The following is a 48,362-nucleotide window of genomic DNA, read 5'->3' as shown; positions in this document are numbered from 1 at the left end:
CGGTGTGGAGAGGTGTGAGGAGGTGCCTCAGTAACCGCTGCAGTTGCTGGCGAGGTCACCCGAGGCGCCGTTGTTGCCGGTCGTCTGGGTCGGGGCGATCGTCTTGGGGTTGTCGTCGCCGGCGTTGTAGGTGAACTGCCAGTTGCAGCTGACCGGCTTGGAGGGCTGGCCCTTGGTGAACGTGACCGGCTCGGGGAGCAGGCCGCCGAGGGTCTCGTCCTTGACGCTGAACATGGCGTCCATGACCGTCTGCCGGGTGACGTCGGCGGGCTTGGCGTTCTCGAGGGCCTTCTTGAACAGCTCGAACGAGGACCAGATGGCGGTCGAGTTGCCCGAGGAGTAGACGCCGTCGGGCGAGTACTTCTTCATGGCGTCGCGGTACGTCTTCACGGGCGCGGCGGTCGACCACCACGGGAAGCCGTTGGTGCCGCCGGCCGACTTGAAGCCGGGGACCTTGTTGAACTCCTCCTGGCTGAATCCGGAGTTGATCACCGAGAACTTGCCGGTGTAGCCCTGCTGCAGGCAGTCGTTGGCAAACCGGGTGCCGGTGGCGTACCCGATGTTGAAGGCGATCGAGTCGGTCTTGCTCCCGATGTAGGACAGGCACTCCGCGGTGTAGTCGGTCGCCGACGCGGAGGCCAGCTGGACGCCGGAGGTGTCGAGGCCGACGGACTTGGCGTAGTCCATGGCCTTGCCGCCGTTCTCCTGGCAGACCGCGACCTCGGCGCACGCGGCCCAGCCGAACTTCTTCGCGCCGGCCGCCTTGGCCTGGTCGACGTAGGCCTTGATCGTGTAGTCCGAGCCGGTGACGTCCTGGAAGACGCCGGGGACATGCGACCACAGGATGTCGCTCGACCCGCCGCCGCTGATGACGGCGACCGGGGTGTTCTTGAAGGTGTCGACCATCGCACCCTCGGCGACCAGGTCGGTGAGGAAGATGGCGTCGACCGAGTCGTCCGAGAGGAAGGTCTTGGCGACCGACGTCGCACCCGGAACGGTGTTCTTGGTGTCGACGACGTCGACCTGGACGGGGTGCCCGAGGACGCCACCATGGTTGTTGGTGTACTCCTGCCAGGCGTGGGCCACGGCCTTGGCGGCGATGCCGTTCGAGGCCTGCGGGCCGGACATCGACGCGCCGTAGCCGATCTTGATCGGGGTGCCGGTCAGCGCCGGGCCGCTGCCGCTACCGGCGTCGGACGACGTCGCCTTGTTGTCGTTGTTGCCACCGCAGGCGCTGAGGGCCAGACAGCTGGCGGCGACGAGCGCGCCGAGCTGCAGCGCGCGCTTCTGAGTGTTGATCCTGCGTGACACGTGGGCTCCTCGGGTGTGGGCTCACCCGCTTCTTGCGACGGGCGACTAGCCGTGAACCTAGATGAGACAGGAATCACTTGTCTATGCTTATGACATAATTAGGGAAACATTGGGACATGTTTTGCCGAGCGGAGTGCAGGCGGACCGGTCCCGACGGGTAGCCTCAAGTGAAGAACAACTAGAAAACCATTAGATGTGGAGTGATAACATGGGTGTAGCACCGGACCTGGACACGTTGGCCGACAAGATGGCGCTGACGGAGCTCGTCGCCCGGCTCGAGCGGGCCGTCGACCGGAAGGATCGGGACGGGATCCTCTCGTGCTACTCCGAGAAGTCGTTCGACGACCACGGCCGCTTCCGTGGCGGCCGTGAGGAGTTCGCCGAGTTCATCTGCAACAACCCGGGCTTCACCACAGCCTCGCCGTTCATCTACCACCTGATGGGCCAGTCGCTCTTCGAGGTCGACGGCGACGAGGCGTACGGCGAGTCCTACTTCTGGTACGCGATGCAGGTGCAGGAGGGCAAGCTCTACCAGTCGATCGGTCGCTACCTCGACTACTTCCAGCGGTCCGAGGACGGCTGGCGCGTGACGTACCGACGCGTCGTCATGGAGTGGGACGGTTCGCTCGAGGCTCAGAACGCCGTCCCGGGCGGGCACTTCCGGGGAACGCGCGACGAGAGCGACCCGCTCTACCAGCGCCTCACCTGGCCGGAGAACCCCGAGGCGACGACGTCCATCGGCTAGATCGACAGGCCGCCGTCGGCGACCAGGAGCTGGCCCGTCACGAACGAGGCGTCGTCGGAGAGCAGGAACGCGACGACGGCGGCGATCTCGGCCGGATCGCTCACCCGGCCCATCGGGATCCGGGCGCGGAGCCGCTCCTCGCCCGCCGGGTCGAGCAGGCGGTCGATCATCGGCGTGCGCATGTGCCCGGGACCGACTGCGTTCACCCTGACACCGTCGCGCGCGTGGTCGCGGGCGGCGGCGCGGGTGAGCCCGAGGACGCCGTGCTTGGCCGCGGCGTACGACGCGACGCCGGCCGTCTGCACGGTCGTGCTCGTGTAGGACGCCACGTTGACGATCGCCCCGCGTCCGGCCGGCACCATCGCGCCCAGCTCGGCGCGCTGGCAGCGGAAGACCGAGGTCAGGTCGAGGTCGAGGGTGCTGATCCACAGCTCGTCCGAGGTGGTGGCCGCGGAGGCCGGCGCCGGGCTGACGCCGGCATTGTTCACGGCGGCGTCGAGACGCCCGAACCGCTCGAGAGCCGCCGCGACCAGGCGCGCCGGGTGGTCGGGGTCGACGACGTCGCCAGGCACCGCCAGCGCCTGCCGGCCCAGCGACCGGACCTGCGCGGCGACCTCCTCGCAGCGGTCCGTCCGGCGTCCGGTCACCACCAGGTCGGCGCCCTCGCCCGCCAGGCGCAGCGCGCAGGCCTCGCCCAGGCCGCTGGTGGCACCGGTGACCAGGACGACCCGGTCCTCGAATCGACGCACGGATCAGCCGATCAGCCGGATGGCCTGCATCGGGCACATGTCCGCGGCCTCGGCCGCCTGCCCGGCGTCGGAGGCGTCGAGCTCCGGCGAGACGTACTCGTCGTCGGCGTGCGCGCGGAACGACAGCAGCCCGTCGCCGTCGAGCGAGAACGTGCCGGGCGCGACGATCGCGCACTGGCCGTGGTTCTCGCACTGGGTCAGGTCGATGGCGAACTTCATTCAAGTCTCCTGTCGGGTCAGAGGATGGCCAGGACGTTGGCGGGTGAGCCCGCCGACCCCGGGCCGTTCAGAGGAGCGGAGGTCAGCAGGAACTCCCAGCGGCCGGCGGTGCGGCAGGCCGTGGCGAGCTCGTCGAGGTGCCAGAACTCACCGATGGGGATGCCGAGGCGGTTGAGCATCGCCGAGTGCAGCCAGGGGTCGCGGAGGGGGAACGGCTCCAAGGTGAAGTTGTCCGCGGCGACGGCCGCGACGCCGGAGTCCCAGAGGAACGTGAGCATCGCGCGGCTCGGCTCGATGCCGGGACAGCTGAAGTCCGTCGTGGCCAGTGCGGCCCGCTCGGCGTACGACGCCTCGGTGAAGCCCGTCTCCCACCCGGTCCGCAGCAGCAGGATGGTGCCCGGCTCCAGGTCGACGCCCTGGGACGCCGCGCAGCCGCGGAGGTCCTCGACGGAGATCTCGGCGTCGGAGCGCCAGTCCAGGGGGTCGCCCCGCTCGGCCCGCCACCGTCCGACGTCCAGGAGGACGCCGCGCCCGGCGATGCCCCGCTCGGCCCATGCCGCGATGCCACGGGACTCGTCGGTGCTGCCGTTGTAGAAGCAACCGTGCTCGACGTCGCGGACGTGGAGGAACCCGTCCCACTGGGAGCTGTACTGCGTGAAGAGCCCGTCCCAGAGGTCGTCCCGGGCGCGTTCGCTGCGGTGGACGACGTGGGTCGGTGGACGCCGGCGGGAGACCGCCGACGCCGGGTGCGGGGAGGGGTAGTAGAGCGACGCGTTGAGGCTGAACACGTCGCCGGAGCGCACGAGCGCCGCGGCCGCGGCGACCCGGGCAGGGGTGAGCAGGTTCAGGGCGCCGAGCTCGTCGTCGGGCCCGTACAGGCCGAGCGCGCGCCCGTCGGGAAGGTCGTCGTACGCAGGCCGCCTGTCCTGGTCGGGCACGGATCAGTACCCGAGCGCCTCGCCGGGCTCCTCGACCCAGTCCAGGGGCACCTTGCGCTCGGGGTCGAAGACGAACCCGGGCGTCTCGAAGACCTCGGGGCCTAGCCGCGGACGCTCGCCCGGCCCGTAGTGGCGGCCGTCGAGCGGCCAGTCGAACCCCTCGAGGTCGTCGGTGTCCTTGCCAAGGATCTGCCCGCTGCGGTCGTACTCCTCGAGCACGGCAGGGAGGCCGAAGCGCTGCACCGGGCAGACCTTCATGCAGACCGAGCAGCCCGCGGTCTTGCCCATCACCGGCAGGCAGCGCTTGGTGTTGAGCTTCGCCTTGACGACGCCACGGCTCTCCTTGCGCACTGCAGGGATGGCGCCAGCCGGGCAACGGCGGACGCAGGCCTGGCACTCGTTGCAGACCCCCTCGAGGCCGTAGTCGACGGGCTCGTCGTGGACGAGCGGCGCATCCGTCGACATCACGTGGATGCGGCACCGGGAGCCGGCGTGGGGGGTGAGCAGCTGTCCGTTCAGGCCGAGCTGGCCGAGTCCGGCCTGCACGGCGTACGGGATGACCATGGACTCGCCGACGAAGCCCTCGGGCCGAGCGGCGTAGCCCTGGGCACGGATCCACTCGGCGAGCAGCCGCATGCGGTCCTCGAGCCCCGCGTACGCCGACAGCGCAGCCTTCTCCGCCCGCAGGCTCGGCGACATCTGGGTGGAGGCGAAGTTCTGCTCGATGATCCCGACGATGATCGTGTCGCCGACTCCGAGCCCGTGGTACTCCGCGTAGTTGTACTTGATGTCGTAGGCCGTGACCCCCACCGCTGCCAGACCGAGCCGCGCCGCCTCGAGCTTCATCCGGCGCGTCAGCTCGTCGGGCGAGATCGGGGCGGGCGCCCCGGTGGCGCCAGGACTGCGGTTGGCGCGAGCACGCTTGCGGGCAGCGCCCTGGACGCGTGGCGAGGTCGACAGGAGGGACGCCCACATGTGGCCGGTCGGGCTGTTCTCGCTGCGCATGTCGGGGTGCAGGCGGATGAAGTCGTGGAGGGGCACCTCGTCGAACGCCTCCTGCTGGCGTTCGGGCAGGAGCGCGATGCCGGGGACCGTGCGCAGCGTCTCTGCCGGGTCCGGCACCGGGGCGGTCCAGGGCCGCGTGTGCGGCATCCGGCGCCGGTGCACCCAGATCGGCAGGCGCGGGATCCACCACATCCTCGGCCGGTACGGCAGCGTCTTCTTGGCCAGCGGATAGAGGAGCTCGCTGAACTCGTGGCCCCACTTCAGGGCCTGTCGTTGCAGCCCGTTGCGGGTGAACTGTCGGGTCATGGCGGTGCCAGGCTCCTCGCTGTCTACTGTGTTGAAGTGATGTTACTATCAGTCTCCAATTAATTTCCAGGGCAGATGGGACGAGGGCGACGATGGAGCAGACCTTCACCGTGGTGGTGCGTGCGGTCGAGGAGGCCGCGGACGGCGTGCGAACGCTCTGGCTCGCACGCGACGACGAGGGCGCGCTCCCCGGCTGGGAGCCCGGCGCCCACATCGACCTGCTGCTCGCCGACGGCCTCGAGAGGCAGTACTCCCTCTGCGGGGACCCGGCGGACCTCTCCGCCTGGCGGGTCGCGGTGCTGCGCGAGCCCGAGAGCCGCGGCGGCTCGGCGTACGTCCACGAGCGTCTTGCCGCGGGCGACACGCTCCAGGTGCGCGGGCCGCGCAACGAGTTCCCGCTCGAGGGGGCCGAGCGCCACCTGTTCATCGCCGGTGGCATCGGCATCACGCCCCTCCTGCCGATGATCGCCGCGCTGCACGCGCGTGGCGCCGACTGGCGGATCGTCTACGGCGGACGACAGCGCGTGTCGATGGCCTTCCTCGGCGAGCTGGAGCAGTACGACGACCGGGTCACACTCTGGCCCCAGGACGAGCTCGGGCTCATCGACCTGCCGGGTCTGCTCGATGAGCCCCGGACGGGCACCCGCGTCTACTGCTGCGGACCTGGCGTCCTCATCGACGCCGTGGAGGCGGCATGCGCCGCCTGGCCGGCAGGATCGCTGCACGTCGAGCGCTTCCGCCCGAAGGACGGTGCCCTCGACGGTCCGACGACCACCTTCGAAGTCCACCTGGAGGCCTCCGACCTCACCTTGACGGTGCCGGCTGACCGGTCCATCGCCGAGGTCGTCGAGGAAGCCGGCGTCGAGATCTTCACCTCCTGCCGCGAGGGGACCTGCGGGACGTGCGAGACGGGCGTCCTCAAGGGGGTGCCCGACCACCGCGACTCACTGCTGACCGAGGACGAGAAGGCGGAGAACGACGTGATGATGATCTGCTGCTCGCGCTCCAAGACCCCGCTGCTGGTCCTGGACCTCTGAGGTGACCATGCCCGCCACGCACCCGGCGTCGGACGAGGCCGTCGCCGCCGACCTCGAGCGTCTCTTCACCTTCGACGACGCGCTCCTGCAGGACCCGTTCCCCCTCTACGAGCGGATGCGGCAGCATGCACCCGTCGTCAGGGTCGGCTCGGTCGTCGCCGTGGCGCGCTACGAGGACGTGCAGCGCGTGCTGCGGGGCCCGGTCACCTTCTCGTCGGTGCGCTCGCGCGGCTCCCGGGTGACCGACCGCCTGGCCGGGCTGGCCGGCGCGGACCGCGACAAGTACGACTACCTCGTCCGGCACGACCTGACCCACATCGGCCAGCAGGACCCGCCCGAGCACGAGCGACTGCGCGGCTTCGTCAACCGGGTCTTCTCCCGGTCCCGCATAGCCGCCACCCGAGCGGAGATGACCGAGCTCGCCGAGAGTCTGCTCGACGAGATCGAGGCCGACGGGGGAGGGCCCTTCGACCTCTCGAGGCTCTCCTACCGGCTGCCGTTCCGGTGGATGTGCCGCATGCTGGCCGTGCCGGAGGTCGAGGTCGAGAAGTTCCGAGGCTGGGCGATGGACCTGCGCGTCGGACTCGGCACGAACCACGAGAACCTCGAGGCGTCGTACGCCGCCACGCGCAACGTGGACGCGTGGGTCCGCGACCTGATCGCGGACAGACGTGCTCGCGTCAGCGGTGCCGATTGCCCCGACGAGGACCTGGTCTCCCAGCTGGTGGCCGAGGAGCGGGACGGGCAGGGCCTCACGGACGAGGAGCTCGTGTCGATGTTCACGGTGATGCTGACGACCGGGAACACCAACGACCTGATCTCCAACGCCGTCATCACCTTCGCCGCGCACCCGGACCAGCGCCGGGCCGCGCTCGACGACCCCGCGGTGCTGCGCAACGGGATCGAGGAGCTGTTCCGTTTCGCGCCTCCGGTGCACGCCGCGCACCGGGTGGCCCGGGTGGACTGCGAGATCGCCGGTGTGCCCGTGCGTGCCGGCGAGACCGTCCGGCTGATGCTCGCCTCCGCCAACCGGGACCCCGAGCGGTTCGCGGACCCCGACATCTTCGACGTCCGTCGCAGCGACGCACGCCACCACGTCGACTTCGGGCACGGCATCCACGTCTGCCTCGGACAGTGGCTGTCCCGGCTCGAGATCGAGGTCGCGCTCACCACCCTGTACGAACGCTTCGGTGACCTCGCTCCCGTCGGGCCCGTGCGCTATCGGCGCAACTACGCCTTCCACGGCACCGATCAACTCCTGGTCGCGTCGTCCTGATCGCCTCCGGGCGGTCGATCCAAGCGGGGGAGGACGTCCTCCTCGATCACCCGGAGTGAGCTCCACGAGACGTCCGGATCGAGCCCGCCCAGCAGCGGCTTGAGGTGCAGTCCCCGCCCGCTCCGCACCCGCTCGACGGCCTCGTCGGGGGTCAGAACCAGGTGGCCACCGCCGGTCCGGACGTCCTCGGGCCGGGCGAGCGCCCGCTGCCGGTAGACGCCGGGCTGGCTCCTGGTCCACTCGACGTAGGAGTTGGTGTCGTGCAGCGCGTGCGCCTCGATCGCTCGCCAGGTCGCGTCGACGTCGCGACTGACGAAGGCCGTGGGGTGCCCGGCCAGCGACGGCGGTACGAGGGGCGCGCCCTTCCCCAGCCGGCGCAGCTCCTCCAGGTAGACCTCGACCAGCTCCGGCCTGGACGGTCGGTAGCCGTCTGCGAGCCGGGCCGCCCTCCTCGCGCTTCCCGGCGAGCCGCCGCCGAGGACGATCGGGATCCGCGGTCGCTGCAACGGCCGGGGAGTGACGTGGACGCTCCGGCCCCGGTAGGAGAACGACTCGCCGGCCCAGGCCCGGGTCATGACCTCGATGCCCTCGTCGGCCAACGCCGCGCGAGAGGAGAAGTCCACCCCGAACATGTCGAACTCGGCGAGCCGGTACCCCGCGGCGACGACCAGGGTGACCCGGCCACCCGAGACGAGGTCGAGGACGGCGAGCTCCTCGGCCGCCATCACCGGGTCGTGGAGCGGGAGGACCAGCGCTGAGACCCAGATCCGGAGGCGCGTCGTCCGCGCCGCGACGGCGGCGGCGAACACGAGCGGCGCGGGCAGGTAGCCGTCGTCGCTGCCGTGGTGCTCCATCACCTGGACCGCGTCGAAGCCGAGGCGGTCCGCCCACGCCGCCTGATCGAGGGCCGCGCGGTAGATCTCCGCCTGCGGCGCTCCGAAGTCGGGGGCGCGCAGGTCGTAGGAGATCGTCAGCAGGTCGGCCACGTGCTCGTGCCCTATGCGAGGGCGTACCACTCCCGGGCGTTCTCGGCCATCGTCTTCGCGCGCATCGACTCGGTCATGGCGCCGAGCAGCTGGGCGAGGTCGTCGTCGTGTCCGTGCGGATAGTCGGTGGCGAACATGAGGAGGTCCTCGCTGCGCAGCCACCCCAGCGCGGTCTGGAGCATCGCGTCCGGGCCGGCCTCCGTCGGGGCAGTCGAGAACCGGAAGTGGCGGCGGACCACGTCGAACGGGGGCTCGGTCACCCAGGGCACCTCACGGCGCAGCCCCTTCCAGTCCTTGTTCATCCGCCAGCCCCAGGCGGGAAGCCAGAGGAAGCCACCCTCGAGTACCGAGACACGAAGCTCGGGCACCACCTGGAATACCCCCTCGGCGACCATGCTCGTGATCTGGCTGCCGAAGGCCTGCCACTCGGCCGCGTACTCCTCGATGAAGTACGACGGGTAGCCGGTCGTCGACGGGACGCCGTCGGGGGTGCCGCCGTAGTGCAGGCCGGCGACCAGGCCGTGCTCGGCCATGGCCTCGAACACCGGGAAGAACATCCGGCGTCCCCAGAGCGCGTCGGTGCGGACCGGCAGCAGGACCTGGACGATCCCGGGGTGGGCGCCGATGCGGTGGATCTCCTCGACCATCGACCGGGGGTCGCGGGCCGGGAGCACCATCGACGCCCGGAGCCGCGGATCCCGGCCGAGCCACTCCTCGACGAGCCAGTCGTTGACCGCGCGCGTCATCGCGTTGTGCCAGTCCGGCTGCCGGATGCTGTCGACGCCGTAGTAGCAGTTCACGATCGCGGCCTCGACGTCCCACGGGTCCAGCACGTGCTCGCGCAGCAGCGCGACGTCGGAGGCCGGCGTACGGCCGTCCTCGGGACGCCACTCCGGCCGGCAGGTGCGGGGCGAGGTCGGTGGGTAGTGCGCCAGCGGGCCCTGCGGCTGCTTCCAGTTCCGCTCGGTGCACCAGTCCACCCACTGCCGTGCGAGGTAGGGGAAGAGCGTCTCCGCGGACGGCACCTGGGCGTGCACGTCGACATCGATGACGGAGCCGGCCCACAGTGAGCGGCGTGCGGCGGGATCCTGGACGAGCGGGGCCGGCACGGATGTGGCCGGCGGGGACGGGGTCAGGGTCACGGGGTCCTCCGCTGGGGGCGTTGGGGTCGCAGGTCGACGACGAGGTAGTCGTCCTCGACCTCGACGGTCACGGTCTCGGCGTGCAGCGGTCCGGGCTGCATGCCGGTGCCGGCGCCGCCGACGGCGGCGGCGTACTGCTGGGGGGTCATCCGGGACACGGCGAGTGTCCCGGCCTCGAGCTCCGAGGCGACGACCGCGCCGTTCTCGATCTCGACCGAGTACGGTCGGCCGCGCATGCCGACAGGGTCGAAGTAGGACTGCCCGGTCGTGACGTCGAACTCCCACCCGTGCCAGGGGCATGCGAGGAACGTCTGGTCGGTGTCGTAGTGGTACTCGCCCGGCACCGCCGCCGTCACCCGCGGCAGGAACCTGCCCGCGCAGAGATCGGCGCCGCGGTGCGGGCAGCGGTTGAGCAGCCCGTAGAACGTGCCCCTGACGTTGAAGATCGCCACCGAGCGGCCGCCGACCTCCACCGCCATCTTCTCGCCGTCGGCGAGGTCCGCCGCTCGGGCGACGACGTAGCGTCGGGTGCTCATCCGACCGGGTAGCCCTTTTCCGGCAGGAACGGGATGTCGTAGAGGCGGCTCGCGACGCCGCCCAGGATCTCCGCGCGACGCTCGACGGTGAGGTTGCGGGGGAGGGCGGACGGCTCGTCGAAGTCCCAGTGCGGGTAGTCGGAGGAGTACATCAGCTTCTCCCCGAGCCCGGAGGCCAGGAACGCCTCGTGGACCTGGTCGAGGTGGCCGTCGTCCTCGGGCTCCTCCATCGGCTGCGTGGTGAACCAGAAGTGGTCCTGGAAGTACTCCGAGGGCTTCTTGTGCAGGTGCGCCACCTCGCCTCCCATGACCCGGTACGCGGCGTCGAGGCGCCACGACAGCGGGAGCGCCCATGACCAGCCCAGCTCGACGAGGACGACCTTCAGCCCCGGGAAGCGGTCGAACACCCCCTCGTAGACGAAGCTCGCCACCATCGGGAAGTTGAACGCCGCGTAGTCGCAGTGCTCCTCGAAGTAGTAGCTCGGCGACCCCGAGGGCGTGACGCGATTGCCGGTCATCACGTGGAACGTGACGGGAAGGCCGTAGTGCTCGCATGCCTCGTAGATCGGCCAGTACGACGGGTGCCCGGGCGGACGCAGGTTGTCCGGTGCCAGCATGATCTGCTTCATCCGGTCGCCGTACTCCCGGTCGCCCTCCTTCCAGAACTCGATCTCCTTCACGGCGAGGTCCGGCAGCTCGTACGGCAGGTTCATCGAGGCGTACCAGCGGGGGTCCTGGGCCAGCCAGTTGTCGCGCCGGTGCTCGTTGAGCGCACGGCAGTACGCCGCTGCGAGTCCGGCGGGCTGACCCTTCATGCCGGCCGATGAGAACGCCCCGAGGTCGTTGAGCAGGCCGGCACTGATCTCGTAGGTGTCGAGCAGCTGCTCGGCGGCGAACGCCGGGTCGCTGCCCGGAGCGCCGCCGCCCGGCGGCTCGGTGTCCCAGCGTTGGCCGTACTCCCGCGGCCGTGGGCGATCGCCGCCGACCCAGCCGCCGCGCGCGACGCCGACCTCGGCGGCGTGCCGCTGCCAGCGCTCGGGGAGGTAGGACGTGACCCCGGCGCCCCGCTGCTGGTGCTCACGCAGCTTGAGCGGGTGGACGTCGCAGTCGATGATGCCGAGCTTGCGGGTCGTCGATGTCGCCCCGGCGGGGGCGGCCTCCGGCCGGGTGGTGATGGTCATCGCGTCCTCCAGTGCGGTCCTACACATGAGCATCAAGTGATGACACAATAATGATCATGTTATCCACAACTCGCCCGCGCTGTCATCCGCGAGAGGAGCCCTCGTGAAGCTCGTCTCCCACATCGCCATCGGCGTCCGTGACCTCGAGCGCTCGCTCGTCTTCTACCGGGACGTCCTCGGCCTGAGCGAGATCCGGGACGCCGCGAACGAGCCGCACCGCGACGCCCTCTACGGTCCGGAGGTCACCTCGACCCGTCGGCGCGAGGTGATGCTCCGGTGGGGCGGCAACGCGGGGGAGGACTTCGGCGACCGGGTCTTCCTCGCGCTCTCGCAGTCGGAGGAGCTGGCTGAGAACGCCCCGCTGCACCTGGGCCAGATCGGCATCCACCACGTGGGGCTGTGGGTCGAGGACGTGCCCGCGCTTGCCGAACGACTCCGCGCGGCCGGTCACGAGCCCGTGTCCGTGGTCGACACCGTCGGCACCGGCTACGGAGAGAGCGCGGACCAGCCGATGCGGGCCATGTTCGTCAAGGACCCCGACGGGGTCGTGCTCCAGTTCGACGAGCGGGTCCGACCGGCGTCGCCAAACATGCCATAGTGGTGTTACTGTCACTTGCTGTTGTGGTCGAGGCATTGTTGTTCCTGAGGAAGGTGGACGTCGCGTGGCGCAGGATCTGGAGCGGCGGCTGGAGCTCGTCGAGGCGCGCCTGCGCGAGCTCGAGGACGAGCGTGAGATCCGCGAGCTGCTGGCCCGGTACGGCTACTTCGCCGACGCACCGCTCGACGAGGAGTACTTCGCGCTCTTCACCGAGGACTGCGTGATGGACGTGTCGGTGGGGCGGGGCGACGACCCGTTCGAGGTCGTCCGCTGGGAGGGACTGGACCAGATGCGCCGGTTCCTCGGCGAGCGCACCGCCCAGCACGACAACGGCTTCTACGGCCACAGCTTCCACGTCCAGGGCAACAACCTGACGGTGAAGGTCGCCGGCGACGACGCCGCGGCCAACGGCTACTCGTTCATCTTCCACCAGGACGGTCCGACGCTGCGGCTCCTGAGCGCCTCGATGAACGAGTGGGCGTTCCGGCGGGTCGACGGTCGCTGGCGCATCCAGATGCGCAAGCGCCGGATGGCGGGCGCACCTGACGTCCCCGAGATCCTGCGGGCGGCCGAGTGACGGACACACGTGGGAGTGGAGGCGCGCTGGCCGGCGTACGGGTCGTGGACCTGTCGCGCGTGCTGGCCGGTCCGTACTGCGCGCAGCTGCTCGGCGACCACGGGGCGGACGTGGTCAAGGTCGAACCTCCCGTCGGCGACCTGACCCGGACCTGGGGCCCGTCCCGCGCTGATGGGGTGAGCGCCTACTACGCGGGCCTCAACCGCAACAAGCGCCACCTCGTCGCCGACCTGACCCGATCCGAGGGCCGGGACCTGGTGCTCGGCCTTCTCGCGGATGCCGACGTCGTCGTCGAGAACTTCAAGCCCGGCACGCTCGAGCGTTGGGGCCTCGCAGCCGACGATCTGATGGCGTCGCTCCCGCGGCTGGTGTGGTGCCGCGTCACGGCCTTCGGCGCGGACGACCCGCTGGCGGGGCAACCCGGCTACGACGCGGTCATCCAGGCCCACGCCGGCCTCATGCACCTCAACGGCGACCCTCAGGGACCCCCGACTCGCTGGCCCGTGCCGATCGCCGACCTCACCACGGCACTGCACGCCTTCTCGGGGGTGCTGCTCGCCCTGCAGGAGCGGGAACGGTCGGGGCGGGGCCAGATGGTCGAGATCAGCCTGTACGACGCTGCGCTGAGCCTGCTGCACCCGGCGGCTGCGAGCTACTTCATGACCGGGGTGCCGCCGTCACGGCTCGGATCCGCCCATCCCGACATCGCGCCCTGCGAGACATTCCGGTCACCGCTCGGCGAGCTCTACGTCGCCGCCGGCTCGGACCGTCAGTTCTCAGTCCTCGTCGACGTCCTGGGCGCACCCGCACTGGCAGCGGATCCTCGCTTCGCGACCAACGCCGACCGTCTGCGGCACCGGCACGAGCTCAACGCTGAGCTCGCCGGTCTCATCGGTCGCCTCGATCCGTCCACCGACATCGCCACGGAGCTCATCGCCCGCGGCGTCCCGGCCAGCCTGGTCCGCCCCGTCGAGGCGGTCCTGGCTGCGCTCGAGCTCGCCGAGCGCGGCATGGTCGCCGAGCTCGACGGCCTCCGGATGCTCGGCATCCCCGTCCACCTGAGCCGGACCCCCGGCTCGATCCGCACCCCGCCTCGTGCGGTGGGCGCGGACGTCCCACGAGAGGCAACGCCAGCATGAGCTTCGAGAACATCCTGTACGCGGTCGACGACCGGATCGCCACGATCACCCTCAACCGGCCCGAGAAGCGCAACGCGCTGAGCCCGGCGCTCCGACGCGAGATCGTCAGCGCACTGAAGACCGCCGAGGCGGACGACGACGTCACGTTGATCCTGATCCAGGGCGCCGGCTCGGCGTTCTGCGCCGGCTACGACATGAACAGCTACGCCGGCGGCGAAGCCGACCCCGAGCGGCCCGACGGCTGGAACGACTCCGAGCTCTACGAGTCGTGGACCGGGCAGTTCCCGCGCAGCTGCCTGCGGGACTGGCTGACGATCTGGGACCTGCTCAAGCCTGTGGTCGCCAAGGTGCACGGCTTCGCGCTCGCGGGCGGCTCGGAGCTGATGTCGATGTGCGACATCGTCTTCGCGGCCGACGACTGCGTGATGGGCTACCCGCCGACCCGTGCCCAGTCCACGCCGGACGTCGAGTACTTCCCATGGAAGATGTCGATGGCGCAGGCGAAGTACCTCCAGCTCGGCGGGCACTCCGTGACCGGCAAGCGGGCGGCCGAGATGGGCTGGATCGCGAAGAGCTTCCCCGCCGACGAGCTCGACGAGCAGGTCATGCGGGAGCTGCGACCGATGGCCAAGCTGCACCCGGCGATGCTCTCGGCGAACAAGATCGCGCTCAACCAGACCTACGAGGTGATGGGCTTCCGCTCTGCTCTACAGGCGTCCGTCCCGTGGTACGTCCTCGCCCAGGGCTTCCGGCCCGGGTCCGGCGAGTTCAAGACACGTGCCGCCCGGGACGGGCTCAAGTCGGCGCTGCAGTGGCGCGACGGCGACTTCAAGGACGAGGGGTTCGTCCTGTGACCGAAGCGAGGGACGAGCAGGCCCGGACGGAGGCGAACGCCCGGGTCGGGAGCCTCAACCACGTCGCCCTCGGCGTCCGCGACCTCGAGGCCTCCGTCCGCTTCTACGTCGACGGTCTCGGGATGCGCCAGACGCTGACCAAGGAGACCAGCGACCTGACCCCGACGCTCATGCGGCTGCCGGCGTACGCCAAGGCGACCACCGTCTTCGTGCAGGGCGCCTCGCGGGTCGGCCAGATCGAGCTCGCCCAGTGGAACCTGCCCGCCGGTGACGACGACCGACCCAAGCGACCGGGCGACGTCGGCCTGGGGCAGCTGTCGTTCCCGGTCGCCCCGGAGCACATCGACGCCCTCCACGACCGACTGGTCGACATGGGCTACGAGGTCTACTCCGAGCCCACCACCAGCGTGATCAGGAACTACGGCCCGGTGACCCTCTTCCTCTGCGAGGACCCTGACGGGAACCAGGTGGAGCTGATCGCCCTCCCGTCGGCCGAGACCGTGCGCGCGTTCCGCGCCCAGCAGACCCAAGGAGTGACGCAATGACCCGGATCGACACCACGTCCGCGCCGCCGACCGAGGCGGTGGACCCCCAGGCCATCGCCGAGGAGTGGCTCGCCGCGCTCGACAGCGCCGTCACCGCCCGGGACCTGCCCGGCGTCAGGCGTCTGTTCGCAGCGGACACCTGGTGGCGCGACATCTACGCACTGACGTGGGACCTCGTCGGCATGCACGGGGCCGACGACATCCTCGGCGTCCTCGGGCCCGCGCTGGACGAGCCGGGCTTCGGCGACCTCCGGCCCGACACCTCGTGGCCGGCGACCTTCAACGGCCGCTACGTCGAGGCGATCTTCCACTTCGCGACGGACGTCTCGGTCGGGCGGGGTGTCGTGCGGCTCGTCCAGGAGGCCGGCGAGTGGCGTTCCTGGGTGGTCTCCACCAGCCTCGAGGGGCTCCGGGACTTCCGGGTCCCGCAGGTCTCGGTCGACGACGCGGCCAGCGAGGAGAACAACTCGCCCTCGATCCCGGGGGCGCGCCGCTCGCTGGACGAGATCCGCGCCGAGCGGCGGGAGTACCGCGACTCCGATCCCAGCGTCCTGATCATCGGTGCCGGCCACAGCGGGCTGTTCCTGGCAGCCCGCCTCGGGCAGCTCGGCGTCCCGACGTTGCTCGTGGACAGGTATGCGCGGGCCGGCGACAACTGGCGGCTTCGCTACAACGGCCTCCTCCTGCACGACTTCAAGTGGTCCACGGAGTTCCCCTACCTGTCCTACCCGACGACCTGGCCGCTCTTCACGCCCAAGGAGATGCTGGCCGACTGGATGGAGTCCTACGTCACCTTGATGGGGCTCGACCTGTGGACCTCGACGGAGGTCCGCACGGCGACGTACGACGAGGGCGAGGGTCGCTGGACCGTCGTCCTGGACCACGGGGGAGAGCGACGTACGCTGCGTCCGCAGCACCTGGTCTTCGCGACCGGCAAGGACGGCATCCCGCACCGTCCGACGGTGGACGGGGAGGGCCGCTTCGAGGGGGTCATCGCGCACTCCAGTGATCACCCCGGCGGCGACTCCGTCCGAGGGAAGAAGGTGGTCGTGGTCGGCGTCGGCGCCAGTGCGCACGACATCGCCCAGGACGCGTACGAGAACGAGGCCGCCTCGATCACGATGGTCCAGCGCAGCCCTGCGCTCGTCTTCTCGCAGCGCAACGGGCTCAAGCTCCTCTTCGGCAACTACTACAGCGAGAACGGGCCCGACGTCGCTGACGCCGACCTGCTCTCCGCAGCCAACCCGCTGGCGCTCTCGGTCCAGCTGGCACCGGGCGTCACCCGCCAGATCGCCGAGCTGGACGCCGACCTCATCGCCGACCTCGAGGGCGCCGGGTTCCGCACCACGCTCGGGCCGAACGACGCAGGCCAGGCGCACCTGACGACGCGGGGCGGCGGAGCCGTCTACATCGACAAGGGCAACTGCCGGTTGATCGTCGACGGCGAGATCCGGATCCAGCCCGGCGAGATCGACCGCTTCACACCGCACGGCGTGGTCTACCGAGACGGCACCGCGGAGGACGCCGACGTGGTCGTGTTCTGCACGGGCTACAGCAACATGCGCGAGGTGGTCCGACCGATCGTCGGCGACGAGGTGACCGACGCACTCGCCACCGTCTGGAACGTCGACGACCGCGGCGAGCTGCGCACCACGCTGCGCCACTCGGGGCACGAGCGGCTCTGGTTCATGGCGACCGGTCTCCGCCTCGCCCGGTTCTACTCCCAGCACGTCGCCCTGCTGATCAAGGCGATGAACGAGGGGCTCATCGACCCGAGCATCAACGTCGAGAAGAAGCAGGAGCTCGCGGGTTAGCCCGCCGGCAACGATGAGGCTCGACGGAACGGTCGCGTGGTCAGCGGCGCCTCGAGCGGGATCGGCGCGGCGACGGCGTGCGTCCTCGCCGCCGCCGGTGCGACGGTCGCGCTGGTGGCGCGGCGGCCCGCCTCGCTCGCCCGGGTGGCGGCCGGGATCGCGGCGAACGGCGGCGCGGCGGTCTGTCTCGCGGCGGACCTCGCGGACGACGGGTCGCCGGAGGACGTCGTCGCTCGGGTCGTCGGCGAGCTCGGTCGGATCGACGTCCTCGTGAACAACGCCGGGGCCGCCCTCGTCGGGCCGGTCCTGGGCGCCGACCCTGCTGAGTGGTCGCGGATGGTCGACCTCAACCTCGCCGCGGTGCTGGGCCTGTCGCGGGCGGCCCTCCCGCACCTTCTCGCGGCGGCCGAGGGGCCGCGCGGTGTCGCCGACCTGGTCACGGTCGCCTCGATCGCCGGGCGCAGACCTCAGGCGGGCGCGGCCGTCTATGCCGCCACCAAGGCCGCGACGCAGGCCTTCAGCGAGTCGCTGCGGCAGGAGGTCGCCACCCGGCAGGTGCGGGTCGGGCTCGTGAGCCCCGGCGCTGTGCATACGGAGGCCGCGGTCGTCGCCAACGCCCGCGCCGGACGGACTGACACCGCCTACCTCGACGTCGAGGATCTCGCCGGCGCGATCGAGTTCATGGTCACGCGGCCCGCCGGCATGGCCGTCAACGAGGTCGTCGTACGGCCGACGCAGCAGGTCGGCTGAGGTGGAGCAGCGCGCAGCGCCGGGGGCGGCGATCACCCCGTTCCGGCCCGAGTTCGCCGACGCACAGGTCGCCGACCTGCGGCGCCGGATCGCCGACGCGCGATGGCCGGCCACCGAGACGGTCGCCGACTGGAGCCAAGGAGTGCCGAGTGCCTACCTGCGCGACCTCGTCGGCCACTGGTCCGACGCCTACGACTGGGACGCGGCGAACGCCCGGCTGCAGCGGCTGCCCCAGTTCACGACCGAGATCGACGGGCTGAGTATCCACTTCGCGTACCTCCGCTCGCCGGACCCGACGGCGCGGCCGCTGGTGCTCACGCACGGCTGGCCGGGGTCGTACCTGGAGTTCCTCGACGTGGCCGCGCCGCTGGCCGACCCGCAGGCCCACGGGGGAGATCCCTCGGACGCCTTCCACGTCGTGATCCCCTCCCTGCCGGGCTTCGGGTTCAGCGGCCACCCGCAGGTGGCCGGCTGGGGTGCCGAGCGGATCGCCGACGCCTGGGTGGAGCTCATGCAGCGCTTGGGCTACTCCCGCTTCTACGCCCAGGGCGGCGACATGGGGTACGTCGTCTCGACGGCGCTCGCGCGCCGGCACCCCGAGCAGGTGCGGGCGATCCACCTCAACTTCTGGGTCTCGGGTCCTGAGCCCGAGGCCGAGCTGACCGGGTTCGGCGAGCTCACCGAGGATGAGCACCGCTACGTCGCCAAGGCGCACCACCTGTGGTCGAGCGGGGTGGCGTACGCGACGCTGCAGTCCAGCAAGCCGCAGACCATCGGCTACAGCCTGGCCGACTCGCCGGTCGGCCAGTGCGCCTGGATCGTGGAGAAGTTCCACGGCTGGACCGACAACACCGGACTCCCCGAGTCGGCGATCGACCGCGACCGAATCCTCGACAATGTCGGGCTGTACTGGTTCCAGAACCTCGGAGCGTCCGCAGCCCGGCTCTACTGGGAGAGCACGAACGCCGCCGTGGCCGACCACTCCGCGGTGACGGTGCCGAGCGGCTACACGGTCTACCCCGGGGAGATCCTCGCCGCGTCCGAGCGCTGGGCCCGGCTGCGACTCCCCGGGCTGCGGTACTACGCGCAGGCGCCGGCGGGCGGTCACTTCGCCGCGATGGAGCAGCCCGAGATCTTCGCCGCGGACGTGCGCCGGGCGTTCCGCGTCATCGAGGAGGACGCCTCATGAGCCGCACCGCCCTCCTGGTCGGCGGAAGCGGTCCGACCGGCCCCCACGTGGCTCACGGCCTCGCGGAGCGCGGGTACGACGTCACCCTGCTGCACCGCGGCACCCACGAGCTGCCCGAGCTGGAACGGTTCGAGCACCTGCACGCAGACCCGCACTTCCGAGAGCCGCTGGACGACGTGCTCGACGGCAGGGAGTTCCACGTCGTGGTGGCGTCGTACGGGCGGCTTCGGGTGGTGGCCGACGCCGTCGCCGGGCGTTGCGGTCAACTGGTCGCGGTCAGTGGGCTGCCGGTCTACGCCGGCTACCACGAGCCCGGCAGGCTCGTCCCACGCGGCTTGCCCGTGCTCGCGCGCGAGGAGGCTGCCGATGCCGGGCGGGCGACGCCCGAGCAGGAGTCGGGCGGCGAGGGCTTCGCCCGCAAGGTGCGGACCGGCGAGAAGCACGTATTCGACCTGCATTCTCATGGAGCTTTCGCGGCGTCGGTCTTCCGCTTCCCGAGCATCTACGGTCCGCGCCAGGTCTACCCGCGGGAGTGGTCCGTCGTGCGACGTGTGCTCGACGGCCGCGATCGGATCCTCCTGCCCGACGGCGGCCTGACGATCACGACGCGCTGCGCGGCTGCCAACGCGGCGGCGTACCTCCTCGCGGCGGTGGACCGTCCTGACGAGGCGGCCGGCCAGATCTTCAACGTCGGAGACCGCGACCAGCTCACGGTCCGTCAGTGGGTGGAGGTCGCCGCAACGGCAGCGGGCGGATGGTTGGACGTGGTCTCGCTGCCGTTCGACCTGGCGGGTCCGGGCCGGGCTCTGTTCCCCGTCTCGCACGACGACCACCTGCTCGTCGACACGTACAAGGCGGTCGAGCTTCTCGGCTACGTCGAGCCGGTGCCCGCGGTCGAGGCGATCGCCGAGGCAGTGCGCTGGTACGTCGAGCACCCTCCTGACGAGCATGCGGCCGGCGCGCTGCTGGACCGGTTCGACTACGTCGAGGAGGACCGGGTCGTCGATGCATTCAGGCGGGCGACCGCCGGCCTGCTCGGGGAGCAGGCGCCGGCCGAGGTCGCCGCGCACCCGTACGCCCATCCGACGGTCGCAGGGCAGCGCGACCACCGCGGCCGATGAGCGCCGTGCGCCTGGTCAGCGAGGAGATGCACGCGGCGGTCGGCTCGATCGTCGACTGGCGGGTCTCCTTCCCGGTCGCCGCCTCGGATGTCCGCCGTTGGGCGGTCGCCGTGTACTACCCCGACCCCCCGCCGCGCTGCTTCTGGGACCCCGCGACGCCAGGGGGCATCGTCGCGCCCGAGGAGTTCAACCCGTTCGCCTGGATGGTGGCCGACCAGCGGGTGCCGGTGGTCTCCGTCGGGCGTCGCGACACCGACAAGACGGAGAAGTCGATCGGGATCGCCGGACCCGGGCTGCAGAACCAGGTCAACGGCGGCACCGAGGTCACCTACGACAGGCCGATCCGGGTCGGCGACGTGATCCGCTCCGAGACGCGCCTGGTCGAGTATCGGGAGAAGGCCGGCCGGATGGGGCCGATGCTGATCACGGTCCTGGAGAGCACGTGGACCAACCAGGAGGCGGCCCGGGTGCAGGTCGAGCGCCAGGTCGCCATCCGCTTCTGATGTCGACGGGAGGAGAGCGCATGAGGTTCGAGGTCGGCGAGGAGATGCGCGTCGGTCCGCGGCCGACGGGGTTCGCCGAGTGGAACCGGTTCGCGGCGGTGAACGACGAGTTCGTGCCGATCCACATGGACGACGAGGCGGGGAGGCGCGCGGGCTACCCGGGCGCCATCTCGATGGGTCGCCTCCAGTGGTCCCAGGTCCATCGGCTGCTCCGCGACCGGCTGCCCGACGGCGGCCGGATCGTGGCGGTGGCGCTGCAGTTCCGCGGTCCGACGCTGCGTGACGTCACGATCGACGTCCGAGCGCGGGTGACGGCGGTGCGCGAGCGGGCCGGGGAGCAGTACGCCGACCTCGAGGTGTGGGTCGAGGACGAGACCGGAGCGGTGCTGGCTCCCGGGACGGCGACCGTGGCGGTGCCGCTCCCCTAGTTGCCTAGCGGTAGCCGACGCCGACCACCGAGTGCATCGGCTCTCCGACGACGACCACCCCGGCCCCGATCAGCTTCTCGATCTCGTCCTCGTCCAGGTCGGCCTCGCGCAGCAGCTCGCGGCTGAACTCCCCGTGCCCGGTGGCGCGCAGGATCGGGTGCGGCTCGTGCCCCGGGAGCGTCACCAGCTGGTGCGGTAGGAAGGTCGAGTTGCCGTCCGGCCAGACCAGCTCCGCAACGTGACCGTCAGCCAGCAGGGCAGGGTCGTCGACCACCTCGCGGAAGTCCCGGGCGCGCACAGCCGTCCCGCCGGCCGCGGTGACCGCGGCGACGACCTCGGCGGAGGTCAGCTTCTCGAGAGCATCGGCGATCGCCCCTGTCGGCTCCTCGGCGGCCGGGTCGCCGGCCTGATCGAGGAGTCCGGCCGCGACTGCCTGCGCTGCGCTGTGCAGGTGGATGCGCACCCAGCCGTCGGCGCAGGGGTAGAAGCGGGAGAGTGGACCCGGTCCCGGGAAGTCGCGGCCGCCGATGTCGGCGCGTGGCCGGCCGGCGTACCGCACGAGCTCGCCGCTCTGCATGAACGTCGCTGCCGTGGCGAGCGAGGAGGTCACACGCTGCCCGCCGCGGCCCGTCGCACGCTGGTAGAGCGCTGCGCACGTGCCGAGCGCCGCCAGGCACGCCACTGTGACGTCGTTGATCGCGAGGGTCGAGAAGACGGGTTCGTCGGCACCGCCCTGGGCCCTCATGATGCCCGTCAGCGCTTGGACGACGGGGTCGTACCCGGGTTGTCCGCCGAGTGGGCCGCTCGCGCCGTAGCCCGTGATCGAGGTCGTGACGATGTCGGGGCGGACGATGCGGAGTGTGGCGTCGTCGATACGAAGCCTCTCGAGCACGCCCGGGCGGTAGTTGTCGAGGACGACATCGCTCGCCTCGACGAGGCGGAGGAAGGCGGCGTAGCCGGCTGGGTCTCGGAGATCGATACCCAGTCCGCGCTGGCCCCGGGCGATGCCGTACCCCCTGAGGCGCAGCTCGTCGCCCTTGATGGTCTCGACCTTCATGACGTCCGCGCCGAGAGCTGCGAGGAGCATGCCCGCGTACGGGCCGGCGAGGACCGTGCCCAGGTCGGCGACCCTGATGCCTGACAGCGGCCCCGAGCCGGCGAGCGGACGGTGGGCCGGGGCGGCCTCCCCGATCGTGCTCGACGTGCGTGGCCGCCACGACGTGTGGTCGACGAAGGCTCGGGCGCGATGGTGCCTGATCGCGCCGCGCGAGAGCTCTGCGCCGACGCCGACGACCGTGGCAGGACCGACCAGGGGGTCGTCGAGCTCCACCCGCTGTCCCAGCGCGGCGACCTGGGGGTGATCGAGCCAGTCGCCGCGGTCTCCGACAGGGCTCACAGGGCAGCCCGCGGCGGCGAGCTCGTCGATCCACGCGGTTCGCGGCCGACGCAGGAACGCCTCGCTCAACCTGGCGCGGACCCAGTCTCGGTTGTCGGGGGCGTACAGCCGCTCGCGGACGTTCCCGATCCGGAGGTCCTCGACGATGTCGGTGACGCCGAGCTTGTCGAACACGATGTCCTGGAACTTGGAGCCGAGCGCGCCGACGAAGAGCCACTCGCCGTCGGAGCAGCGATAGGTGCCGAACGTCGGGTTCGGGCCGCCCGGTCCGACGGAGGTCACCGGCAGCGGCTCGGTCGGGCTCACGAGCATGGTCGTGACGGTCGTGACCATCGAGCCGTGCAGCGCGTCGACCACGACCCTCTGGCCGCGACCCGTGCGCGCGCGCTCGACGAGGGCCGCGATCCCGCAGGTCGCACCCCAGACACCCTGCATGTTGGACAGGAACGGGTAGACCTCGTCGACGGGGCCCCCGCTGAACGACGTCTGCCGGCGCGCCGCGCCGTAGTCGGCGGCGACCATCCGGTCTCGGGTGTAGGGATCCAGGTCGGCGTCCTCAGCCCAGAGCGGCAGATGGAGATGAACGATCCGCGCCGGCTGCTCGCCGGTGATGTCGAGCCCTAGCCGGGCCGCGGTCCTCGAGTCCGAGGTCAGAACGACGTCGGCGTCCTCGGCCAGCTGCGGTCCGAGCGCCGGCGGGACGATCGTCTTGTTGCGATGCCACACGACGGCCGCGGGGCGCTCCGCGTCTTCGGGGTCGTCGAGGCGAATGATCTCGGCGCCGAAGTCGCCGAGCGCCATCGCGGCCAGCGGCCCGGCGATGCCACGACTCGCGTCCAAGACCCGGACCCCGTCGAGGGCGGGACGTTCGTCGCTCGTGCTCATCGCGGGAAGCCTCCATGACCAAGCGTTGCTGCAATAGTGATGTTATGTAGTTCTAGCGTAGATACCGGGCGCTCGCCAGTCGGGCGATTAGGGACGGCCGAGATACGTACCGGACTGCGTAGTTCTGCGGGTGACCGGGTGTGACCGTCGTCGCACGCTGTCGTGTACGACGTCTCCGCACGTGGCGGGAAGGAAGTGAAGGCCCATGACCGCAAAGACGAACGCTGGCAGCCGAACCGTCGCTGTCCAGCTGCGCAGGATTCTTCTGGAGCTGGCACGGCGCGAGGACGAGTGTGCGGCTGACGAGCGGGCTACGTTGCCGTACTGGCTGGCGTGCCCCCCGTCGGTCCAGGGGCACCGCGCGGCTGCCGACGCGCTCCGCGAGCAGGCGGATCGCCTGCTCGCGCGCACGCGCCCCACCCTCGCTTCGGGGGGAGGTCGGATCGCATGACCTGGCACGTCATCACCGTGGCGAAGAGTGAGCTCGGCCTCGCGCTCGGCGCGATCCGTCTCGGCGGCGGCACGATCACCTCGACCAGCCCCTCCGCCGAGGACGTCGCCATCACGTACGTCGTCGGCGACGAGCGAGCGACCCTGGTCCCGCCCTACGCGGCCGTGGGCTGAGCCGTGTGGATCTCGATCGCGTCCATGAGGGACGTCGTCGTGACGCTTGTTCGCGGCCGATCGTGTGCCGCCGCGGTCTGTTGCGCGGACAGGTAACCGTCTGTTCGCAGGGGTAACCGTCAGTTCGATACGCCTCCTGACCGTTGCAAGGGTCATCCAGTGTGTCGAACTGACGGTTACCCCTGGGGGCCGGACCGGGGTCTGGACGAGGTCTGAGGAGACCCAATACAGTGGGCGTCTCATCGACTCTCGGGGGACGTCATGCACGCGGTCGGGTTCCGGCGTACGGCGGTCTGGACGTCCGTCGCTCTCGCCGGCGTCGCGCTCCTCGCCGGGTGCAGGCCGACCGGCGGTGACCGCGCCGACTTCGGGCCGACGACGAGCTTGCAGCCGTCGCCGGCGCGATGCGACGTACGCCGGTCCGTGATGTCGGCGCGCAACGCCATCCGTCTCACCGACCTCGGCGCGACGACGGGCGGCTGGTCGGTCACGGACGTCGACTTCGGCCGCTGCGCACCCGTGCCATCGGTCGGCTGGAGCTGCGACCTGCCGTTCCCGTGGCAGACGACGGTGGCCCTGGGGCCGGCGATGGCCGCCCTCGGCGTACGGAGCGCACGCATCGCGACCGTCGTCACGCCCCACCGGACGGTCACGGAGACGATCCTCGACCCCGACGCCGGCGCCTCCGGTGCACAGGTCCTGCGCAAGCTCCGCCGGGCGTGCCCTGGACACAGCACGCACGCCACCATGCTCGCGTCAGGCCCCGTCGTGCTGGCCCTCGACCTCACGGACGGCACGTGGAGTCACGCCCACGAGCGCCGGGTGATGCACGCGGCCGAAGACGCGCTGGCGCGCGGCTGAGCCTCCTGGGTGACACTTCAAAACTGTCTCGGTGATAGTTGGGCCGTTCGGTGACAGTTGCGAAGTGTCACCGGTCGCTCAAAGTGTCACGGTGACAGTTTGGTCCCGCGGGGTGCGGGCCTCCGGCCGGGATCAGGCGGGTGCAGCCGCAGCCGACCCGCCTGAGGACTCCGAGAAGACGTCCTCGATCCAGTCGGCGGTGAACGCGCCGACGTGGGGGAGGTGGTCGAGGCCGATGTGCTCGGTCGCGCCCTCTTCGGGCGTGAAGATCCGCAGCTCCCGACGGGGGCTGTTCACCGCCTGGTCGTAGGACTGGTGCGCATAGCGCACGTTGATCTGCCGGTCGTTCGAGCCGTGCGTGATGAGGAACGGACACGTGATCTGCGAGACGACCCCGTTCAGGTGGACGGCTGCGGCCGCCTCGATGAAGGTGTCGACGTCGTCGTACCCCCAGACCCACAGCACGTGGTCCCAGTAGTGCGGCACCGGGTTCTCGCCCTCACGCTCGAGGCGTGCCTTCTGCACCTCGCCCCAGTTGTGGTTGGCGCCCCACGCGACCGCGAGCGCGAGCCGCTTCTCGAACGCTGCCGCCCGTGGCACGTAGTAGCCGCCCAGCGACCAGCCGACCAGGCCGACGCGGTCGAGGTCGACGTCGTCGCGGGTCTCCAGGTAGTCGACGCACGCCGCCGCCCAGTCCTCGGTGGTCACCCGCGCCTTGAGGTCGCCGAAGCGCAGCGCCTCCCCGCTGCCGGGGCAGTCGACCTGCAGCACGGAGATGCCGCGCGCCGCCATCTCGGCCGGCCAGCCGGACGTGTACATGTGCTCCTTGGTCGAGTCCAGGCCGTTCCACATGATGATGGTCGGCGCCGGGCTGCCGTCGGGGCGCTCCGCGCGAGTGAAGTACGCCGGCAGCTCGCTCCCCTCGAACGGCACCGCCACCCGGGTGGTGGCCGGGTCGATCAGGTCGAAGGACTTCTGCATCAGGTCGAGGCAGTGCTGGTAGACGTCGCGGCGTGACGGGTCCTTGGCCGACTGCATCCGCTCCGCCTGGCACAGGTACGCCGCCGCGCGGAGGTACTTTTGCCCAGCGGTGCGCAGGTGGCCGGCCTTCTCCGCCTCCGCCGCCTGCTGCTCCAGCTGGTCGGCGACGCTCTGCCACGACCGCATGAACTCGGCCGTGCCGACGTCGGAGCCCTGCTTGGCGAGCTCGCGGATCGGGCGGCAGGCGCGGTCGACCTCGTCGATCAGGCCGCCGCTGTTGAGGGTGGCGGCGACGCCGAGGTTCCAGATGTAGTTGCCGGGGAAGTACTCGAACATGGCTCGACTGTGCCTGCCGTCACAGCGCCGCGGAACCAGCCAGCGGTGATGCTAGGTATCGGCGAGGAGCTCGTTCCGCTCGGCCGCGATGTGCCGTTTGCTGGGCACGTGACCGACATCACCTTCCCGCCCGGCTTCCTCTGGGGCGTCGCCGGTTCGGGCCATCAGACCGAAGGCGACAACGACAACAGCGACACGTGGTTCGCCGAGCGGACGACGCCGAGCGTCTTCGCGGAGCAGTCCGGCAAGGCCTGCGACAGCTACCACCGCTGGCGCGAGGACCTCGACCTGGTGACGAGCCTCGGGCTCGACGCCTACCGGTTCTCCGTCGAGTGGGCGCGCGTCGAGCCCGAGGAGGGTGTCTTCTCCGACGAGGCGCTCGACCACTACGAGGCGATCGTCGACGAGTGCGTCGCGCGTGGGCTCGTGCCGATCGTGACCTACAACCACTTCACCGCGCCGCACTGGTTCGCGAAGCGCGGCGGCTGGCTCGACCCCGACGCGCCGGCCCTGTTCGCGCGCTACTGCGACCGGGTGACGGCGCGGTTCGGCGACCGGATCGGCTACGCCGTCACGCTCAACGAGCCCGACCTGCCCCGGGTGCTGTCGTGGCTCGGTCTCCCGGACTTCGTCCACGACCTCGAGCGGGCGACGCTCGCCGCCGCGAGCGAGGCGGCCGGCGTGCCGGCGTACCGGCTGGGCAACGTGGTGCTGCCCGAGGAGCTGGACGCGATGGAGGACGGTCTCGCCGCTGCTCACGTCGTCGCGAAGGCCGCCATCAAGGCACGGCGTCCGGAGCTGCCGGTCGGCCTCTCGCTCGCGCTGATGGACGACGTCGTCGTCGGCGACGACGCGTCGGTGCGCGACCGCAAGCGCGCCGAGGTCTACCGGCGCTGGCTGGAGCTCGCGCGGGAGGACGACTTCCTCGGCGTGCAGAACTACGAGCGGGTGCCCTACGACGGCGACGGCCAGGTCCGTCCGCCGGAGGGCGCGGTGCTCAACCAGATGGGCACCGAGATCGAGCCCGAATCGCTGGCCGGCGCCGTGCGCTACGCCCACGGTGTCGCCGGTGTGCCGATCTTCGTGACCGAGCACGGCCTGGCCAGCAACGACGACACCCTGCGCGTGGCGTTCATCGAGCCGGCGCTGACCGCCTTGGGCGAGGCGATCGCGGACGGAGTTCCCGTGCTCGGCTACACGCACTGGACGCTGCTCGACAACTTCGAGTGGATCTTCGGCTACGCCTTCCACTACGGCCTGCACGAGGTCGACCGGGACACGTTCGAGCGACGCCGCAAGCCGAGCGCCGACGTGTACGCCGCCTTCGTCGCCGCCCACCGCATCCCGGCGGATCTGGCGGATCCCGTGGAGCCGGTCGAGGAGTCCGCGTGACCCCCACCCGGCTGCGCGCCGAGCTCCGTCCCGACGCGCTCGGCGTCGACGCCCCGGAGCCCCGGCTGTCCTGGCTGCTGCCCGAGGGGGCGGGTCGGCAGGAGGCCTACGAGCTGAGCGTCGACGGCCGGGTCGTCGCTGTCGAGGGCGCGGAGCACACGCTCCGGCCGTGGCCCGACGCCCCGCTGTCGTCGGGGGAGTCGCGGGCCGTGCGGGTGCGGGTGCGCACCGATCTCGGCTGGTCGGAGTGGTCGGAGCCGCTGGACGTCGAGGCGGGGCTGCTGTCCGCCGCGGACTGGGTCGCGGACTGGGTCTCCCCGGCCCCGCTCGAGCGCGGCTCCGTGCCGCGGGCGGGATTCCGGCCGGCGTACCGGCTGCGCGGCGAGGTCGTGGTCGACCGCCCGGTGCGGCGGGCGCGGCTGCACGTGACCGCGCACGGCGTCTACGAGCCGTGGCTCGACGGCCGGCGGGTCTCGGACGACGAGCTGACGCCGGGCTACACGGAGTATCTGCAGCGGACCCAGGTGCAGACCTACGACGTCACCGCCCAGCTCACCGTGGGCCGGCACGTGCTGGGTTCGGTGCTGGCCGACGGGTGGTTCCGCGGCCAGGTCGGTCTGACCCGCGCGCACGACCAGTGGGGTGACACGACGGCGTTCCTGGCGCAGCTCGTGCTCGACCACGAGGACGGCACGCGCACGGTCGTCGGCACCGGCGGCGACTGGCGCTGCGCGACGTCGCACATCCTCGCCGCGGACCTGATCGAGGGTCAGCAGGAGGATCGCCGGCTGGTCGAGCCGGACTGGTGCACGCCGTCGTACGACGACTCGGGCTGGAGCAGCGTCGACGTCGTCGACCGGGGCCACGACATCCTGACCGGCACGCCGGCGCCGCCCGCGCGGCCGGTGGAGTCGCTACGCCCGGTGTCGGTGAGGCGGCTGCGCGAGGGTGTGGACGTCGTCGACTTCGGGCAGAACATCAACGGTCGCGTACGGCTGACCGCGCTCGGTCCGGCGGGCACGCGGCTCACACTCACGCACGGCGAGGCGCTCGGTGCCGACGGCGACGTCACTCTTGCTCACCTCGTGCCGAACACGCCCTTCCTCCCCGAGCCGCTCAGCGCCGGGCAGGTGGACGTGGTCGTCTCGGCGGGGGTCGCCGGCGACGCCTTCGAGCCGCGGTTCACCACGCACGGGTTCCAGTACGTGCGCGTCGAGGGGTTGCCCGAGCCCCTGGCGTGCGGCGACATCACGGCGGTCGTCGTCCACACCGACCTCGAGCCGCGCGGGGCGTTCAGCTGCAGCGACGAGCGGCTCGACCGGCTGCACGACGCGGCGGTCTGGAGCTTCCGCGGCAACGCCTGCGACCTGCCGACCGACTGCCCGACCCGCGAGCGGGCCGGCTGGACCGGCGACTGGCAGCTCTACGTGCCGACCGCCTCCTACCTCTACGACGTCGACGGCTTCTCGCTGAAGTGGCTGCGCGACGTCGCCGTCGACCAGTGGGACGACGGCGTGGTCGCGTCGATGGCGCCGATCCCGCCGGTGGAGATGCAAGGCCTCCTGCACGAGGTGAACGGCTCCGCCGGGTGGGGCGACGCGGTCGTGCTGGTGCCCCTCGAGCTCTACCGGGAGTACGGCGACGTGGGCGTCGTCCGCGAGCTGTGGCCCGTGATCGTGCGCTGGCTGGACCGGGTCGAGCAGATGGCGCGCAAGGACCGGCACCCCGACCGGGCCGCTCGGCACCCCGAGCCGCGGCCGCACGACGACTACCTCTGGGACACCGGCTTCCACTGGGGAGAGTGGCTCGAGCCGGGTGAGGAGCCGACGGACTTCATGGCCTTCATCAAGGCCGACAAGTCGGAGGTGGCGACCGCGTTCTATGCCTGGTCGACCCGGCAGGCGGCGTACCTCGCCTCTGTGCTCGGTCTCGACGCCGACGCGGAGCGGTACGCCGACCTGAGCCGCCGCGTGGCTGCGGCATGGGCGACCGAGTTCGTCGAGGACGGTCATGTCGTGCCGCGCACGCAGGCCAACCTGGTCCGCGCCCTCGCCTTCGGGCTGCTGCCCGAGGACCTGCGGCGGCAGGCCGCCGACGACCTCGCCGACCTCGTGCGGGCCTCGGGGGTGCGCGTCGGGACCGGCTTCCTTGCCACGCCCGACCTGCTCCCGGTGCTGGCCGACCACGGCCACCTCGACCTCGCCTACGAGCTGCTGCTGCAGGAGTCGTCGCCGTCGTGGCTGGCGATGATCGCGCGCGGCGCCACCACGGTCTGGGAGCGCTGGGACGGCATCGACGACGACGGCGTGCCGCACGAGTCGCTCAACCACTACTCCAAGGGCGCGGTGATCTCGTTCCTGCACCGCTACGTCGCGGGCCTGCAGCGGCTCGAGCCGACCTGGCGACGCTTCCGCGTGGAGCCGCGACCGGGCGGCGGGCTGACCAGCGCGTCGACGTCGCACCTCTCGCCGCACGGCACGGTCGCGGTGTCCTGGACGACCACGGACGGCTCGCTGTCGCTGAACGTCACCGTCCCGCCCGGCTGCGTGGCGGAGGTCGTCACACCTGACGGCACGGTCGAGGTCGGCCCGGGGAGTCACGTGCTCTGACGTCGAGTCGGCGCGTCCTGGCACCTGGGGAGGGTCGAGTCGGCGCGTCCTGGCACGTGGGGAGGGTCGAGTCGGCGCATCCTGGCACGTGGGGCGACCTCGATGTACGCAAGACTGAGTCGTGCGCATCGCACGGATCGTGTCGGGTGGACAGACCGGCGCCGACCGCGCCGCGCTGGACGCCGCGATCGCGCACGGCCTGGAGTACGGCGGCTGGTGCCCCGCCGGCGGCTGGGCCGAGGACCTCCCGGACCCGCCCGGACTGCTCGTGCGCTACCCGGGTCTGTGTGAGACGTCGTCGGCCGATCCGGCTATGCGGACCCGCCTCAACGTCCGTGACAGCCACGCGACCGTCGTCGTCGGCGGCCCGGGCCTCTCGCGCGGCTCCGACCTGGCGGTCGAGACGGCGGTCCGGCTCGGTCGGCCGTACCTCCTCGTCGTCGACGAAGCGGACGCCGTCCGTTGCTGGCTCGCGTTGCTCGGCAGCGAGCTGACCCTGAACGTCGCCGGGCCGCGGGAGAGAGAGCGGCCCGGTGTCTACGCCGCGACGTGGGAGCTGCTCGGCACGATCCTTGGGCTGCACGCCTGACGCACCGTGATGAGAGTCGGGGTTGTACCGCGTTCTGCTGATGATCCGCGACCTCATCGGGCGCAGACTCGTCCTATGGACACTGGGGATCGGGTGCCGGCGTACCTCGTGGCGCTGGTGCGGCATGTCGAGGACCTGCGCGACGGCACCCACGGCGGGGCGGACGAGCGTGGCGACAAGGAGGCGGTGTTCGTGCGGGCCGCCGACTGGCTGGCGCCTGTCGCGGTCGGCGTGCTCGAGGAGGTCGACGCGACCCTCCTGCTCTCCACGGGGGAGGTGGCCGACACCGGGCTGGTGCACGAGGACGACGGGACTCTCGCCCGTTCGTGGACGCTGTCCTGGCCGGAGCAGCGCGATCGCGGGCTCGAGCCGGTGACGTTGCGCGTGTGGTTCGGGGGCGGCTTCCACCATCCACACCTGCGCGGCGCGACGGTGCACGACTGGCCGCTCAACGTCGACGAGGAGGGCGAGGCGCGCGATCTGCTGCCGCTGCTGCGCAGTGCGGTGGCTGCCGACGTGCACCATCTGGTGTTCCAGTCCGACTGGCGCCTCATCCCGGCGGTCGGTCGCCGGGGCTGAGCGGCCGAGGGGGTGCGAGGATGCGCCGACTCGGCCCTCCTGGGGTGCGAGGATGCGCCGACTCGGCTCAGCAGGGGTGCGAGGATGCGCCGACTCGGCTCAGCAGGGGTGCGAGGATGCGCCGACTCGGCTCAGCAGGGGTGCGAGGATGCGCCGACTCGGCTCAGCAGGACACGCACGTACGGGCGGTCGGCCTGATCTCGAGCCGCTCGGCGGCGATGGGCCGCCCGCAGCGCTCGCAGGTGCCGTAGGTGCCCGCGTCGAGGCGGGCCAGCGCCTCCCCGACGTCCGTCAGGTGTCGCTCGGCCTGCTGGACGAGCGTGGCGACCTGTGAGCGCTCGAACGCGATCGTCGCGCCCTCGGGATCGTGCTCGTCGTCGGCGTTCGTCGCCCGGGAGGCCTCGACGATCTCGCGGAAGTCGCCGGTGAGCTCGCCCAGCCGCCGTTGTGTACGCCGGCGGTCGTCGAGCAGTCGCTCGCGGATGGCGTCCATCCGGCAAGTGTGACTCGTCTCTGGCGCGCCCCGGACGTCATACGAGGTGGTCGTCGGGACCGACACCTCGTATGACGTTTTATACCCAACGCGTTGTGTATTCTGTACTCCGATGCGGCTCAGCCGCACGATCGGATCTCGGGAGGGTTCACGTCTTGTCACATCTCGTCCACCGTCTTGTCGGCGCCTTCGTCGGCGCCGTCTCCGTCTCGACGTTCGCCGTCGTCGGCACCGCAGGCGCTCAGGCCGCCACCGCCACGTGCCCGATCGATCAGGTCACCGAGCAGGGCACGTGCGCCCCGCTCGTACCCGAACCGCCGCCCACGGACTTCCAGAAGAAGCAGGCCGCGGAGAAGGCGGCGGCTGCGGGTGGCCTGGCGACGACCATGAGCACCAACGACCCCGGTGGCGGTCCGGACGCCTACGTGCTCCCTGAGGTCAAGGCGATGAGGATCTTCAAGGAGGGTGAGGGCAACGGGAAGAAGTCCTACACGTGCGGGCCCGCCGCCACGCGCAACATGGTGGCCGCCATGTACAAGCGCCGGACCGGTGCCTACAAGGACTTCGGTGAGGCCCAGTTCGCGACGTGGGAGAAGACCACGACGGCAGGTACGTCACGCGCCAACGTGGCCCGCGCCCTCAATGCGCACTTCAGTTCGTTCGGCCATTGGACGACCAGTCGCCCGACGAGCAAGGCGTCGCTTCTGACCACGGTCAAGTCGGACACGAGTGTCTATCACCAGCCGGTGATCGCCAACATCGACACCGGATATCTCGAGGAATTCTGGGGCAAGAATCTCCCTCACTTCGACCTCATCTACGGATACGACGCGACGGGTGCCACGACGTTTCTCAAGTTCGCTGAGGAATGGGATCCCATCTACATCTATGGGGCGTCGACGTACGGAAATCCTTACGGCCATCAGAAGGCGACACTCCAGCACGCGTTCACCGCGATCACCCACACCGCGATCCACGGGATCGTCTCGTGAACCGTTCGAGGCGTGCGGTCGCAGTTGCAGTTGCCTTGATGGTGCTTGTCGGGTGCAGTGACCACGAGGTCGTTGCCGAGAGTCGGAAGCCGACGCAGCACCCGCTGGCGGGGCAGGGGCCGCCCATGACGCTCAGCACAGTCGGGACGGTCAAGCTCGGCACGGACGTCAACAGTCCGATGGCCATCGGGCATGTCGGGCGCGACATCGTCGTGCTGCCCACGCAGGAGCCGGGTGCCCCGAGCTGGAACACGGTGACGGTCGTGGACCCAGCCGCCGGCACCTCCCGCGCCGTTGCTCACAGCGCCTGGCCCCGGGGGCTGATCAACTGGGTCGCGACCACCGGTGACTGGGTCGTCTACACGGATCAGTCGCACAGACAGGGCGACGGAAGCTACGAGGCTCTCTGGCGGATCGAGGCGATCGACCTCGTCACCGGCAGCCACCGAACGCTCGCCTCGAGCGGGCGGAAGGAGTCGGCGTTGATCCCCGTCGTCCAGGCGCAGGACGGTCTCGTGCTCTGGACCGCTCCGGAGGCCGACAGGTCGGCGAAGGAGTTGGTCTGGAACCCGGGCTCGGCCGCGCCGTACGCCGTGCTGCGGCACAAGGAGATGACCCCCGACAGCGTCACGATCGACGACGGTTGGCTCTACTACCTCGGACCCAACGGTCTCGGTCGCAAGGGGCACACGGTCGGGGGCGACTGCTGGCGAGTGCCTCTCACCGGGGGTACGCCCGTGGCGGTCACCCACACCGCCCTCGCGATGGGGTGCGCGGCCCGTGGCAGCCATCTGGTCTGGTCCCAGCACATCGACCCGGAGACGCCGAACCCGCCGCCGAACGACGGGATCTTGGACAATCCGTACTCGCTGTGGACCGAGACGATCAACGCGGACACTCCTTCCGCGCCGGTCAAGATCGATGAGGGCTACAACGGCACCTACCAGCTGCACCCCGTCGAGCATGCACTCGTCTGGCAACAGGCGTCGGCCCAAGTGATCGTGTCGTCGCTCGCCGATCCGTCGAATCGGATCGCCGTACCAGGACACATCGGCACCTATACGGCCGGCCCGGGCGACCTGCTCGCCTATATGCGCCGGACACGCACCGGGATCAGCGTCACCCTCGACCGGATCGAGGTGAAGGAGCCGTGATCGGAGCGTCGTGGCGCCGGGTGTCATACGGAGTGACTGTCAGGACGACCAGCTCGTATGACCGAGCACCTCGACCGGTCGTGGGCCGCGCGGGACGTCGTACGAAGTGGTCGCCGGGACCACCGCCCCGTATGACGTCCGGGGCCTCGGCCGGCCCGGCGCGGGACGTCGTACGCACCGGCTGCCAGAGCAACCACCTCGTATGACGTCCCAGGGACCCGGCGCCGGACGTCATACGCACCGGCTGCCAGAGCAACCACCTCGTATGACGTCAGCGGACTAGCGGGGGCCGCCGTGCATCAGCCCCGCCAGTCCACCGGGGAGCGTCGAGGCCAGCGCCGGGTCGAACTCCCCGTCGACGAGCACGAACACCACCCTCGCCACCTCGGAGCCCCGGTTCGCCCAGGCGTGGTCGGTGCCGCGCTGGACCACGATGTCGCCCGCGCGCAGGGTGACCTCGGAGTCGTCGAGGACCAGGGTGATCTCGCCGGACAGCACGATGCCGTAGTCGACCGACGCCGTGCGGTGCACCGGCGACTGCAGGCCCCGTTCGTCGAGGTGGCCGGGGGCGAACTCGTTGATCCGGATCTTCGTCCCCCGCGCCGGAGGGGGTACGGCGAGGGTGCGCTCGGTCGGCTCGCTCGGCTCGACGGCGGTGATCCGGGCCGGTGCGCCCTCGGTGTTCCAGACCTCGTGGAAGGCGACCCCGTCGTCCGGCAGCTGCCGGCTGACCGGCACCGGCCCGTCGGAGAGCACGACGGAGACACCCGCGGCGGTGTGGCCGGTGACGACCCGCCGAGGAGCGCTCACGCGTGGCTCACGATCGGGCCGCCGTGCAGGGCGACCATCTCGGGCCAGAGGTTCGGGATGCTGAGCCGGAAGGGCGGCTCGTAGTCGGTGAGCTCGACGTACGCCCGGTGCAGATTGCACACCACGCGCTCGCCCTCCGGCCAGTCGGGGCAGACGTCCGACTTGTGCTTCTGGGCAGCCTCCAGCGGCGTCAGCCCCGCTGCGTAGGAGTCGGTCGCGATGGCTGCGATCCGGTCGACGTACGCGTCGAGGTCATCGAGCACCCGGCCGACCTCGTCGCCGCGGCAGGCCGGCCCGTGCCCGGGCACGAGCACGTCGGGCTCGAGGGCGCGCATCCGCCCCAGCGCCTCCTTGAAGCCCAGCATCGAGCCCTCGAGGAAGATCGGGTGGCCGCCGGAGAAGGCCAGGTCGCCGGCGAACACCACCTTCTGCTCGGGCAGCCAGACCGCCACGTCGTTGGTCGAGTGCGCGGGTCCCATCGTGATCAGCTCGACCGGGAAGCCGTCGAGATGGAGGGTCAGCCTGTCGGAGAAGGTCACGTCCGGCGGACGCACGCTGAGGTCGCCGTAGTCCGCCGGGAGCTCGTGGGTCGCGGCCAGCCCGGCGCGGAGGACGCCCTCGCGGCACAGGTGGTGACCGACGATCGTGGTCGTCGGCGGCAGGAAGCCGTTGCCGTAGGTGTGGTCCGGGTGGTGGTGGGTGTTCACCGCGATCTTCGGGTCGCGGGCGCCGACGCCGGCGACCTCCGCCAGGAGGGCGCGGTTGCGCTTCTCGGTCGAGGTCGTGTCGACGAGCACGGCGTCGTGCGAGGCGTCGGTGATGACACCGCAGTTGTTGACCATCCATCCGCCGGCCGGCTGGACGTAGGCGTAGACGCCCGTCGCCAGCTCCTGCAGGTACGGCGTCCCGTCGTCCCAGGTCACGTGTCCTCCTCGATCCGGTGCCGGTGGCACCGGTGTGTGCCTCCCGTCACAGTCAGCCCGATCCGGCGGTCGTGGACAAGGCCCGCTGGCATCACCAGCACCGATCACTGGCATCCGCGATCGACCGTGTTCCGCGACTCCGGAGGCCGTGAGACTTCGGCGGTGTCCACGGCTCAGCGGCAGGTCCGCACCAGCGCCGAAGTCGGCTGGCCGCTGCTCCTCGTGCTCGCCTCCCTGGCGGCCGTCGCCCCGGTCGCGACCGACCTCTACCTGCCCGGGTTCCCGCAGCTGCGCGACGACCTGGGCGTCTCCGCGAGCGCCGTCCAGCTGACCCTGACCGCGTTCCTCGCCGGGCTCGCCGCGGGCCAGCTCGTGATGGGCCCGCTCTCGGACCGCTACGGGCGACGGCGACCCCTGATCGCCAGCGCCGCGGTCTGCGTGGCCGCGGGTGTCGTCTGCGCGCTCGCCCCGAACCTCGGCGTCCTCGTCGCGGCACGACTCGTGCAGGGCTTCGCGGGGGCCGGCGGGATGGTGATCGGGCGGGCGGTGATCGCCGACCTGGTCACCGGCCGGGTGGCCGCGAAGGCGTTCACGCTGATGCTCACCGTCGGGGGCGTGGCCCCGGTGCTGGCACCCTTCGTCGGCGGCCTGCTCGCCGACGCGGTCGGCTGGCGCGGGATGCTCTGGACGGTCGCCGGCCTGTGCGCCGCGATGCTGGTCGGCGTGGTGGTCGTGCTCCGCGAGACCCGCCCGCCCGAGGCCCGGACCGCGACCCGGACGTCGTACGCCGCCGGGCTGCGCGTCGTCGTCGGCACCCGTGGCTACTGGCCGCCGGTCGCCGTGCTGGCGCTGTCGTTCGCGATGATGATGGCCTACATCGCCGCGTCGCCGTTCGTCTACCAGGACGTCGTCGGCCTCTCGGCGGTCGGGTACGGCGTCGCGTTCGGCGTGAACGCCGTCGGGCTGATCTCCGCCGGCTGGGTGACCAGCCGCCTCGTCGACCGCATCGATCCGGCCCGCCTCGTGCGGGCCTGCATGAGCGTCCAGCTCGCCGCCACGCTCACGTTCGTGCTGCTCGCCGCGAGCGGTGCGCCGACGTGGCTCCTCCCGGCTCCGATCCTCGTCGCGGTCGCGACGAACGGCGGCGTGATGGGCAACTCGGCGGCGCTCGCCATGTCGCAGGTGCGCGAGGTCGCCGGCACCGGCAGCGCGGTGCTCGGCTGCACGCAGTTCACCCTGGGCGCCCTGGTCTCACCGCTCGTCGGCCTCGGCGGGGAGGACTCGGCCGTGGTGCCGGCCGTCGTGATGGCGACCGCCTCCCTGCTCGGGTGGCTCGTCAGTCGAGCTCGTCCTCGAGGTCGACGGCCACGTCGTGCAGCAGGTGGCGCAGCCACACCACCGCCGGGTCCTTCTCGCGACGCGGGTGCCAGTGCGCCGACTCGGTGATCCGCACCGGGTCGACGGGCGTGTCGGCCACGACGAGGTCGAGGATGGCCGTGCAGCGGCGGGCGAGGCGTGACGGGACGAAGGCGCACATGTCGGTGCCGGCGACGGCGAACGGCAGCGTGAGCAGGCTCGTCACCTGCACGAGCACGTTGCGGTCGGCCAGGCCCTGGGCCTCGACCGCCAGCTCGAGGGGGCGGCGGCGGTCGCCCGCCGCGCCGAACTCGGCGACCGCGTGCGGCATCCGGCGCAGGTCGTCCAGGCTCAGCGCCCCGTCGCGCATCATCGGGTGGTCGCGGGCGACCAGGCAGACGAGGTGGTCGGTGAACACCGGCTGGGTCCGCCCCGGGAACTCGAAGCCGAGCGGCGCCACCACCAGGTCACGCCGCATCAGCTGCGTCTCGATCTGGTCGCGTCGTACGTCGAGGGGGTCGAGCGCCAGCGTGCAGCCCGGCGCCTGGTCGGCGAAGGCGCGGGTGAGCGGCCGGGCGATCACCGTCATGGCGTACTCCGACATGCTCACCGCGAACCGCTTCGTGCTGCTCGCCGGGTCGAAGTCGCGCTGGTTGCCGAGCAGCGCCTCGGCTGCCTCGACCGCCTCGGCGACCCGCGGGCGCAGCTCCTCGGCGAGCGGGGAGAGCTCGAAGCCGCGCCCCGCGCGCACGAGCAGCTCGTCGTCGAAGTGCTTGCGCAGCCGCGCCAGCGCGCCGCTCATCGCCGGCTGGCTCATCGTCATCCGCTCACCGGCGTGGGTGAGGTTGCGCTCCTCGAGCAACGCGTGGAGGGAGAGCAGCAGGTTGGCGTCGACGCCCCGCAGCTGTTCCCTCACCCTGACGCTCCCTGTTCGTGTCCGACGTGACCGCGCTCACCCGTGCCATGGGACTCTAGTGGTCTGTGCACGCAGGGGCTTCGAACACAGATCACCAGTGCGGCACCACCAGTTCGAGAGAGGAAGCGCGATGGCGCTCGGCGGCACCGACCTCAACCTGCTGCTCCCGTTGAAGGTCCTCCTGGAGGAGGGCAACGTGACGCGTGCCGGCCAGCGCCTGGAGCTGAGCCAGCCCGCGATGAGCGCCGCCCTGGCCCGGCTGCGGCGGCGCTTCGACGACGAGCTGCTCGTGCGCGCGGGGCGCGACTACGAGCTGACGCCCTTCGCCCGGGACCTCCTGCCGGAGGTGCAGCACGCCGTACGTCTGATGGGGTCGGCGCTCGACCTGGAGGACGAGTTCGACGCGGCCACCAGCCAGCGGACCTTCCACCTGACGATGAGCGACTACTCCATCGCCGTCGTGCACGAGCCGCTGGTGCGGCTGGTCGAGGCGGACGCGCCGGGGGTGCGGCTCAGCATCGGCCACCTCGGTCCGGAGTCGCGCTCGTCGGACCGGCTGCTGCTCGACAACGACGCGGTGATCGCGCCGCTCGGCTTCGGCTTCCCCGGCATCTCCCGGCCGCTCTGGCGCGACCGGATGGTCGTGCTCGCCGACCGCGGCAACCCGCGCCTGGTCGACGGCCGGCTGACGATGGCCGACCTCGCGGTGCTGCCACATGCCGTCGGCTCCTTCGGCGCGGGTGTGCTCACGCCCGTCGACCGGGTCTTCGGCGACCACGGCATCGAACGGCACATCGCCCTGCAGGTCTTCGGCTACCTGCCGCTGCCGTTCGTCATCGAGGGCACTGAGATGGTCGCGGTCGTGCCCGAGCGACTGGCCAACATCCACCTGCGCGAGGGCGGCTCGGTCACGGTCGTCGAGCCACCCTTCGGCGAGGTGCTCCTGCCGGAGGGCTACTGGTTCGCGCCGGACCGGCTCTCCGACCCGGCGCACCGCTGGCTCTTCGGTCGGCTCGACGCCGTCGGGGAGGAGCTCTCAGCGGGATCGGTCGACGCCTAGCGGCCTCACCGACGGTGGTGGACCGCCACCACCGCGAACGTCTCCGACCCACCGGCGACGTCCTGCTCGCGGACGATGCCGACGCCCCGGGCATACAGCTTCAGCGACACCACGCCCGGCTCGAGCCTGGTCCACTCGAAGGTGCGCAGCACGTGCCGGAAGGTCCGCATCGGCGTGGCCTGCGACCGCTTGAACCCGACGATCCACGCCTGGTCCTCGGCGTGGCCGCGGAAGAACTCCTGCCGGTAGGCGTCGGTCGGCCGCGGGTCCGCCGGCATGATGAGGCCCGCCCGGGCACCTCGTACGCCGGCCTGCCACGAGCCTTCGCGGCTGTCGAGCGCGCCCTGTGCGTCGAAGGTCGCGGTGCGCTCGCCGAAGTACCAGACGTTGCCGGAGTCGTCCGCGGCGTACCAGTCGGTCGTGCTCTCGGCGAGGGTGCCGTCGGTGCGGTGCAGGACGTCGCGCACGACCCGCGTGGTGACCCCCTGGATCACCTTGGTGCGACCGGTGACGCGCACGCGCTCGCGGAACCGCGCGCCCTCGTCGGTGCCACGGAGCACCGTGACGGTGCCCGGCACGAGCGGGAACCACGGGTTGGCGACCGGCCGGGCGAACGCGGCCGGATCGGGGGCCGCGCTCGTCGCGGTCGGCGACGTGGCGGCGAGGGGTGTCTGGCTCGGACGGGCGTCCGCCCGGGCCACGACGAGCGTGGCGGCGATGGCCGTCAGGGCAGCGAGCGTCGAGAGTCGCATCGGTCCTCCCTGGGATGGTCGTGCCTCCCAGTGTGGACCCGATCGGCCGCGCCGGCTCAGGTCAGGTAGCCGACGAAGAGCCGGTCCGGGTCGCGGTCGGCGTACACCCGGCCGAGCCGCTCCCAGGCCTCCTCGGAGAGGAAGCGGTGCGGCCGGCGCCGGAGGTCGCTGTCGCCGACGTACTGCCCGACCGTGACCGGCTCGAGGTCGGCCATGGCGCCGGCCAGCCATGCCTGGTGGTGCTCGTCGTCGTCCGCGTCCTCCCACGGCACGTACGCCGCCAGGTAGATCTCCGACTGCACGGAGAACGCCATGTCCGGCAGCTCCCGCAGTGGCGCCATGCTGAACCAGATGGTGAACGCCTTCTCGTTGGGCAGCGTCGTGTAGGCGCGCCTCATGGCCGGCACGACCTCGGCCGCGATCCCCGACAGCCAGGCGTTGTCGACCGCCCAGCGGTGGCCCTCCGGGTTGTCCTGGAGCTGCCGGGCCCGCTCCGCCTCGGGCGTGGTCGGCTCGGCGTCGATCACGAAGATCGCCCGGTCGAGCGCCGGGTTCTTACGGAACGGCGCCAGTGCCTGATCGGCCTCGTGCTCGTCGTCGACCATGGCGAGCGCCGTGACGAGCAGGATCGGCCCGGGCGCGACGAGGGGGTCGGTCTTCGTCAGCGCGACGATCTCGACGGTGTCGGCGACGCTCGCGTGCGTGTCGTGCAGCCAGGTCATCACCTCGTCGAAGTCGTCGAGACCGAAGGCCTGCACCGTGTGCGCGAAGTGCCGCGGCAGCGGCCGCGTCTGCAGGTGGAACCGCGTGACGACGCCCGGGAAGCCTGGGCCGGCACCCCGTGCGGCCCAGAACAGGTCGCTGTTCTGCGTCGCGTCGGCGCGCACGAGCTCGCCGTCGGCGGTCACGACGTCGACCGCGACGACGTACTCCGCCGCCCAGCCCCAGCCCCGGGCGTTCCAGCCCTGGCCGCCCTGGAGCAGGAAGCCGCCGATGCCGACGGTCGGGCAGTGGCCGCCGAGGAAGAACCGCCCCCGCTCGGAGAGGTACGGCGCCAGGTCGGCGCCGCCCCGGACGGCCGGCGAGGCGGCCACGATGCCGGTCGTCTCGTCGTACGAGATCTCCTGGAGCCCACCGAGGTCGATCACCAGCGCGTCGTCGCGCACCGACCACTGCGCCCAGCTGTGCCCGCCGGAGCGTACGGCGACCTGCCAGCCGCGCTCGCGGGCGAGCCGTACGGCGGCCACCACGTCCGCCTCCGTCTCGGCGCGTACGACGGCGGCCGGCTGCCGCTCGGGCAGCCGCCGGTTGAAGACCCGTCTGACCCGGGCCTCCTCGAAGCCGGCCGCGCCCCGCTCGAGGGGGACGACACCGCCCATCAGGCGGGCTGCACCAGCGCGTGGAGCGTCTGGCCCATGATCCGGCCGGGGTCGGCGCCGGGGGTGTCGGGGTGGATCTCCCACTCGGCGAGCGTGAGGCTGTTGTCGAGCACCATCTTCACGCGATCGAAGCGGCGCTCCATGAACGCCGGCAGCACGTCGTCGACCTTGTCCCCGCTGGTCAGCATCTCGGCAAGGACGACGGCGTCCTCGGCGCACATCGCTGCGCCCTGCGCGATCAGCGGCGGGCAGGCGTGCGCGGCGTCGCCGACGATGATCGAGCGACCCCGGTGCCAGGGCGACTCCACGCAGATCGCCTCGATCCACTGGTAGTTGACGATGGCGTCGTCCGCGAGGCTGTCGCGCACCTCGCCCCAGGTGCCGCCGTAGCCCTGACCGCGCTCCTTGAGCTCCTTGCCGCGAGGGCCCTCGCCGACGAAGGAGCGGTCGAGGTTCTCCTCGAGCAGGAACGCGTAACAGAGGTCCTCCGAGATGGGCGTGTAGCCGGCCTTGTACTTCGGGCCGCCGTAGTAGAGCTCGGAGCAGTCCATCTCGGCCGGCCGCTTCGCGACCGTGCGCCAGATGCCCATGCCGACCGGCCGCGGCTGGTCCTCGATGCCGATCATGCCGCGCACCGTGGAGCGGATCCCGTCGGCGCCGACGAGCAGGTCGACCGTCTCGGTGCTGCCGTCGGACAGCGTCACCGTGACGGAGTCGCCGTGGTCGTCGATGGCGGTGAGCGTCGTGCCGAGGCGCACGTCGACGCCGGCCGCGACGACCTCCTCGGCCAGGATGTCGGCGATGTCGCCGCGTACGGCGCCCATCGTGCCCGGCAGGTCCGGACCGCCCATCGGCGGCGTGGGGATCTCGGCGATGACGTGGCCGTCGGCGGTCCTGAGCCGCAGGTGGTTGAACGCGTAGCCGCGCTCGGCCAGGCGGTCGTAGATGCCGACCGAGCGGAACGCCTTGAGCGCGTTGCCCTGCAGCGTGATGCCGTGCCCGACCCCGCCGAGGGACTCGCGCAGGTCGACCAGCACGACCTCGACGCCCTTCTGGGCCAGGGCGAGCGACAGCACGCCGCCGGTGATGCCACCGCCGACGACGAGGACGCGGTCGAGGGTCGAGGTCTGGGGCTCGGACATGAGGTGACTCCTAGATTCAGGGCGCTAGACGAGGGGGACGACGGTGGCCGGCGTCGCGACGACGTCGGCGATGAGCTGGAAGGCGCGGCCGACGGGCTCGACGTCGGCCGGCAGGTTGAGGAAGCCGTGCAGGACGCCGGGGACGAGGTGCCGAGTCGCCGGCACGCCGGCACCGGCGAGCGCCTCGAGGAAGGGCTCCTGGGACCGGCGCAGGTCGTCGTACTGGGCGTCGACCATGACGACCGGGCAGAGGCCGGTGAGGTCCGCGAGCGCCGGCATCGCGTAGCCGTCGGCCGACTCGGGCGGTCCGCCCACGTAGTTGGCCGTGATGCCGGCGGTCTCCTTCTCGGTGAAGCGGAGCAGGTTCGGCACCTCGACCATCAGCTCGTCGATCTCGCGCGAGCCGGGCGGGAGCACCGGGTGGAAGACGCCGTACGCCGGCAGGAGCGTCGCCGGCTGCCAGCGGTCCTCGTCGCGCAGCCGCAGCACCGCCGCCGTCGCCAGGTTGCCGCCGGCGCTGGCGCCGCCGACCGAGACGCGGGCGTCGTCCACGCCGAGGTCGGTGGCACCGTCGCGCACCCAGCGCACGACCGCGAGGACGTCGTCGAGCGGCACCGGGTGGTCGACGCCGCCGACCGCCAGGCGGTAGTCGACGCTCACCACGACCGCGCCCGCCCGGGCGCAGACCTCGCGCGCGGTCCGGTCGGCCTCGGGCATGTCGAGGTCGCCCATCATGAACGCGCCGCCGTGCATCCAGACCAGGCACGGCAGGTCCCCGCGCGGGCCGGCGGGCGTGTAGACGCGCACCGGCACCGGACCGTGCGGCCCGGCGACGGTCGTGTCGCGGGTCGCCACGTCGGGTGCCGGCGCGGCGTCGCGCCACTGCATGAACGCGTGGAACCGCTCCTCGAGGGCCGGATCGCTCATCAGCTCGTCGAAGGAGTCGATGCCGTCGAGCAGGCCGAACCGCTCGGCGTAGGAGGGATGGACGCTCATGCCACGGTGCCTGCTGCCCGGGGTGCCTCGAACATCGAGGCGCGCGAGCCGGTGATCCAGCCGACGACGTGGTCGCGGTCGGCGCCGGCGACCGGGAGGTCGGCGACCTTCTTGCCGCGGTTGAGGATGACCAGCCGGTCGGCGACCTCGTAGCAGAGCGGCAGGTCGTGGGTGACCACGACGATGGCGATGCCCTGGTCGGCCATCCGGCGGATGAGCCCCTCGACGTTCTTGGTCTGCTCGTAGCCGAGCGCCGCCGTCGGCTCGTCGAGCAGCAGGATGCCCTGCGCTGCGCCGTCCTCAGGGCCAGTGACACGGATGGCGCTGCGGGCGAGCGCCACCACCTGGCGCTGGCCGCCGGAGAGCATCTCCACCGGCCGGGTCATCGGCGCGGTGCGTACGCCGAGCCGGTCGAGCTCCCTCTCGGAGCTGCGTCGCATCGCCTTGCGGTCGACGAAGCCAATCCAGCCGAGCGGGCCCTTGCGGAGCTGCTCCTGTCCGAGGTTGAGGTTGATGGCGATGTCCTGCGGCTCCACCAGCGAGAGGTCCTGGTAGACCATCTGGATGCCGGCCTCCGCCGCGTCGCTGGGAGCGTGGAAGGTGTGCTCCTCGCCGCGCACGCGGATGGTGCCGTGCGAGGGCTTGTGCGCGCCGGACATCACCTTGAGCAGCGTCGACTTGCCGGCGCCGTTGTCGCCGAGCAGGCCGACCACCTCGCCCGGCATCACGTGGATGTCGATGCCGTCGAGGGCGCGGACGAAGCCGTAGTGCATCTCGATGCCGGCCAGCTCGAGGGCTGGAGTCGCGAGCCCCGGGGTGCCGGAGGCGGCCATGTGACTCATGGGCGTCAGACCTTCTTCTGGTGGACGGAGAGGTTGGCGGCCATGAGCCGCTCGGACACGCTCGACTGGATGACCCGCTCGAGGGCGAGGGAGCCGAGCAGGAGGGCGCCCGTGCAGACGGTGGCCCAGTAGGGCTGGATGCCGCGGATGGTCAGGCCGTTGCTGATCGTGGCGAGGATCAGTGCGCCGACCAGCACCCGGGGCAGGCTGCCCCGCCCGCCGGTGAGGGCGACACCGGCGAGGGCGACCGCCGTCAGCGCGTTGAAGATGATCGCCGGGCTCGCCGACGGGCTCGCCTCGGTCACCACCGCGGTGCTGACCAGGCCGCCGAGTGCGGCGAGCAGACCCGAGATCACGAAGCCGAGCACCGTGTAGCGGGTGGCGTGGATGCCGGCACGGCGTACGGCCTCGGCGTTGCCGCCGACCGCCATCAGCCGGATGCCGTCGCGGGTGCGGGTCAGGAAGATCGTGCCGACGATGAAGACGGCCGCCACGATGAAGACCGGCGCGGGGATGCCGGAGAACGAGGTGCCCACCTGGAAGTAGCGGTGCGTGCCCATGAACTCGAGCTGGGTCAGTCCCGGGAAGGTGTAGCCGCCCGCGATGACGGCGGCCAGGCCCGACAGCACCGACAGCGTGCCGATCGTGACGATGATCGGGTTGAAGCCGCGGATGGTGATCAGGCCGTTGAACACGCCGACGACCACACCGGTCGCGAGCCCGGCCGCCAGGCCGAGCCAGGTCGCGTGGCCGTGGGTCAGGATCCACCCGCAGACACAGCTCGAGACCGCAGCGGTGCCCGGCAGCGAGAGGTCCAGGACCCCGGTCATGATCCCGATGCCGACGCCCGCCGCGAACAGCGCGGTCAGCGCGGCCGCGTTGGCGACCAGCAGCGCGTTGTCGACCTTGAAGAAGTAGGGCGAGCACCAGATCGCGAAGACCACGATCAGCAGTCCCCACAGGACGAAGATGCCGCGGTCGCGGAAGAACACCAGGATCGACACGGAGCGCGGCATGTCCTGGACGGGAGGCTTCGTGTCGGGGGCCGGCCCCGGGCCGGGGCCGGCAGTGGTGCCGGTCCCGGCCACGGTCACGTCAGAGTTGGTCACGGTGCTCAACTTCCTGCCTTGACGACCTTCTGCGGAGTGACGAGCTGCTTGCCCTCGGCCTGGGGGTCCTTGACCATCGCGGTGAGGGTGTCGACGTTCTGCGTCATGTCGGCGGCGAACTGGAGCGCGACGACGGCGTAGATGTCGCCGCTCTTGACGGCTGCCAGCGCCTCGTCGTTGCCGCCGGTCTCGGTGATGCAGGGCAGCTTCTTGCCGGCGGCCTTGAAGGCGCCGATCGTGCCGAGCGCACCCTCGTCGTTCTGTCCGAAGACCGCGTTGATGTTCGGGTGACCCTGCAGCGCGTTGCCGACGTCGGTCTGGGCGGCCTGACGGTCGCTCACCACCGTGGTGGTCACGATCTTGGCGTTCGGGGCGACCTGGGCGAGGTACTGCTTGACCGCGTCCTCGTACTCCTGCTTGCCGGCCGTGCCCGGGGCCGCCTCCTCGAAGAGGACCTCCGCCTTGCCGCCGAGCTTCTCGTTGATGCAGTTGCCCAGCTCGGTGCCGGCTGCCTGCCCCTCGGCCTTGTAGTCGATGGTCGCGAAGGAGATGCCCGGCTGCATGCCGCTGAGGCCGTACGCCTCGGGCGTGCCGTTCACGACCATCGGGACGCCCTTCTCCTGGGCGACCTTGATCAGCGACGACGCTGCCTCGGGGGCGACCATGATCGCCCAGACGGCGTCGGCCTTCCCGGACGAGATGGCGGTCTGGAGGTCGGTGACCTGCTTCTGGGGATCGAGGTTCGGGTCCTGGACGACGACGCTGTAGCCCTTGGACTTGCCGTAGCCCTGGATGCCCTCGGAGAGCTGCTTCATCGCGGGGATCTTCAGCGCGAGCGGCGAGAAGACGAGTGTCTTGGTGCTGGAGTCCGAACCCGAGTCGGTTCCACCGGCGGCAGGCTGGGTCGAGCCGCCGCACGCGGAGAGCGTGACGAGACCGGCGACGGCGAGGGCCGTGAGGGCCGCCGCGCCGCGACGCTTCGGCATGGAACGGGTTGTCATGAGTTCTCCTGCGGGGTCGGAGGCGGTGGCGCCTCTGTGGTGTCGATCACAGGAAACCCGCCGCCGCTGGACCGGGGAACCCCGATCGGAGTGATGCCAGGCATCGGTGTCGGCTCTTTCTCCGGGTCGCACACCCCGACCTAGCGTGAGACCGCCATCACACCGACATCACCCGCGAGGAGCCTCACCCATGGCCTACGTCGTCAGCGCCACCTGGACCGCCCAGCCCGGCAAGGAGGACGTCGTCCGCGACGCGATCGAGAAGCTCACGCCGCCCTCTCGGATGGAGCCCGGCAACCGCTTCTACCAGGCCTTCCAGGACCCGGCCGAGCCGCTCGTCTTCCGGCTCTTCGAGATCTACGACGACGAGCAGGCCTACCTCGCCCACGGCGCGTCGGAGCACTTCACCGAGTACGGCCACGGGCAGGCCATCCCCGTCCTCGCGAACCGCGAGCGGGCCTTCTACGAGACGATCGGCTGACCTGACATGAGACTGGCCGCCTTCCGTCGTACCGACGACCCCGGGGGGACCCGCCGCGTCGGGCTCGTCGTCGGCGACGGCTCGGGGTGGTGGCTGCACCCGTTCGAGGACGGCACCGACCTGGTCGAGCTCCTCGCCGCCGATCCGGCCGCTCGCGAGGAGGCCGCGGACGACGCGGCCCGTGGCGACGGGCTGCGCCCCGACGACGTCGTGCTGCTGCCGCCCGTCCAGCCCGTGTCCATGCGCGACTTCCTCACCTTCGAGGCGCACGTCGACGGCATGGAGCGCGGCCACGGAAACCCCGGCACGCCGGCGCAGTGGTACGACGCTCCCGTCTTCCTCTTCATGGCGCCGCACGCTGTCACCGGTCCCTACGACGCCGTGCCGATGCCGCCCGACACCGAGCGTCTCGACTTCGAGCTCGAGATCGCGGCGATCGTCTGCCGCGACGTCCGCAACGTGACCCCGGAGCAGGCCCGGGGGGCCATCGGCGGCTACTGCGTGATGAACGACTGGTCGGCGCGGGACGTCCAGGGCAAGGAGATGTCCCTCAAGCTCGGCCCGTCGAAGGGCAAGGACTTCGCCACCACGATCGGTCCCTGGGTGGTCACCGCCGACGAGCTCGACGGCTGCCGCGACTCCGACGGCTTCCTCGACCTCAAGATGACCGTGAAGGTCAACGACGAGCCAGTGGGCACCGACCGGTCCGGCAACATGGGCTGGTCGTTCGAGCAGCTCGTCTCCCACGCCTCGCGGGCGTCCTGGGTGAAGGCGGGCGAGGTGCTCGCGTCGGGCACCTGCGCGAGCGGCTCACTCGCCGAGTCGTGGGGCCGCAACGGCAAGCTCGTGCCGCCGCCGCTGCAGGTCGGCGACGTCGTCGAGATGACGATCGAGCGGCTCGGCACGATCCGCAACGTGGTCGGCCCCCTGGAGGAGAGCGTCGCCGCCGTCGCGCCCGCCCGCCGGCGCAGCACGGTCGGTGGGCGCCTGGAGGCGTCGGCATGACCGTCGTCACCCGCAACCCCGCCACCGGCGGGGTGCTGGCGACCTACGACGCGCACGACGAGGCCGGCGTCGAGCAGGCGCTCGCCGACGTGCACGCCGCATCGCAGGCCTGGCGCGACACCCCGCTCGACGAGCGGCTCACCCTGCTGCGCGGCGTCGGCAAGCTGCTGACCGAGCGCCGCGAGGAGTACGCCGCGCTGATCACCGCCGAGATGGGCAAGCCGATCACCGAGGCGCTCGGCGAGATCGACAAGTGCGCCTGGAACTGTGAGGTCGTCGCCGACCTCGCCCCGGGCTGGCTCGCCGACCACGAGGTCGCATCCGGAGCGTCGCGCTCCTGGCTGTCCTACGAGCCGATCGGCGTCGTCTTCGCGGTGATGCCGTGGAACTTCCCGTTCTGGCAGGTGCTCCGCTTCGCCTGCGCAGCCCTCGCCGCGGGCAACGCGGCGCTGCTCAAGCACAGCCCCGACGTGACCGGCTGCGCGCTCGCGATCGAGGCGCTCGTCGCCGACGCGGCCGCCGACGCCGGGGCACCCGTGGGGCTGTTCCGGAGCCTGGTCGTCGCCGCCGAGGACGTGCCCGCGGTCTCGCGTCGGGTGGTCGAGGATCCCCGGGTCGCCGCGGTCACCCTGACCGGCAGCGAGCGGGCCGGATCCTCGATCGCCGCGGTCGCGGGTGCGGCGATCAAGAAGTCGGTGCTCGAGCTCGGTGGGTCGGACCCGTTCGTCGTCCTGGCCGACGCGGACGTGC

Annotated in this window: 49 protein-coding genes; 27 read left to right on the top strand and 22 right to left on the bottom strand. The window is 71.3% G+C overall.

Features of this window, described 5'->3' with window-relative positions; translation table 11 throughout:
• Positions 1 to 27: 27 nt before the first annotated feature.
• On the bottom strand, positions 28 to 1,311 hold the full coding sequence (locus tag ABD205_RS01975; RefSeq protein WP_344041867.1) for an ABC transporter substrate-binding protein: 1,284 nt from the start codon (positions 1,309 to 1,311) through the stop codon (positions 28 to 30).
• A 208-nt stretch (positions 1,312 to 1,519) separates the two neighbouring features.
• Here ABD205_RS01975 and ABD205_RS01970 point away from each other — a divergent pair, with 208 nt between their 5' ends.
• A complete protein-coding gene (locus ABD205_RS01970; RefSeq protein WP_344041865.1) occupies positions 1,520 to 2,056 on the top strand; it encodes a nuclear transport factor 2 family protein in 537 nt (178 codons plus the stop codon).
• Here ABD205_RS01970 and ABD205_RS01965 read toward each other — a convergent pair.
• Genes ABD205_RS01965 through ABD205_RS01950 form a run of 4 tightly spaced genes read right to left on the bottom strand, consistent with a single transcriptional unit; the run spans position 2,053 to position 5,273 of the window.
• Entirely contained in the window at positions 2,053 to 2,805 is a 753-nt protein-coding gene (locus ABD205_RS01965) for an SDR family NAD(P)-dependent oxidoreductase (RefSeq protein WP_344041863.1), read from the bottom strand. The two genes, ABD205_RS01970 and ABD205_RS01965, sit on opposite strands and share 4 nt — an antisense overlap.
• 3 nt (positions 2,806 to 2,808) lie before the next feature.
• Positions 2,809 to 3,024 (bottom strand): ferredoxin, encoded by a 216-nt coding sequence (locus ABD205_RS01960; RefSeq protein WP_344041861.1) that lies wholly within the window; start codon positions 3,022 to 3,024, stop codon positions 2,809 to 2,811.
• Between the two features lie 17 nt (positions 3,025 to 3,041).
• Positions 3,042 to 3,962, bottom strand: coding sequence for a cyclase family protein (locus ABD205_RS01955; protein ID WP_344041859.1), 921 nt, complete (start codon positions 3,960 to 3,962; stop codon positions 3,042 to 3,044).
• Positions 3,963 to 3,965: 3 nt separating this feature from the next.
• The gene (locus tag ABD205_RS01950; RefSeq protein WP_344041857.1) at positions 3,966 to 5,273 is read right to left on the bottom strand and encodes a 4Fe-4S dicluster domain-containing protein; all 1,308 of its coding nucleotides are present in this window, start codon (positions 5,271 to 5,273) and stop codon (positions 3,966 to 3,968) included.
• A 92-nt stretch (positions 5,274 to 5,365) separates the two neighbouring features.
• On the opposite strand from ABD205_RS01950, the gene ABD205_RS01945 reads away from it, so the two are divergent.
• Both ABD205_RS01945 and ABD205_RS01940 read left to right on the top strand, forming a co-directional pair.
• Entirely contained in the window at positions 5,366 to 6,310 is a 945-nt protein-coding gene (locus ABD205_RS01945; RefSeq protein WP_344041855.1) for a PDR/VanB family oxidoreductase, read from the top strand.
• Positions 6,311 to 6,317: 7 nt separating this feature from the next.
• On the top strand, positions 6,318 to 7,586 hold the full coding sequence (locus ABD205_RS01940) for a cytochrome P450 (RefSeq protein WP_344041853.1): 1,269 nt from the start codon (positions 6,318 to 6,320) through the stop codon (positions 7,584 to 7,586).
• Here ABD205_RS01940 and ABD205_RS01935 read toward each other — a convergent pair.
• Genes ABD205_RS01935 through ABD205_RS01920 form a run of 4 tightly spaced genes read right to left on the bottom strand, consistent with a single transcriptional unit; the run spans position 7,562 to position 11,431 of the window.
• Positions 7,562 to 8,572: an LLM class flavin-dependent oxidoreductase gene (locus ABD205_RS01935; RefSeq protein WP_344041851.1), complete on the bottom strand. Its 1,011-nt coding sequence runs from the start codon at positions 8,570 to 8,572 to the stop codon at positions 7,562 to 7,564. The genes ABD205_RS01940 and ABD205_RS01935 overlap by 25 nt on opposite strands.
• A gap of 11 nt (positions 8,573 to 8,583) precedes the next feature.
• Positions 8,584 to 9,714, bottom strand: coding sequence for an amidohydrolase family protein (locus ABD205_RS01930; RefSeq protein WP_344041849.1), 1,131 nt, complete (start codon positions 9,712 to 9,714; stop codon positions 8,584 to 8,586).
• Positions 9,711 to 10,250, bottom strand: a complete 540-nt coding sequence (locus tag ABD205_RS01925) for a Rieske (2Fe-2S) protein (protein ID WP_344041847.1) — start codon at positions 10,248 to 10,250, stop codon at positions 9,711 to 9,713. The genes ABD205_RS01930 and ABD205_RS01925 overlap by 4 nt, the downstream gene beginning before the upstream one ends.
• Positions 10,247 to 11,431, bottom strand: coding sequence for an amidohydrolase family protein (locus ABD205_RS01920; protein WP_344041845.1), 1,185 nt, complete (start codon positions 11,429 to 11,431; stop codon positions 10,247 to 10,249). The genes ABD205_RS01925 and ABD205_RS01920 overlap by 4 nt, the downstream gene beginning before the upstream one ends.
• 103 nt (positions 11,432 to 11,534) lie before the next feature.
• Here ABD205_RS01920 and ABD205_RS01915 point away from each other — a divergent pair, with 103 nt between their 5' ends.
• The 11 genes from ABD205_RS01915 (at position 11,535) to ABD205_RS01865 (ending at position 20,949) form a co-directional block, all read left to right on the top strand.
• Positions 11,535 to 12,029, top strand: coding sequence for a VOC family protein (locus ABD205_RS01915; protein ID WP_344041843.1), 495 nt, complete (start codon positions 11,535 to 11,537; stop codon positions 12,027 to 12,029).
• Positions 12,030 to 12,093: 64 nt separating this feature from the next.
• Positions 12,094 to 12,606 (top strand): nuclear transport factor 2 family protein, encoded by a 513-nt coding sequence (locus ABD205_RS01910; protein ID WP_344041841.1) that lies wholly within the window; start codon positions 12,094 to 12,096, stop codon positions 12,604 to 12,606.
• A complete protein-coding gene (locus ABD205_RS01905; protein ID WP_344041839.1) occupies positions 12,603 to 13,745 on the top strand; it encodes a CaiB/BaiF CoA transferase family protein in 1,143 nt (380 codons plus the stop codon). The genes ABD205_RS01910 and ABD205_RS01905 overlap by 4 nt, the downstream gene beginning before the upstream one ends.
• Positions 13,742 to 14,599: an enoyl-CoA hydratase-related protein gene (locus ABD205_RS01900; RefSeq protein WP_344041837.1), complete on the top strand. Its 858-nt coding sequence runs from the start codon at positions 13,742 to 13,744 to the stop codon at positions 14,597 to 14,599. Before ABD205_RS01905 ends, ABD205_RS01900 begins: the two co-directional genes overlap by 4 nt.
• Positions 14,596 to 15,144, top strand: coding sequence for a VOC family protein (locus ABD205_RS01895; protein ID WP_344041835.1), 549 nt, complete (start codon positions 14,596 to 14,598; stop codon positions 15,142 to 15,144). Before ABD205_RS01900 ends, ABD205_RS01895 begins: the two co-directional genes overlap by 4 nt.
• Positions 15,141 to 16,958 (top strand): FAD-dependent oxidoreductase, encoded by a 1,818-nt coding sequence (locus ABD205_RS01890; protein ID WP_344041833.1) that lies wholly within the window; start codon positions 15,141 to 15,143, stop codon positions 16,956 to 16,958. Before ABD205_RS01895 ends, ABD205_RS01890 begins: the two co-directional genes overlap by 4 nt.
• A 36-nt stretch (positions 16,959 to 16,994) precedes the next feature.
• Positions 16,995 to 17,708 carry an SDR family NAD(P)-dependent oxidoreductase gene (locus ABD205_RS01885; protein WP_344041831.1) on the top strand — a complete coding sequence of 238 codons (714 nt, stop codon included), beginning with the start codon at positions 16,995 to 16,997 and terminating at the stop codon, positions 17,706 to 17,708.
• Position 17,709: 1 nt separating this feature from the next.
• Positions 17,710 to 18,897, top strand: a complete 1,188-nt coding sequence (locus tag ABD205_RS01880) for an epoxide hydrolase family protein (RefSeq protein ID WP_344041829.1) — start codon at positions 17,710 to 17,712, stop codon at positions 18,895 to 18,897.
• A complete protein-coding gene (locus ABD205_RS01875; protein WP_344041827.1) occupies positions 18,894 to 20,018 on the top strand; it encodes a Rossmann-fold NAD(P)-binding domain-containing protein in 1,125 nt (374 codons plus the stop codon). The genes ABD205_RS01880 and ABD205_RS01875 overlap by 4 nt, the downstream gene beginning before the upstream one ends.
• A complete protein-coding gene (locus ABD205_RS01870) occupies positions 20,015 to 20,521 on the top strand; it encodes an FAS1-like dehydratase domain-containing protein (protein WP_344041825.1) in 507 nt (168 codons plus the stop codon). The genes ABD205_RS01875 and ABD205_RS01870 overlap by 4 nt, the downstream gene beginning before the upstream one ends.
• A 20-nt stretch (positions 20,522 to 20,541) precedes the next feature.
• Positions 20,542 to 20,949 (top strand): MaoC family dehydratase, encoded by a 408-nt coding sequence (locus tag ABD205_RS01865; protein WP_344041823.1) that lies wholly within the window; start codon positions 20,542 to 20,544, stop codon positions 20,947 to 20,949.
• Positions 20,950 to 20,953: 4 nt separating this feature from the next.
• Here the strand turns inward: ABD205_RS01865 and ABD205_RS01860 are convergent, their stop codons facing one another.
• Positions 20,954 to 23,230: a CaiB/BaiF CoA-transferase family protein gene (locus ABD205_RS01860; RefSeq protein WP_344041821.1), complete on the bottom strand. Its 2,277-nt coding sequence runs from the start codon at positions 23,228 to 23,230 to the stop codon at positions 20,954 to 20,956.
• Positions 23,231 to 23,677: 447 nt separating this feature from the next.
• On the opposite strand from ABD205_RS01860, the gene ABD205_RS01855 reads away from it, so the two are divergent.
• Together ABD205_RS01855 and ABD205_RS01850 are read left to right on the top strand one after the other, a co-directional pair.
• Entirely contained in the window at positions 23,678 to 23,854 is a 177-nt protein-coding gene (locus ABD205_RS01855) for a hypothetical protein (RefSeq protein ID WP_344041819.1), read from the top strand.
• 261 nt (positions 23,855 to 24,115) lie between these two features.
• A complete protein-coding gene (locus ABD205_RS01850; RefSeq protein ID WP_344041817.1) occupies positions 24,116 to 24,715 on the top strand; it encodes a hypothetical protein in 600 nt (199 codons plus the stop codon).
• Between the two features lie 132 nt (positions 24,716 to 24,847).
• On the opposite strand, the gene ABD205_RS01845 is transcribed toward ABD205_RS01850, so the two are convergent.
• Positions 24,848 to 26,032 (bottom strand): alpha/beta hydrolase family protein, encoded by a 1,185-nt coding sequence (locus tag ABD205_RS01845; protein WP_344041815.1) that lies wholly within the window; start codon positions 26,030 to 26,032, stop codon positions 24,848 to 24,850.
• A gap of 108 nt (positions 26,033 to 26,140) precedes the next feature.
• Between ABD205_RS01845 and ABD205_RS01840 the strand changes: the two genes are divergently transcribed.
• The 4 genes from ABD205_RS01840 (at position 26,141) to ABD205_RS01825 (ending at position 31,201) form a co-directional block, all read left to right on the top strand.
• A complete protein-coding gene (locus ABD205_RS01840) occupies positions 26,141 to 27,424 on the top strand; it encodes a glycoside hydrolase family 1 protein (RefSeq protein WP_344041813.1) in 1,284 nt (427 codons plus the stop codon).
• Complete coding sequence (locus ABD205_RS01835; RefSeq protein ID WP_344041811.1) at positions 27,421 to 30,033, top strand: family 78 glycoside hydrolase catalytic domain; 2,613 nt, start codon at positions 27,421 to 27,423, stop codon at positions 30,031 to 30,033. The genes ABD205_RS01840 and ABD205_RS01835 overlap by 4 nt, the downstream gene beginning before the upstream one ends.
• Before the next feature lie 121 nt (positions 30,034 to 30,154).
• A complete protein-coding gene (locus ABD205_RS01830; RefSeq protein ID WP_344041809.1) occupies positions 30,155 to 30,622 on the top strand; it encodes a putative molybdenum carrier protein in 468 nt (155 codons plus the stop codon).
• A gap of 75 nt (positions 30,623 to 30,697) precedes the next feature.
• Positions 30,698 to 31,201: a hypothetical protein gene (locus ABD205_RS01825; RefSeq protein ID WP_344041807.1), complete on the top strand. Its 504-nt coding sequence runs from the start codon at positions 30,698 to 30,700 to the stop codon at positions 31,199 to 31,201.
• Between the two features lie 163 nt (positions 31,202 to 31,364).
• Here ABD205_RS01825 and ABD205_RS01820 read toward each other — a convergent pair whose 3' ends face one another.
• Complete coding sequence (locus ABD205_RS01820) at positions 31,365 to 31,694, bottom strand: TraR/DksA family transcriptional regulator (RefSeq protein WP_344041805.1); 330 nt, start codon at positions 31,692 to 31,694, stop codon at positions 31,365 to 31,367.
• A gap of 155 nt (positions 31,695 to 31,849) precedes the next feature.
• Between ABD205_RS01820 and ABD205_RS01815 the strand changes: the two genes are divergently transcribed.
• Complete coding sequence (locus ABD205_RS01815) at positions 31,850 to 32,686, top strand: hypothetical protein (RefSeq protein WP_344041803.1); 837 nt, start codon at positions 31,850 to 31,852, stop codon at positions 32,684 to 32,686.
• 125 nt (positions 32,687 to 32,811) lie between these two features.
• A complete protein-coding gene (locus ABD205_RS01810) occupies positions 32,812 to 33,840 on the top strand; it encodes a hypothetical protein (RefSeq protein WP_344041801.1) in 1,029 nt (342 codons plus the stop codon).
• A 279-nt stretch (positions 33,841 to 34,119) separates the two neighbouring features.
• On the opposite strand, the gene ABD205_RS01805 is transcribed toward ABD205_RS01810, so the two are convergent.
• Both ABD205_RS01805 and ABD205_RS01800 read right to left on the bottom strand, forming a co-directional pair.
• The gene (locus ABD205_RS01805) at positions 34,120 to 34,650 is read right to left on the bottom strand and encodes a cupin domain-containing protein (protein WP_344041799.1); all 531 of its coding nucleotides are present in this window, start codon (positions 34,648 to 34,650) and stop codon (positions 34,120 to 34,122) included.
• Entirely contained in the window at positions 34,647 to 35,573 is a 927-nt protein-coding gene (locus ABD205_RS01800) for an MBL fold metallo-hydrolase (protein WP_344041797.1), read from the bottom strand. The genes ABD205_RS01805 and ABD205_RS01800 overlap by 4 nt, the downstream gene beginning before the upstream one ends.
• A gap of 162 nt (positions 35,574 to 35,735) precedes the next feature.
• On the opposite strand from ABD205_RS01800, the gene ABD205_RS01795 reads away from it, so the two are divergent.
• Positions 35,736 to 37,019 (top strand): multidrug effflux MFS transporter, encoded by a 1,284-nt coding sequence (locus tag ABD205_RS01795; protein ID WP_344041795.1) that lies wholly within the window; start codon positions 35,736 to 35,738, stop codon positions 37,017 to 37,019.
• On the opposite strand, the gene ABD205_RS01790 is transcribed toward ABD205_RS01795, so the two are convergent.
• On the bottom strand, positions 36,910 to 37,845 hold the full coding sequence (locus ABD205_RS01790; protein ID WP_344041793.1) for a LysR substrate-binding domain-containing protein: 936 nt from the start codon (positions 37,843 to 37,845) through the stop codon (positions 36,910 to 36,912). The two genes, ABD205_RS01795 and ABD205_RS01790, sit on opposite strands and share 110 nt — an antisense overlap.
• 130 nt (positions 37,846 to 37,975) lie before the next feature.
• On the opposite strand from ABD205_RS01790, the gene ABD205_RS01785 reads away from it, so the two are divergent.
• Positions 37,976 to 38,905: a LysR family transcriptional regulator gene (locus ABD205_RS01785; RefSeq protein WP_344041791.1), complete on the top strand. Its 930-nt coding sequence runs from the start codon at positions 37,976 to 37,978 to the stop codon at positions 38,903 to 38,905.
• A gap of 5 nt (positions 38,906 to 38,910) precedes the next feature.
• Here ABD205_RS01785 and ABD205_RS01780 read toward each other — a convergent pair whose 3' ends face one another.
• The 7 genes from ABD205_RS01780 to ABD205_RS01750 are packed head-to-tail and all read right to left on the bottom strand — an operon-like array spanning position 38,911 to position 46,126.
• Positions 38,911 to 39,657, bottom strand: coding sequence for a hypothetical protein (locus tag ABD205_RS01780; RefSeq protein ID WP_344041789.1), 747 nt, complete (start codon positions 39,655 to 39,657; stop codon positions 38,911 to 38,913).
• A gap of 56 nt (positions 39,658 to 39,713) precedes the next feature.
• Positions 39,714 to 41,036, bottom strand: coding sequence for an FAD-binding oxidoreductase (locus tag ABD205_RS01775; protein ID WP_344041787.1), 1,323 nt, complete (start codon positions 41,034 to 41,036; stop codon positions 39,714 to 39,716).
• Positions 41,036 to 42,178 (bottom strand): FAD-dependent monooxygenase, encoded by a 1,143-nt coding sequence (locus ABD205_RS01770; RefSeq protein WP_344041785.1) that lies wholly within the window; start codon positions 42,176 to 42,178, stop codon positions 41,036 to 41,038. The genes ABD205_RS01775 and ABD205_RS01770 overlap by 1 nt, the downstream gene beginning before the upstream one ends.
• 24 nt (positions 42,179 to 42,202) lie before the next feature.
• The gene (locus ABD205_RS01765; RefSeq protein WP_344041783.1) at positions 42,203 to 43,174 is read right to left on the bottom strand and encodes an alpha/beta hydrolase; all 972 of its coding nucleotides are present in this window, start codon (positions 43,172 to 43,174) and stop codon (positions 42,203 to 42,205) included.
• Positions 43,171 to 44,016 (bottom strand): ATP-binding cassette domain-containing protein, encoded by an 846-nt coding sequence (locus ABD205_RS01760; RefSeq protein WP_344041781.1) that lies wholly within the window; start codon positions 44,014 to 44,016, stop codon positions 43,171 to 43,173. Before ABD205_RS01760 ends, ABD205_RS01765 begins: the two co-directional genes overlap by 4 nt.
• Before the next feature lie 5 nt (positions 44,017 to 44,021).
• Positions 44,022 to 45,125, bottom strand: a complete 1,104-nt coding sequence (locus ABD205_RS01755; RefSeq protein ID WP_344041779.1) for an ABC transporter permease — start codon at positions 45,123 to 45,125, stop codon at positions 44,022 to 44,024.
• A 5-nt stretch (positions 45,126 to 45,130) separates the two neighbouring features.
• A complete protein-coding gene (locus ABD205_RS01750) occupies positions 45,131 to 46,126 on the bottom strand; it encodes a sugar ABC transporter substrate-binding protein (protein ID WP_344041777.1) in 996 nt (331 codons plus the stop codon).
• Between the two features lie 190 nt (positions 46,127 to 46,316).
• Here ABD205_RS01750 and ABD205_RS01745 point away from each other — a divergent pair, with 190 nt between their 5' ends.
• From ABD205_RS01745 to ABD205_RS01735, 3 genes are all read left to right on the top strand, one after another.
• Entirely contained in the window at positions 46,317 to 46,607 is a 291-nt protein-coding gene (locus ABD205_RS01745; RefSeq protein ID WP_344041775.1) for a putative quinol monooxygenase, read from the top strand.
• 6 nt (positions 46,608 to 46,613) lie between these two features.
• Positions 46,614 to 47,612, top strand: a complete 999-nt coding sequence (locus ABD205_RS01740; RefSeq protein ID WP_344041773.1) for a fumarylacetoacetate hydrolase family protein — start codon at positions 46,614 to 46,616, stop codon at positions 47,610 to 47,612.
• On the top strand, positions 47,609 to 48,362 hold a 754-nt coding region (locus tag ABD205_RS01735; protein ID WP_344041771.1), incomplete at its 3' end, for an aldehyde dehydrogenase family protein. The genes ABD205_RS01740 and ABD205_RS01735, both read left to right, overlap by 4 nt.

The organism is Nocardioides panacihumi (assembly GCF_039530925.1).
Lineage (GTDB): Bacteria > Actinomycetota > Actinomycetes > Propionibacteriales > Nocardioidaceae > Nocardioides > Nocardioides panacihumi.
The sequence above is the reverse complement of the archived record's forward strand: the minus strand, read 5'-3'. Positions and strand labels throughout refer to the sequence as shown.

Excerpts from the sequence above, each read along its gene's own strand:
- ABD205_RS01745 (WP_344041775.1), top strand. The coding sequence starts at position 46,317 with ATGGCCTACGTCGTCAGCGCCACCTGGACCGCCCAGCCCGGCAAGGAG.
- ABD205_RS01920 (WP_344041845.1), bottom strand. The coding sequence starts at position 11,431 with ATGACCATCACCACCCGGCCGGAGGCCGCCCCCGCCGGGGCGACATCG.
- ABD205_RS01950 (WP_344041857.1), bottom strand. The coding sequence starts at position 5,273 with ATGACCCGACAGTTCACCCGCAACGGGCTGCAACGACAGGCCCTGAAG.
- ABD205_RS01875 (WP_344041827.1), top strand. The coding sequence starts at position 18,894 with ATGAGCCGCACCGCCCTCCTGGTCGGCGGAAGCGGTCCGACCGGCCCC.
- ABD205_RS01925 (WP_344041847.1), bottom strand. The coding sequence starts at position 10,250 with ATGAGCACCCGACGCTACGTCGTCGCCCGAGCGGCGGACCTCGCCGAC.
- ABD205_RS01900 (WP_344041837.1), top strand. The coding sequence starts at position 13,742 with ATGAGCTTCGAGAACATCCTGTACGCGGTCGACGACCGGATCGCCACG.
- ABD205_RS01825 (WP_344041807.1), top strand. The coding sequence starts at position 30,698 with ATGGACACTGGGGATCGGGTGCCGGCGTACCTCGTGGCGCTGGTGCGG.
- ABD205_RS01870 (WP_344041825.1), top strand. The coding sequence starts at position 20,015 with ATGAGCGCCGTGCGCCTGGTCAGCGAGGAGATGCACGCGGCGGTCGGC.
- ABD205_RS01850 (WP_344041817.1), top strand. The coding sequence starts at position 24,116 with ATGCACGCGGTCGGGTTCCGGCGTACGGCGGTCTGGACGTCCGTCGCT.
- ABD205_RS01770 (WP_344041785.1), bottom strand. The coding sequence starts at position 42,178 with ATGTCCGAGCCCCAGACCTCGACCCTCGACCGCGTCCTCGTCGTCGGC.
- ABD205_RS01940 (WP_344041853.1), top strand. The coding sequence starts at position 6,318 with ATGCCCGCCACGCACCCGGCGTCGGACGAGGCCGTCGCCGCCGACCTC.
- ABD205_RS01810 (WP_344041801.1), top strand. The coding sequence starts at position 32,812 with ATGACGCTCAGCACAGTCGGGACGGTCAAGCTCGGCACGGACGTCAAC.
- ABD205_RS01775 (WP_344041787.1), bottom strand. The coding sequence starts at position 41,036 with ATGGGCGGTGTCGTCCCCCTCGAGCGGGGCGCGGCCGGCTTCGAGGAG.
- ABD205_RS01765 (WP_344041783.1), bottom strand. The coding sequence starts at position 43,174 with ATGAGCGTCCATCCCTCCTACGCCGAGCGGTTCGGCCTGCTCGACGGC.
- ABD205_RS01820 (WP_344041805.1), bottom strand. The coding sequence starts at position 31,694 with ATGGACGCCATCCGCGAGCGACTGCTCGACGACCGCCGGCGTACACAA.
- ABD205_RS01970 (WP_344041865.1), top strand. The coding sequence starts at position 1,520 with ATGGGTGTAGCACCGGACCTGGACACGTTGGCCGACAAGATGGCGCTG.
- ABD205_RS01740 (WP_344041773.1), top strand. The coding sequence starts at position 46,614 with ATGAGACTGGCCGCCTTCCGTCGTACCGACGACCCCGGGGGGACCCGC.
- ABD205_RS01865 (WP_344041823.1), top strand. The coding sequence starts at position 20,542 with ATGAGGTTCGAGGTCGGCGAGGAGATGCGCGTCGGTCCGCGGCCGACG.
- ABD205_RS01855 (WP_344041819.1), top strand. The coding sequence starts at position 23,678 with ATGACCTGGCACGTCATCACCGTGGCGAAGAGTGAGCTCGGCCTCGCG.
- ABD205_RS01750 (WP_344041777.1), bottom strand. The coding sequence starts at position 46,126 with ATGACAACCCGTTCCATGCCGAAGCGTCGCGGCGCGGCGGCCCTCACG.
- ABD205_RS01945 (WP_344041855.1), top strand. The coding sequence starts at position 5,366 with ATGGAGCAGACCTTCACCGTGGTGGTGCGTGCGGTCGAGGAGGCCGCG.
- ABD205_RS01960 (WP_344041861.1), bottom strand. The coding sequence starts at position 3,024 with ATGAAGTTCGCCATCGACCTGACCCAGTGCGAGAACCACGGCCAGTGC.
- ABD205_RS01785 (WP_344041791.1), top strand. The coding sequence starts at position 37,976 with ATGGCGCTCGGCGGCACCGACCTCAACCTGCTGCTCCCGTTGAAGGTC.
- ABD205_RS01780 (WP_344041789.1), bottom strand. The coding sequence starts at position 39,657 with ATGCGACTCTCGACGCTCGCTGCCCTGACGGCCATCGCCGCCACGCTC.
- ABD205_RS01760 (WP_344041781.1), bottom strand. The coding sequence starts at position 44,016 with ATGAGTCACATGGCCGCCTCCGGCACCCCGGGGCTCGCGACTCCAGCC.
- ABD205_RS01890 (WP_344041833.1), top strand. The coding sequence starts at position 15,141 with ATGACCCGGATCGACACCACGTCCGCGCCGCCGACCGAGGCGGTGGAC.
- ABD205_RS01845 (WP_344041815.1), bottom strand. The coding sequence starts at position 26,032 with ATGTTCGAGTACTTCCCCGGCAACTACATCTGGAACCTCGGCGTCGCC.
- ABD205_RS01860 (WP_344041821.1), bottom strand. The coding sequence starts at position 23,230 with ATGAGCACGAGCGACGAACGTCCCGCCCTCGACGGGGTCCGGGTCTTG.